General features: G+C 66.9%; 56 protein-coding genes (2 of these 56 running past the window's edge). 39 read left to right on the top strand and 17 right to left on the bottom strand.

The genetic code is table 11. The features are described from left to right. Positions 1–1068: the 5' portion of a malonate--CoA ligase gene (locus tag OB2597_RS15645; protein ID WP_009806574.1), read on the bottom strand. It extends 423 nt beyond the left edge of the window; only the first 1068 of its 1491 coding nucleotides appear in the window; its start codon is at positions 1066–1068; its stop codon lies beyond the left edge, outside the window. 127 nt (positions 1069–1195) lie between these two features. Between OB2597_RS15645 and OB2597_RS15640 the strand changes: the two genes are divergently transcribed. Further along, on the top strand, positions 1196–2119 hold the full coding sequence (locus tag OB2597_RS15640) for a DMT family transporter (RefSeq protein ID WP_009806573.1): 924 nt from the start codon (positions 1196–1198) through the stop codon (positions 2117–2119). 20 nt (positions 2120–2139) lie between these two features. Here OB2597_RS15640 and OB2597_RS15635 read toward each other — a convergent pair whose 3' ends face one another. The 3 genes from OB2597_RS15635 to OB2597_RS15625 form a co-directional block, all read right to left on the bottom strand. Continuing rightward, positions 2140–2640: a hypothetical protein gene (locus OB2597_RS15635; RefSeq protein ID WP_009806572.1), complete on the bottom strand. Its 501-nt coding sequence runs from the start codon at positions 2638–2640 to the stop codon at positions 2140–2142. Further along, on the bottom strand, positions 2637–3176 hold the full coding sequence (locus OB2597_RS15630; protein WP_009806571.1) for a permease: 540 nt from the start codon (positions 3174–3176) through the stop codon (positions 2637–2639). The genes OB2597_RS15635 and OB2597_RS15630 overlap by 4 nt, the downstream gene beginning before the upstream one ends. A gap of 90 nt (positions 3177–3266) precedes the next feature. Next, entirely contained in the window at positions 3267–4661 is a 1395-nt protein-coding gene (locus OB2597_RS15625) for an aspartate aminotransferase family protein (RefSeq protein ID WP_009806570.1), read from the bottom strand. Positions 4662–4797: 136 nt separating this feature from the next. Here OB2597_RS15625 and OB2597_RS15620 point away from each other — a divergent pair, with 136 nt between their 5' ends. The 5 genes from OB2597_RS15620 (at position 4798) to OB2597_RS15600 (ending at position 10231) form a co-directional block, all read left to right on the top strand. Then, complete coding sequence (locus tag OB2597_RS15620) at positions 4798–5886, top strand: polyamine ABC transporter substrate-binding protein (RefSeq protein WP_050759243.1); 1089 nt, start codon at positions 4798–4800, stop codon at positions 5884–5886. Between the two features lie 54 nt (positions 5887–5940). Further along, the gene (locus OB2597_RS15615) at positions 5941–7062 is read left to right on the top strand and encodes an ABC transporter ATP-binding protein (protein ID WP_009806568.1); all 1122 of its coding nucleotides are present in this window, start codon (positions 5941–5943) and stop codon (positions 7060–7062) included. 61 nt (positions 7063–7123) lie between these two features. After that, complete coding sequence (locus OB2597_RS15610; RefSeq protein WP_009806567.1) at positions 7124–8014, top strand: ABC transporter permease subunit; 891 nt, start codon at positions 7124–7126, stop codon at positions 8012–8014. Between the two features lie 73 nt (positions 8015–8087). Further along, positions 8088–8903 (top strand): ABC transporter permease, encoded by an 816-nt coding sequence (locus OB2597_RS15605; protein WP_009806566.1) that lies wholly within the window; start codon positions 8088–8090, stop codon positions 8901–8903. Further along, positions 8900–10231, top strand: coding sequence for an NAD(P)/FAD-dependent oxidoreductase (locus OB2597_RS15600; protein WP_009806565.1), 1332 nt, complete (start codon positions 8900–8902; stop codon positions 10229–10231). Before OB2597_RS15605 ends, OB2597_RS15600 begins: the two co-directional genes overlap by 4 nt. Here OB2597_RS15600 and OB2597_RS15595 read toward each other — a convergent pair. Genes OB2597_RS15595 through OB2597_RS15585 form a run of 3 tightly spaced genes read right to left on the bottom strand, consistent with a single transcriptional unit; the run spans position 10228 to position 13223 of the window. Continuing rightward, positions 10228–10878 carry a GntR family transcriptional regulator gene (locus OB2597_RS15595; protein WP_009806564.1) on the bottom strand — a complete coding sequence of 217 codons (651 nt, stop codon included), beginning with the start codon at positions 10876–10878 and terminating at the stop codon, positions 10228–10230. The genes OB2597_RS15600 and OB2597_RS15595 overlap by 4 nt on opposite strands. Before the next feature lie 3 nt (positions 10879–10881). Beyond that, the gene (gene argE, locus OB2597_RS15590; RefSeq protein ID WP_009806563.1) at positions 10882–12042 is read right to left on the bottom strand and encodes an acetylornithine deacetylase; all 1161 of its coding nucleotides are present in this window, start codon (positions 12040–12042) and stop codon (positions 10882–10884) included. Next, positions 12039–13223, bottom strand: a complete 1185-nt coding sequence (locus OB2597_RS15585) for a M24 family metallopeptidase (protein ID WP_009806562.1) — start codon at positions 13221–13223, stop codon at positions 12039–12041. The genes argE and OB2597_RS15585 overlap by 4 nt, the downstream gene beginning before the upstream one ends. 182 nt (positions 13224–13405) lie before the next feature. Here OB2597_RS15585 and eutB point away from each other — a divergent pair, with 182 nt between their 5' ends. The 11 genes from eutB to OB2597_RS15530 all read left to right on the top strand — a co-directional run bounded on the left by eutB (position 13406) and on the right by OB2597_RS15530 (position 25355). Then, positions 13406–14398: a hydroxyectoine utilization dehydratase EutB gene (gene eutB / locus OB2597_RS15580; RefSeq protein ID WP_009806561.1), complete on the top strand. Its 993-nt coding sequence runs from the start codon at positions 13406–13408 to the stop codon at positions 14396–14398. Next, the gene (locus tag OB2597_RS15575) at positions 14388–15377 is read left to right on the top strand and encodes a cyclodeaminase (RefSeq protein WP_009806560.1); all 990 of its coding nucleotides are present in this window, start codon (positions 14388–14390) and stop codon (positions 15375–15377) included. The genes eutB and OB2597_RS15575 overlap by 11 nt, the downstream gene beginning before the upstream one ends. Further along, positions 15374–15868, top strand: coding sequence for an Lrp/AsnC family transcriptional regulator (locus OB2597_RS15570; RefSeq protein WP_009806559.1), 495 nt, complete (start codon positions 15374–15376; stop codon positions 15866–15868). The genes OB2597_RS15575 and OB2597_RS15570 overlap by 4 nt, the downstream gene beginning before the upstream one ends. Positions 15869–15983: 115 nt before the next feature. Further along, complete coding sequence (locus tag OB2597_RS15565; protein WP_009806558.1) at positions 15984–17468, top strand: NAD-dependent succinate-semialdehyde dehydrogenase; 1485 nt, start codon at positions 15984–15986, stop codon at positions 17466–17468. 107 nt (positions 17469–17575) lie between these two features. Beyond that, entirely contained in the window at positions 17576–18946 is a 1371-nt protein-coding gene (locus OB2597_RS15560; protein WP_009806557.1) for an aspartate aminotransferase family protein, read from the top strand. 165 nt (positions 18947–19111) lie between these two features. Next, positions 19112–20212, top strand: a complete 1101-nt coding sequence (locus OB2597_RS15555) for an ABC transporter ATP-binding protein (RefSeq protein ID WP_040609395.1) — start codon at positions 19112–19114, stop codon at positions 20210–20212. 112 nt (positions 20213–20324) lie between these two features. Beyond that, entirely contained in the window at positions 20325–21437 is a 1113-nt protein-coding gene (locus OB2597_RS15550) for an extracellular solute-binding protein (RefSeq protein ID WP_009806555.1), read from the top strand. 122 nt (positions 21438–21559) lie between these two features. Beyond that, positions 21560–21847, top strand: a complete 288-nt coding sequence (locus OB2597_RS15545; protein WP_009806554.1) for a DUF1330 domain-containing protein — start codon at positions 21560–21562, stop codon at positions 21845–21847. Between the two features lies 1 nt (position 21848). Further along, positions 21849–23465, top strand: coding sequence for an ABC transporter permease (locus OB2597_RS15540; RefSeq protein WP_009806553.1), 1617 nt, complete (start codon positions 21849–21851; stop codon positions 23463–23465). 5 nt (positions 23466–23470) lie between these two features. Next, positions 23471–24691, top strand: a complete 1221-nt coding sequence (locus OB2597_RS15535) for an ABC transporter permease (RefSeq protein ID WP_009806552.1) — start codon at positions 23471–23473, stop codon at positions 24689–24691. Between the two features lie 73 nt (positions 24692–24764). Continuing rightward, complete coding sequence (locus tag OB2597_RS15530; RefSeq protein ID WP_009806551.1) at positions 24765–25355, top strand: 2-hydroxychromene-2-carboxylate isomerase; 591 nt, start codon at positions 24765–24767, stop codon at positions 25353–25355. Positions 25356–25516: 161 nt separating this feature from the next. On the opposite strand, the gene OB2597_RS15525 is transcribed toward OB2597_RS15530, so the two are convergent. Then, positions 25517–26386 (bottom strand): branched-chain amino acid aminotransferase, encoded by an 870-nt coding sequence (locus OB2597_RS15525; protein WP_009806550.1) that lies wholly within the window; start codon positions 26384–26386, stop codon positions 25517–25519. A 150-nt stretch (positions 26387–26536) separates the two neighbouring features. On the opposite strand from OB2597_RS15525, the gene OB2597_RS15520 reads away from it, so the two are divergent. The 7 genes from OB2597_RS15520 (at position 26537) to OB2597_RS15490 (ending at position 32502) form a co-directional block, all read left to right on the top strand. Next, a complete protein-coding gene (locus OB2597_RS15520; RefSeq protein WP_009806549.1) occupies positions 26537–27028 on the top strand; it encodes a MarR family winged helix-turn-helix transcriptional regulator in 492 nt (163 codons plus the stop codon). A gap of 1 nt (position 27029) precedes the next feature. Beyond that, positions 27030–27740: a response regulator gene (locus OB2597_RS15515; RefSeq protein WP_009806548.1), complete on the top strand. Its 711-nt coding sequence runs from the start codon at positions 27030–27032 to the stop codon at positions 27738–27740. Between the two features lie 15 nt (positions 27741–27755). Then, on the top strand, positions 27756–28682 hold the full coding sequence (locus OB2597_RS15510) for a histone deacetylase family protein (protein ID WP_009806547.1): 927 nt from the start codon (positions 27756–27758) through the stop codon (positions 28680–28682). 55 nt (positions 28683–28737) lie between these two features. Then, positions 28738–28983: an exodeoxyribonuclease VII small subunit gene (locus OB2597_RS15505; RefSeq protein ID WP_009806546.1), complete on the top strand. Its 246-nt coding sequence runs from the start codon at positions 28738–28740 to the stop codon at positions 28981–28983. Between the two features lie 3 nt (positions 28984–28986). Continuing rightward, positions 28987–29847: a polyprenyl synthetase family protein gene (locus OB2597_RS15500; protein ID WP_009806545.1), complete on the top strand. Its 861-nt coding sequence runs from the start codon at positions 28987–28989 to the stop codon at positions 29845–29847. Positions 29848–29866: 19 nt separating this feature from the next. Beyond that, on the top strand, positions 29867–31795 hold the full coding sequence (gene dxs / locus OB2597_RS15495) for a 1-deoxy-D-xylulose-5-phosphate synthase (RefSeq protein ID WP_009806544.1): 1929 nt from the start codon (positions 29867–29869) through the stop codon (positions 31793–31795). Between the two features lie 107 nt (positions 31796–31902). Then, positions 31903–32502: a glutathione S-transferase family protein gene (locus OB2597_RS15490; RefSeq protein ID WP_009806543.1), complete on the top strand. Its 600-nt coding sequence runs from the start codon at positions 31903–31905 to the stop codon at positions 32500–32502. On the opposite strand, the gene OB2597_RS15485 is transcribed toward OB2597_RS15490, so the two are convergent. Next, positions 32466–33641, bottom strand: coding sequence for a TIGR03862 family flavoprotein (locus OB2597_RS15485; protein ID WP_009806542.1), 1176 nt, complete (start codon positions 33639–33641; stop codon positions 32466–32468). The two genes, OB2597_RS15490 and OB2597_RS15485, sit on opposite strands and share 37 nt — an antisense overlap. Before the next feature lie 67 nt (positions 33642–33708). Here OB2597_RS15485 and OB2597_RS15480 point away from each other — a divergent pair, with 67 nt between their 5' ends. Beyond that, on the top strand, positions 33709–34023 hold the full coding sequence (locus tag OB2597_RS15480) for an HNH endonuclease family protein (RefSeq protein ID WP_009806541.1): 315 nt from the start codon (positions 33709–33711) through the stop codon (positions 34021–34023). On the opposite strand, the gene OB2597_RS15475 is transcribed toward OB2597_RS15480, so the two are convergent. After that, a complete protein-coding gene (locus OB2597_RS15475; protein ID WP_009806540.1) occupies positions 34020–34628 on the bottom strand; it encodes an enoyl-CoA hydratase/isomerase family protein in 609 nt (202 codons plus the stop codon). The two genes, OB2597_RS15480 and OB2597_RS15475, sit on opposite strands and share 4 nt — an antisense overlap. After that, positions 34625–35380, bottom strand: a complete 756-nt coding sequence (locus tag OB2597_RS15470; protein WP_009806539.1) for an SDR family oxidoreductase — start codon at positions 35378–35380, stop codon at positions 34625–34627. The genes OB2597_RS15475 and OB2597_RS15470 overlap by 4 nt, the downstream gene beginning before the upstream one ends. Before the next feature lie 134 nt (positions 35381–35514). Here OB2597_RS15470 and OB2597_RS15465 point away from each other — a divergent pair, with 134 nt between their 5' ends. The 8 genes from OB2597_RS15465 to OB2597_RS15430 all read left to right on the top strand — a co-directional run bounded on the left by OB2597_RS15465 (position 35515) and on the right by OB2597_RS15430 (position 43391). After that, positions 35515–37086: a DUF2125 domain-containing protein gene (locus tag OB2597_RS15465; protein WP_148234746.1), complete on the top strand. Its 1572-nt coding sequence runs from the start codon at positions 35515–35517 to the stop codon at positions 37084–37086. 100 nt (positions 37087–37186) lie between these two features. Further along, on the top strand, positions 37187–38533 hold the full coding sequence (locus OB2597_RS15460) for a TldD/PmbA family protein (RefSeq protein WP_009806537.1): 1347 nt from the start codon (positions 37187–37189) through the stop codon (positions 38531–38533). Beyond that, a complete protein-coding gene (locus tag OB2597_RS15455; protein ID WP_009806536.1) occupies positions 38520–39323 on the top strand; it encodes an inositol monophosphatase family protein in 804 nt (267 codons plus the stop codon). Before OB2597_RS15460 ends, OB2597_RS15455 begins: the two co-directional genes overlap by 14 nt. A gap of 90 nt (positions 39324–39413) precedes the next feature. Next, positions 39414–39659, top strand: coding sequence for a DUF4170 domain-containing protein (locus OB2597_RS15450; protein ID WP_009806535.1), 246 nt, complete (start codon positions 39414–39416; stop codon positions 39657–39659). Between the two features lie 3 nt (positions 39660–39662). Beyond that, positions 39663–40859 carry a 3-deoxy-D-manno-octulosonic acid transferase gene (locus OB2597_RS15445; protein ID WP_009806534.1) on the top strand — a complete coding sequence of 399 codons (1197 nt, stop codon included), beginning with the start codon at positions 39663–39665 and terminating at the stop codon, positions 40857–40859. Further along, complete coding sequence (gene lpxK / locus OB2597_RS15440; protein WP_009806533.1) at positions 40846–41838, top strand: tetraacyldisaccharide 4'-kinase; 993 nt, start codon at positions 40846–40848, stop codon at positions 41836–41838. Before OB2597_RS15445 ends, lpxK begins: the two co-directional genes overlap by 14 nt. A gap of 31 nt (positions 41839–41869) precedes the next feature. After that, the gene (locus OB2597_RS15435) at positions 41870–42739 is read left to right on the top strand and encodes an SDR family oxidoreductase (RefSeq protein WP_040609393.1); all 870 of its coding nucleotides are present in this window, start codon (positions 41870–41872) and stop codon (positions 42737–42739) included. Between the two features lie 31 nt (positions 42740–42770). Beyond that, positions 42771–43391: an exopolysaccharide biosynthesis protein gene (locus OB2597_RS15430; protein WP_009806531.1), complete on the top strand. Its 621-nt coding sequence runs from the start codon at positions 42771–42773 to the stop codon at positions 43389–43391. Here OB2597_RS15430 and holA read toward each other — a convergent pair. Genes holA through leuS form a run of 3 tightly spaced genes read right to left on the bottom strand, consistent with a single transcriptional unit; the run spans position 43388 to position 47458 of the window. Then, entirely contained in the window at positions 43388–44413 is a 1026-nt protein-coding gene (gene holA, locus OB2597_RS15425) for a DNA polymerase III subunit delta (RefSeq protein WP_009806530.1), read from the bottom strand. The genes OB2597_RS15430 and holA overlap by 4 nt on opposite strands. Further along, positions 44410–44904 (bottom strand): LPS assembly lipoprotein LptE, encoded by a 495-nt coding sequence (lptE, locus tag OB2597_RS15420; RefSeq protein WP_040609391.1) that lies wholly within the window; start codon positions 44902–44904, stop codon positions 44410–44412. The genes holA and lptE overlap by 4 nt, the downstream gene beginning before the upstream one ends. Continuing rightward, positions 44891–47458 (bottom strand): leucine--tRNA ligase, encoded by a 2568-nt coding sequence (gene leuS / locus OB2597_RS15415; RefSeq protein WP_009806528.1) that lies wholly within the window; start codon positions 47456–47458, stop codon positions 44891–44893. The genes lptE and leuS overlap by 14 nt, the downstream gene beginning before the upstream one ends. 138 nt (positions 47459–47596) lie before the next feature. Here leuS and OB2597_RS15410 point away from each other — a divergent pair, with 138 nt between their 5' ends. Beyond that, on the top strand, positions 47597–48841 hold the full coding sequence (locus OB2597_RS15410; protein WP_009806527.1) for a glycosyltransferase: 1245 nt from the start codon (positions 47597–47599) through the stop codon (positions 48839–48841). Positions 48842–48848: 7 nt separating this feature from the next. Here the strand turns inward: OB2597_RS15410 and OB2597_RS15405 are convergent, their stop codons facing one another. Next, complete coding sequence (locus tag OB2597_RS15405; protein WP_009806526.1) at positions 48849–49355, bottom strand: DUF3576 domain-containing protein; 507 nt, start codon at positions 49353–49355, stop codon at positions 48849–48851. Between the two features lie 347 nt (positions 49356–49702). Here OB2597_RS15405 and OB2597_RS15400 point away from each other — a divergent pair, with 347 nt between their 5' ends. The 3 genes from OB2597_RS15400 to thpD all read left to right on the top strand — a co-directional run bounded on the left by OB2597_RS15400 (position 49703) and on the right by thpD (position 52420). Next, the gene (locus OB2597_RS15400; RefSeq protein WP_009806525.1) at positions 49703–50599 is read left to right on the top strand and encodes a porin; all 897 of its coding nucleotides are present in this window, start codon (positions 49703–49705) and stop codon (positions 50597–50599) included. 92 nt (positions 50600–50691) lie between these two features. Further along, complete coding sequence (locus tag OB2597_RS15395; protein WP_040609847.1) at positions 50692–51345, top strand: YggS family pyridoxal phosphate-dependent enzyme; 654 nt, start codon at positions 50692–50694, stop codon at positions 51343–51345. Between the two features lie 118 nt (positions 51346–51463). Continuing rightward, entirely contained in the window at positions 51464–52420 is a 957-nt protein-coding gene (gene thpD, locus OB2597_RS15390) for an ectoine hydroxylase (protein WP_009806523.1), read from the top strand. Positions 52421–52450: 30 nt separating this feature from the next. Here the strand turns inward: thpD and OB2597_RS15385 are convergent, their stop codons facing one another. Together OB2597_RS15385 and ribA are read right to left on the bottom strand one after the other, a co-directional pair. After that, positions 52451–52933: a L,D-transpeptidase family protein gene (locus OB2597_RS15385; protein WP_009806522.1), complete on the bottom strand. Its 483-nt coding sequence runs from the start codon at positions 52931–52933 to the stop codon at positions 52451–52453. Further along, the gene (ribA, locus tag OB2597_RS15380; RefSeq protein WP_009806521.1) at positions 52930–54006 is read right to left on the bottom strand and encodes a GTP cyclohydrolase II; all 1077 of its coding nucleotides are present in this window, start codon (positions 54004–54006) and stop codon (positions 52930–52932) included. The genes OB2597_RS15385 and ribA overlap by 4 nt, the downstream gene beginning before the upstream one ends. 175 nt (positions 54007–54181) lie before the next feature. On the opposite strand from ribA, the gene OB2597_RS15375 reads away from it, so the two are divergent. Both OB2597_RS15375 and OB2597_RS15370 read left to right on the top strand, forming a co-directional pair. Beyond that, positions 54182–54868, top strand: a complete 687-nt coding sequence (locus tag OB2597_RS15375; RefSeq protein ID WP_009806520.1) for a response regulator transcription factor — start codon at positions 54182–54184, stop codon at positions 54866–54868. Between the two features lie 244 nt (positions 54869–55112). Beyond that, positions 55113–55544 carry the start of a DMT family transporter gene (locus tag OB2597_RS15370; protein WP_009806519.1) on the top strand. It continues 432 nt past the right edge of the window, so the window shows 432 of its 864 coding nt (coding positions 1–432); its start codon is at positions 55113–55115; the stop codon falls past the right edge of the window.

Below are 55544 nucleotides of genomic sequence, written 5' to 3'. Positions count from 1 at the left end.
CTGGAAGACGTTCGGCCCGCGCACCTCGATCACGCCGATGTCGCCTTCGGGAACCTCGGCCCCGTCCTGCATGATCCGCAGCTCGACGCCGGGCAGGGGGAAGCCGACCGTGCCCATGCGGCGCTCGCCCTCATAGGGGTTCGAGGTCGACATGTTGGTTTCCGTCATGCCGTATCGTTCCAGGACGCGGTGCCCGGTGCGCGCCAGCCATTTCTCGTGCGTGTCGACCAGCATCGGGGCCGAGCCCGAGATGAAGAGCCGCATGTTCGCGGCCAGCTCCGGGGCAAGCCGGTCGTCGTTCAAGAGCCGGGTGTAGAAGGTCGGCACGCCCATCATTGCCGTGGCCCCGGGCATCGCGTCCAGGATCGCGTCGGGGTCGAACCTAGGCAGGAACACGGTCGAGGCTCCGGCAAGAAGCGCCACGTTGGTCGCCACGAAAAGTCCGTGAGTGTGAAAGATCGGCAGGGCGTGAATCAGCACGTCGTCGCGGGTGAACCGCCAGTATTCGCGCAGGGTTTCGGCATTCGAGGCGAGATTGCCGTGGCTCAGCATCGCACCCTTGGACCGTCCGGTCGTGCCGGAGGTGTAGAGGATCGCGGCAAGGTCGGTCTCGGCGCGCGGCACGGCCTCGAAGCCGGGGTCGGCGGGCAGGGCCTCGGTCAACGTGCCGGTGCCGTCGGCGGCCAGCGTGAGGCAGCTTGCCGGGGTGAGCGCGGCGATGCCGCTTTGACGCGCGGGGTCGCAGACCACGACCCGCGGTGTGGCGTCGCCCAGGAAATAGGCGACCTCGGGGTCGGTGTAGGCGGTGTTCAGCGGCAGGAAGATGCCGCCGGCCAGCACGGTCCCGATATAGAGCTGGATCGCCTCGATGCTCTTGTCGACCTGGACGGCCACGCGATCACCCGGTTGCAGGCCGAGGTCGGCAAGCGCCCGCGCCATGCGCTCGGCCCCCTCGAAAAGCGCCCGGTAGGTGATGTCCGGCAGGTCCGGGCGCCTGGCGAAGACATGGTCGGGGGTGAGGACGGCGTGCCGGGCCAGCAGACCGCAGAGGTGGTTGGTTTCGTGCATGACGGTGCCTTTTCCGTGCGGGACGGTGGCATAAAGGCGGGCGGGCCGGGGGAATGCAAGGGCGCCCTCACGATTGACCTCGGGCAGAGGGCGGGACAGTGTCGCGGCAGGTTTCCGGACGAATCCCATGCAACCCCTGCGCGGTATCGCTTTCAAGCTCATCGCGGTGATGTGTTTCATCACCATGCAGTCGCTGGTCAAGGCGGTGTCGACGGATGTGCCCGCGGGAGAGTCGGTGTTCTTCCGGTCGCTGTTCGCCCTTCCGGTGATCATCGCATGGCTTGCCCTGCGCGGCGATCTGCGGACGGGGCTTCGGGTGGCACGACCGATGGACCATGTCTGGCGCGGTTTCATCGGGACATGCGCCATGGGGGCGATGTTCGCGGGGCTGGCGTTCCTGCCCTTGCCCGAGGTGACGGCGCTGACCTATGCCATGCCGCTGCTCGTGGTGATCTTCGCGGCGATGTTCCTGAACGAAAGCGTCGGCATCTTCCGGATCGGCGCGGTCGTTCTCGGGCTGACGGGCGTGCTGATCGTCCTTGCGCCGCGGGTGACCTCGTTCGGCGGGGATACGGTCAAGATGATGGAGGCGGTCGGCGCGCTGATCGTCCTGCTGGGGGCGGTCTGCGGGGCGCTGGCGCAGATCTTCATCCGCAAGATGGTGCAGACCGAAGAGGTCTCGGCCATCGTCTTCTGGTTCAGCTGCACCTCGACCGGCATGGCGCTGCTGACCGTGCCGTTCGGGTGGGTCGTGCCGACGCCGGCGCAGGCCGTCATGCTGGTCCTGACGGGGCTGGTCGGCGGGCTGGGGCAGATCTTCCTCACGTCGAGCTATCGTTTCGCGGATGCGAGTCTCGTGGCGCCGTTCGACTATGCCTCGATGCTCTTCGCGATTCTGATCGGGTACTTCGTCTTTGCCGAGGTGCCGACGTCGCAGATGCTGCTGGGGGCCGCGCTCATCATCATCGCCGGCATCATCATCATCCTGCGCGAGCGGCAGCTGGGCATACGGCGCGAAAAGGCGCGGCAGGCCAAGACCCCCTACAACTGACCCCGGCGCGCGGCCTGGTCTCAGGCACGCAGGCCGAGGAGGAGGTCCGCGATCAGCCCGGCGATCACCGGCAGGACCATGCTGGACCCGAGGCGGAGGGCAATGAAGCGCCAGCCCATGATCGGGGCCTCGTAAGCCAGCAGCCGGTGCAGGGCGAAGACCGACCAGCCACCGATCAGCGCCACCATCTGCGGCACGCCCGCGCCGCTGTTCATGAAGACGATGGCAATGGGAAAAGAGGCCATGGGTCCGCCGGGCAGCAGCCCCCCGACCAGCGCGGCGAGGGTGATGCCGAGGACCCCCGACTCGGGGCCGATGAACCGCGAGAGATGTTCGAGCGGGATGATCAGCGCAAGGAACGAGGCGGCGAGCAACGCCAGCGGCAGGCGCAGCATCAGTGTCCTGCCGATGTTCAGGGCCGAGACGCTCCCGGCCCTGAGGCCGGGCACGCCCTCGCGTTTCCAGACCAGCAGGCCGAGGATCGCGACGGCGCCCCAGATGAAGATCAGCGGACCGCTCATTCCTGGGCCTCGTCGGGATCGCGCAACCGGAAGGCGGGCCAGCGGACGAGCCAGCGGGCGATCAGCCCCGCAAGGATCGGCAGGGGCAGGCAGGCGAGGTAGCGGATCACCGAGAATTCGAGGCCGAGCAGTGGCAATTCCCAGATGATCAGCCGGTTGAAGCCGAGCAGCGACCAGGCGGTAATGAAGGCGATCAGCGCCCCCGCATCGGCCCCCGCGATCCAGAGCGCGTAGACCATCGGAAAAGAGGTGAAGGGGCCGCCCGGCGTGAGCAGCCCGGCGAGGGAGGCGATGGCCAGACCCATGAGTCCCGAACTGCCGCCCAGCCACCTCGCAACCTGGTCCTTGCTGACCAGCCGCGTGACCAGCCCGCCGATCAGCAGGCCGGCGGCAAGCTGCGGAAGGATCAGGACCAGCAGGGACCCGGCCTCCAGCATGGCGGCGAGAACCGCGTCGGGGCCCAGCCGGACATAGGCGATGGTCCCGGTCACGGTCGCGAGGGCGAGAAAGACGAGATCGGTCCCGGCGATCTTCATTCGACGACTCCGGATGGCAACGGCTCATCCAGATAAGCCGATGCCTCCGTCATGCAACCGGAGAGGCGCATCCGGGGGCGCCGGCTCCGGTCATCCGGCCTGCCACAGACCGGCCTCCTTGACCGCCGCCATGCCTTCGTCGAGCGACCGCCAGGCGCGGTCGATCAGCGTGTCGATCTCGGTTTTCGAGATCACCAGCGGCGGGGAGATGATCATCCTGTCGCCGACATGCCGCATGATCAGATTGTTGGCGAAGCAGCGTTCGCGGGTCATGAAGCCGACCGTTCCCGCATCGGCGGCAAAGGGCGCGCGGGCGGACTTGTCCGGGGTCAGGGCGAGCGACCCCATCATGCCGACGATCTTCGCCTCTCCGACCATGGGGTGATCGGTCAGGGCTTCGAACTTCTGCCGCAGATAGGGGCCGGTGTCCTCGCGCACGCGGTCGACGATCTTCTCTTCTTCCAGGATGCGCAGGTTTTCCAGCGCGACGGCGCAGGCGACAGGGTGTCCGGAATAGGTGTAGCCGTGGTTGAATTCGCAGTTTCCGATGACCTCGGCGACCGCGTCGCTGACGATCGAGGCGCCGATGGGCTGATAGCCCGAGGACAGGCCCTTTGCGATCGTCATGATGTCGGGCGTCAGGTCCAGCGTCTGGGAGCCGAACCATTCCCCGGTGCGCCCGAAGCCGCAGATCACCTCGTCGGCGATGAAGAGGATGTCGCGTTCGCGGCAGATGCGCATGACCTCGGGCCAGTAGCTGTCGGGGGCGACGATCACGCCGCCCGCGCCCTGGACGGGCTCGGCGATGAAGGCGGCGACCCGGTCCTCTCCGATCTCGTCGATCTTCGCCTCGAGCTGGCGGGCCCGTTCGAGGCCGAATTCCTCGGGGGACATGTCGCCGCCCTCGGCCCACCAGTTGGGCTGGTCGACATGTTCGATACCGGGGATCGGCAGGCCGCCCTGCGCATGCATCCCCTTCATGCCGCCGAGCGAGCCCGAGCCGACAGAGGAGCCGTGATAGGCGTTCCAGCGCGAGATGACGACCTGCTTTTCCGGCTTGCCCCTCTCGGCCCAATAGGTGCGGACCATGCGCAGGTTGGTGTCGTTCGCCTCGGACCCCGAGCCGGCGTAGAACACGTGGTTCAGATTGCCGGGGGCGAGTTCGGCCAGTTTGGCCGAGAGGGCGATGGCGGGGACGTGGGTCGTCTGGAAGAAGGTGTTGTAGTAGGGAAGCTCGCGCATCTGGCGCGCCGCGGCCTCGGCCAGTTCGTCGCGGCCGTAGCCGATGTTCACGCACCACAGGCCCGCCATGGCGTCGAGGATTTCCTGCCCCTCGCTGTCCCGCAGCATAACGCCCCGCGCGCCGGTGATGACCCTCGCGCCCTTGCCAGCCAGCTCCGACTGGGTTGTGAAGGGGTGGATGTGATGCGCGGCGTCGAGCGCCTGGAGTTCGGCCGTCGGCAGGTGGTTCGTGATCGGCTGCATGAAATTCTCCCGAATTCGATATCGCGCAGACGCTACGCCGCGATCCCCGAAAACGCCATATTGCAACTGCGCGAATTTGTTGCTTGGATCAATCTCCAAGGACGCTACCTGAGCGACGTCCAAGGGGAGTTAGAAAATGACGAGATCACTAATCGCACTGACCGCCGCCATGGCCATGGGGACTGCCGCCCTGGCCGATGAGGTGCACGTCTACAACTGGTCCGACTACATCGACGAAGAGCTTCTGACGAAGTTCGAGGAAGAGACCGGGATCGAGCTGGTCTACGACGTGTTCGACAGCAACGAATTGCTGGAAACCAAGATGCTGGCCGGCGGATCGGGCTATGATGTCGTGGTTCCGACCGGCACCTTCCTGCAGCGCCAGATCATGGCCGGCGCGTTCCAGCCGCTGGACCCGGACAAGCTGCCCAACCGCGAGAACATGTGGGATACGATCCAGAAGCGGACGGATGTCTATGACCCGGACGGAGAGTATTCCATCAACTACATGTGGGGCACCACCGGGATCGGCGCGAATGTCGGCAAGGTCAGGGAAATCCTGGGCGAGGATGCCGAGCTGAACAGCCTCTCGCTGATCTTCGACCCCGCCAAGGTGGAACAGCTTTCCGAATGCGGCATCCACCTGCTGGACGCCCCGACCGAGGTCATTCCCGCCGCGCTGACCTATGCCGGCTGGGAAGGTGGACCCGACGACAAGTCGGACGAGGCCATGGCCAAGGCCGAAGAGGTGATCACGGCCATCCGCCCCTATATCCAGAAGTTCCACTCCTCGGAATATATCAATGCCCTGGCAAATGGGGACATCTGCCTCGCGCTCGGCTGGTCGGGCGACGTGCTTCAGGCGCGCGACCGCGCGGCCGAGGCCGACAATGGGGTCGAGGTGACCTACGAGGTGCCGAAGGAAGGCGCGCTGATGTGGTTCGACCAGATGGCGATTCCGGTGGATGCGCCGAACCCGGATGCCGCGCACAAGTTCCTGAACTTCATCATGGATGCGCAGAACATGGCGGCGGCGTCGAACTACGTCTACTACGCCAACGGCAACGAGGCCTCGCAGGAATTCCTGAACGAGGACGTGATCGGCGACACCGCGATCTATCCGGACGAGGACACGCTGGAGAATACCTACACGGTGACGCCGTTCGGCCCGAAGGAGCAGCGGACGCTCACCAGGCTCTGGACCAAGATCAAGTCCGGAACCTGAGAACGACCGGCCCGCGCGACATGCCGCGCGGGCCTTCTCAAATCCAGAGGCCTCATGCCCCAGAAGATATTCGCCCCGTGGGACGATCCGGACGAGACACCGTTGATCCGGTTCCAGAACGTCTCGAAGCGGTTCGGCGACTTCACGGCGATCGACGCCATCGATCTCGAGATCTACGCGCGGGAGTTCTTTGCGCTGCTGGGGCCCTCCGGCTGCGGCAAGACCACGCTGATGCGGATGCTCGCCGGGTTCGAGACGCCGTCGAGCGGCAAGATTTTCCTCTCGGGGCAGGACATCGCCCCGGTGCCGCCCAACCAGCGGGCGGTGAACATGATGTTTCAGAGCTATGCGCTGTTTCCGCACCTGTCGGTCTGGGACAACATCGCCTTCGGCCTGCGCCGCGAGGGCCGGGCAAGGGACGAGATAGACGCCCGGGTGGGCGAGATGCTCAAGCTGACACGGCTCGAGAAATTCGCACGCCGCAAGCCGCACCAGATTTCCGGTGGTCAGCGACAGCGGGTGGCGCTGGCGCGATCGCTGGCGAAAGCGCCGAAACTGCTTCTGCTGGACGAGCCGCTCGGCGCGCTGGACAAGAAGTTGCGGGAAGAGACGCAGTTCGAGCTGATGGACATCCAGGAGACCACCGGCACGACCTTCGTCATCGTGACGCATGACCAGGAAGAGGCGATGACGGTCGCCAGCCGCGTGGCGGTGATGGACGAGGGCCGGCTCATTCAGGTCGCCACGCCCGACCGCATCTACGAAGCGCCCGCATCGGTCTATGTCGCGGACTTCATCGGCGACGTGAACATCATTGAGGGCAAGGCCCACCAGACCGGCGACCGGGTTCAGGTCGACTGGGCCGAGGGGCAGCCGGCCCTGGCGGCCAAGACCACCCGGGATTTTTCGCTCGAGCAGACCTGCTATCTGGCGATCCGGCCGGAAAAGGTGGCGATCTCGGCCGAGAAACCCTCGGGGGCGAACGTTCTGTCGGGCGAGGTTCTCGATATCGCCTATCTCGGCAACCTCTCGACCTATCACGTCAAGCTGCCGACGGGCCACGTGATCAAGGCGCAGCAGGCCAACACACGGCGGATCGCCCGCCGTCCCTTCACCTGGGAAGACAAGGTCTGGGTGAGCTGGACGGAATCGGCGGCCGTGGTGCTGGACCGGTGAGGGGCGCCCGGGAATACCGAGGCGCGGCGCCGGCGGGCGATGGCACCGTGAGGGGGGCGCCATGCGACGTCTGATCCTCATCGCCATACCCTATGTCTGGCTGCTCGCCCTGTTTCTGATCCCCTTCTTCATCGTGGTGAAGATCTCGCTTTCGGACGTGGCACTGGCGCGGCCGCCCTACATGCCGCAGCTCGACTGGTCGGCCGGCTGGGAGGGGATACGGAATTTCTTCGCCGCGCTGGACTTCGAGAACTTCGGCTTCCTGACGACCGACGATCTTTACTGGAAGGCCTACCTCTCCTCGCTTCAGATCGCGGGGATCTCGACCCTGCTGACCCTGATCGTCGGCTTTCCGATTGCCTACGGCATGGCGCGCGCGCCCGAGCACTGGCGCCCGACGCTGATGATGCTGGTGATATTGCCGTTCTGGACCAGCTTCCTGATCCGGGTCTACGCCTGGATGGGCATCCTGTCGCAGAACGGGCTTCTGAACGGCGTGCTGATGTCGCTCGGCGTGATCGGCGAGCCGCTGACGATCCTGAACACCGATGTCGCGGTCTATATCGGGATCGTCTACACCTATCTGCCGTTCATGATCCTGCCGATCTACGCGGCGCTGGAAAAGCTGGACAGTTCGCTTCTCGAGGCCGCCGAGGATCTCGGCTGTTCACGCCTGACCGCCTTCTGGCTGATCACCGTGCCGCTGTCGAAACAGGGGGTGATCGCCGGCTGTTTCCTCGTCTTCATTCCGGCCGTGGGGGAATTCGTCATCCCGTCGCTTCTGGGCGGCTCCGAGACACTGATGATCGGCAAGGTGCTGTACGAGGAGTTCTTCTCGAACCGGGACTGGCCGGTGGCTTCGGCCGTGGCGGTGGTTCTGCTTCTGATCCTGGTGATCCCGATCGTGCTGTTCCAGCGGAACGAGCAGAAGCAACGTGAGGCTGAAGGATGATGGCGGAGGCAGCCGGAACCCGGAGGGTGCGTGCTTGCACGCACCGCCAGCGGACCATCTTGGGGGGCTTCGCATGAACCGGCTGTCGCCCTTCAACGTGGTCTCGCTGACCCTCGGCTTTGCCTTCCTCTACCTGCCGATGGTCATCCTGGTGATCTACTCGTTCAACGAATCCAAGCTGGTGACCGTATGGGCGGGGTTCTCGACCAAATGGTACGGCGAACTGGTCCGGAACGAGGCCTTTCTCGATGCGGCCCTCGTCACGCTGCAGGTGGCGCTTCTGACCTCGACCCTGGCCACGATCCTGGGCACCTGCGCCGCCTATGTGCTGATACGCATGCACCGGTTCCCGGGCCGGACGCTGTTTTCCGGCATGATCTACGCGCCGCTGGTCATGCCCGACGTGATCCTGGGCCTGTCGCTTCTGCTGCTGTTCATCGGGCTGAACGTCGACCGGGGCGTGCTGACCATCGTGCTGGCGCATACCACCTTTGCCATGTGCTATGTCTCGGTCGTGGTGTCGTCGCGTCTGGTGGCCTTCGACCGGTCGCTGGAAGAGGCGGCGCTGGACCTGGGCGCGACACCCTTCCAGACTTTCCGGCTGGTGACCCTGCCGATCATCGCGCCCGCGGTGATCTCGGGCTGGCTGCTGGCCTTCACCCTGTCGCTCGACGATCTGGTGATCGCCTCGTTCACCGCCGGACCGTCCTCGACCACGCTGCCGATGAAGATCTTCTCGGCCGTGCGGCTCGGCGTCTCGCCCGAGATCAACGCGCTTTCGACCATCATGATCGCCATCGTGACCGTGGGGGTGATCACCGCCTCGCTGGTGTCCAAGCGCGCCGCCGTGCGCCGTTTGCGGGAAGAGAAGGCCGCGGAACGGGCATGAAGCGCCTCTACGGTCCTTATGCCTATTCGCGCGAGGCGATCGCCGCGTGTCACTGGGCCGCCGCCGTGCCGGACGAGGCGCTCTCGGCGCCGCCGGTGCTCGATCCCGTGCGGACGCGGGTCGCCGTCATCGGGGGCGGGTACACCGGATTGAACGCCGCTCTGCGCCTGGCCGAAAACGGGGTCGAGACGGTCCTGCTGGATGCCGAGTTCCCCGGGTTCGGCGCCTCGGGCCGGAACGGCGGGTTCTGCTGCCTCGGCGGATCGCGGGCGCCGGATGCGATGCTGCGCCGCTTCGGCGACCCGCGTGAGGTCCGGCGGACCGAGAGGGCCGCGATCTCGCATGTGTCGGGCCTGATCGACCGCCTCGGGATAGATGCCGACCGGCAGATCCATGGCGAGGCGATCGTCGCGCATTCGGCGGCCAAGGCCAGGGACCTGCCCCGCATGGCCGAAGAGATGGCGCGGGACCATGATGTCGAACCGACCGTGATCGCCGGGGCGGACATGGACGCGCATGGCATGGCGGGGCGCTGGCACGGGGCGCTGTCGGTGCCGCTGGGGTTCTCGCTGCATCCGCGGAAATATCTTCAGGGGCTCCTCGCGGCGTTCCGGCGCGCAGGCGGAGAGGTGTACGGGCAAAGTCCGGTCCTGCGGATCGAAGCGCAGGACAAGGGGATCGCGCTGCACACCCCGCGGGCGGTGGTGACGGCCGAACGGGTCGTGCTGGCGACCAACGGCTACACGTCCGAGGACGTCCCGGACTGGATCCGGGCGCGGACGCTCCCGGCGCAGAGCTCGGTGATCGCGACCCGACCGATGAGCGGAGAAGAACTGGCGGCGCAGGGATGGACCACGCGGCAGATGGCCTACGAGGAGCGCCGGCTGCTGCATTACTTCCACCTGACGCCGGACAACAGGATGGTCTTCGGTCAGCGCGGCGGGCTGATCTCCTCCGCCGCCAACGAGTCGAGGATCGCGGAAAGGGTGCGCGCGGATTTCGCGCGGGCCTTTCCGGCCTGGGCGCATGTCGAGAGGCCGGACAGCTGGTCCGGACTGGTCTGCCTGACCGCGTCGCTCACGCCCTATTGCGGACCGGTGCCGACGGTGCCGGGGCTGTTCACGGCCTTCGGGTATCACGGCAACGGGGTGGCCATGGGAAGCTATCTCGGCGCGCTGCTGGCCGATCTCGTGCAGGACAGGAAACCCCGCTCCATCCTGCCGGCCGCCTTCCGGGCCGAACCGCCGCGCTTTCCGCTGGGGCGGTGGCGGCGGGCGTGGCTGGCGGCCGAATACAACTGGGCGAAACTGACCGACCGGAGCAGCTAGGGCGCTGCCGCGAGGCTGGCGAGCAGGCGCTGCCGGCTCATCGAGATATGGGCGCGGCGGATCAGCGCGGCGGCCCGGGTATCGCCGAGGCGCAGGGCGCGGCGGGTTTCCCCCAGCTCGTGCCGGAACATGCCGATCTCTTCCGCCAGATCGAGATGGTCGACCCGGTGCAGCCAGATCCGCGTGGTGCGGAAGAAAAGGCGTTCGGAAACCTCGCGCAGGGCGCCGTTGTCCGTCAACTCGAGGCCGAAGGCGAAGAATTCCATGTTGAGCCGGGCGAAGGCACGCCCGTCGGGGCTGTCCCTGAGCGCGTCGGCCCGTTCGATGAAGCCGTCGATCCGGCCGAGGGCAGCGTCGCTGACCGGGACGGGCGAGAGGCGGGCGGCCAGCTCGGCCAGTTCCTCGCGCAGGGCGTAGACTTCGAGCAGTTCCTGCGGTTCTGCATCGGTGACGATCGTGCCGACGCCGTGTTGCGGCCGGACCAGCCCCTCGTCCTCGAGCCGGGCCAAGACGCGGCGCAGGGGCGTCCGCGAGGTGCCGAATTCCGCCGCGAGGTCGGATTCCGACAGGCGGGCGCCCGGCGGGTAGTCGAGCAGGCAGATCCGGTCACGCAGGGTCCGGTAGAGCTCCTCGTGCCGGTCCGCCATCGCTCAGGCCGCCAGCTGGTCGGCCAACCCGTGAAGCATGGACAGGCAATGGTCCAGCTGCTCCAGTTCGATGAATTCGTCGGGTTTGTGGGCCTGCGAGATCGAGCCCGGGCCGCAGATCACGGCCGACATGCCGAGCTGCTGGAACAGCCCCGCCTCGGTCCCGAAGGATACAAGGTCGGTTCCGTTCGCACGGGTCAGCCGGGCCACGAGGTCGCGGGCGCCGTTGTCGTCCATCGGAATGAGGCCGGCCACCTCGCCGATCACCTCGGTCACCACATCCGCATCGGGATGGACACGGCGCATCTCGGGCAGGAGCTTCTGCCGGACGAAGTGGTCGATCTCGCCCTTGACGTAATCCCGGTCGCGATCCTGCACGGGCCGCATCTCCCAGTCGACTTCGGCCAGGCCCGGAATGACGTTGTGGACGTGACCCCCGGTGAGGCGCCCGATGTTGATCGTCGACCAGGGCGGTTCGAAGGCCGAGCCGGGCGGCGCACGGTGGCGCAGATGCTCGCGCAGTTCCAGCAGTTGCGAGACATAGCGCACCGCGTATTCCACCGCATTCACGCCCAGTTCGGGACGCGACCCGTGCCCTTCGAGGCCGGTGAAGCGGGTGGTGTATTCGCAGCACCCCTTGTGGCCTTCGATGATCCGCATTTCGGTCGGTTCGCCGATGATGGCCAGAGACGGGATGAGTTCGCGATCCTGCAACACGTCGCGCAGGCCGCGCGCGCCGAGGCAGCCGACCTCTTCGTCGTAGGTGAACGCGAAGGAGACCGGGTGGCGCAGGTCCTGCGCGGCAAAGCGGTCGGCCATCGCCACGGCGGCGGCGATGAAGCCCTTCATGTCGCAGGTGCCGCGCCCGAAGAGCTTGCCGCCCGCCTCGCGCATCACGAAGGGGTCCGAGGTCCAGTCCTGATCCTCGACCGGCACGACGTCGGAATGGCCCGACAGCAGCACGCCGCCGGGTTCCTCCGGACCGATCCGGGCCAGGAGGTTGGCCTTGGTGCCGGTCTGGTCGGCGAGGATCTCGACCTCGGCGCCGAGGTCGCCCAGCCGGTTGGCCAGCAGGGCGATCATCTCAAGGTTGCTGTCGGCGGACACGGTCGGAAGCGCGATCAGGTCGCCCAGCAGGTCGCGGGTGGTGGCGAGATCGGTCATGGCTTGACGTACATCTTGCGGGGGCGGTCGCAGAAGCATTCGGCGGGCCCGTCTTCGGTGATGCGGATCGACTCCGTGATCTCCAGTCCCCAGTTCGCCATCCAGAGGCCGGGCATGAAGTGGAAGGTCATGTTGGGCTCGAGCACCGTCTCGTCCTCGGCCCGGAGCGAAATCGTCCTCTCGCCCCAGTCCGGCGGATAGGAGAGGCCGATGGGATAGCCGCAGCGCGCGCCGCGGGTGATGCCGGCGGCCTCGAGAGGGGCGGCCAGGGCCTCGGCCACGTCGCAGGCGCGGTTGCCGGCGCGGGCCATGTCGAGCCCGGCTTCCAGCCCTTCCACCAGCGCGGCCTCGGCGTGCTTGAACAGGTCGGGGGGCTCGCCCAGATAGACGGTACGGCAGAAGGGGATGTGATAGCGGCGGTAGCAGCCGGAGATCTCGAAGAACGTCGCCTCTCCCTTGGCAAAGGGCCGGCCGTCCCAGGTCAGGTGCGGCGCGGCGGCGTCCGAGCCCGAGGGCAGCAGCGGCACGATGGCCGCGTAGTCGCCCCAGGCATCGTCCACGCCGAGGATGGCATCGCGCATGATCTCGGCCACGACGTGGTTCTTGGGCACGCCCGGCTCGACGCGCTCGAGCCAGCCGTCGACGATCTTTTCCGAGATCTTCGCGGCCTGGCGCATGAAGACCAGTTCTTCCTCGGATTTCACCGTGCGGCACCAGTTCACGAGCGTCGTGCCGTCGACAAAGGTGGCGTCGGGCAGTTCGTGGGTCAGGATGGCGTGGGCGCGGGCGGAATAGTAGTAGTTCTCCATCTCGACCCCGATCCGCGAGGTGCCGACCCCCATGGCGCGCATCTGCGCGGCCAGTTCCTCCATCGGGTGGCGTTCGGTCGACTGAACGAAATGGTCGGCGTAGCCATAGGCGCGGCTGTCCTCCATCCAGACCGTGCGAATCGCACCGTTGCGGTCCTGCGACCGGCCCCACCACCAGGGATCCCGGTCGAGGAAGACGACGACCCCCTGGTGGACGTAGAAGCTCCAGCCGTCATAGCCGGTCAGCCATGCCATGTTCGACGGATCGGTGACGCAAAGCACCTCGATCCCGGCGTTCTCCATGGCAACGCGCGTCTTGTTGAGACGGCGTTCGTACTCTTCCGGCGAGAAAGGCAGGGTTTTTTCGATCATCTGGGGCTCCCGAAATGAGGGGTGATTCCCGGTGTGATGACAGGTTGTGCACAACGCTGCCGCTCCAAAAACGAACAGGGGCAGTCGTTTTTGGCAAATACAAGGGGTTCCGGGGCCGTCAATGTTGACCTGCAAGCGATTAAGGCTTTGTTGTGCACAACTGTTCGGCAAATGAGGCAAGGATGACCGCCGCAATAACAATTCGCGATGTCGAGGCCGCCGCCCGTGTCCTGCGGGGGCGGGCCGATGCGACTCCGCTGGTGCCGTCGCTCTGGGACGGGGCGGATCTGTGGCTGAAGCTCGAGATCTGTCAGCCGATCGGCGCATTCAAGCTGCGCGGCGCGCTGAACGCGGTCGAGGGCGTCGAGGCCGAGGGGGTCGTATGCTGTTCCACGGGCAATCACGGGCGCGGCGTGGCCTGGGCCGCCCGGGCAGCGGGGAAACGCGCGGTTATCTGCATGTCGTCACTGGTGCCGCAGGCCAAGGTCGAGGGCATACGGGCGCTCGGGGCGGACGTGCGGATCGTCGGCACATCTCAGGATGACGCGCAGGCCGAGGCGGACCGGCTGGTCGAGGCCGAGGGGCTGGCCGACATCTCGCCCTTCGACGATCCGCTCGTGATCGCGGGCCAGGGAACGATCGGGGCCGAGATCATGGCGCAGAAGCCCGGGGTCGAAACGCTGCTGGTTCCGCTCTCGGGCGGCGGGCTCGCTGCCGGGGTCGCGCTGGCGGCCAAGGCGGCCGATCCGCAGGTCCGCGTGATCGGCGTCAGCATGGACCGGGGCGCGGCCATGGCGGCCAGTCTTTCGGCGGGGCACCCCGTGCAGGTCGGGGAATATGCCAGCCTGGCCGACAGCCTGGGTGGCGGCATCGGACTGCGGAACCGGCTGAGCTTTCCCATGTGCCGGGATCTGCTGGACGACGTGGTGCAGGTGACGGAGGACGAGGTCTATCGCGCGATGCAGGCGCATTACTGGACCGACCGGCTGGTGGCCGAGGGGGCCTCGGCGGTCGGGCTGGCGGCATTGATGGCCGGAAAGGTGCATGTTTCTGGACCGGTGGCGACGATCTTGACGGGGCGGAATGTGGATATGGCGCAATTTACCGATGTTGTCGCGGGCCGAGATGTGGTGCTTGGTGATGTAATCGTTAAGGGAATTGCACATGGCACATGACATCCGGGTGGTGACGGAACAGGAGTTGCGGTCGGTGATCGGGCTGGACCGCGCGGTGACGGACGTTGTGGAAAAGGCCTTCTCCGCACTGGCCGGCGAGGGTGTGGTGATGCCGCCGATCCTGTCCATGGCGCTGCACGAGGCGAACGGAGAGGTCGACGTCAAGACCGCCTACCTGCCCGGCTTCGACGGATTCGCCATCAAGGTCTCCCCGGGGTTCTTCGACAATCCCAAGCTGGGGCTGCCATCGTTGAACGGATTGATGATCCTGTTCTCGGCGAAGACGGGGCTGGTGCAATCGCTGTTTCTGGACAACGGCTATCTGACCGACCTGCGCACGGCGGCGGCCGGCGGCGTCGCGGCGCGCCACTTCGCACCCGAGGAGATCGCGACTGCCGGCGTCATCGGCACCGGCGTCCAGGCGCGGCTGCAGATGCAGGCGGCGCATCTCGAACGGCCGTTCGAGCGGCTGCTGGTCTGGGGTCGCGACCCCGGCAAGGCTGCGCATTGCGCGGCGGACCTTGGCGAGAAGCTGGGGATCGCGGTCGAGACGATCTCGGAACCGGGCAAGCTGGTGGAACAATGCCAGCTGGTGGTGACGACCACGCCCGCGCGCGAGCCGATCATCACCCATGACATGCTGCACCCGGGGCTGCACATCACCGCCATGGGCTCGGACCAGGCGGGCAAGAACGAGATCGCGCCGCGGGTGCTGGCGGCCTGCGATCTCTATGTCGCGGACCGGTTGTCGCAATGCGAACTGGTGGGCGAACTGGCGGCGGCGAAGGCGGCGGGGCTGGAGCCCTTCGCCACGGCCGAACTCGGGGCGGTGGTCGCGGGCCGTGCGCAGGGGCGGCAATCGAACCGGGACATCACCCTGTGCGACCTGACCGGGACCGGCGCGCAGGACACCGCCATCGCGAGCCATGTGGCGCAGCTGCTCGCGGGATCGCCGACCGGAACGGTCATCACCACATGAGCGGCTTCCGTCTGGATGCACGGGACGTGGAGATCCTCCGCATCCTCGAAGCCGAGGGGCGCATCACCAAGGCGGAGCTCGCGACCCGGATCAATCTCTCGCCGACGCCCTGCTGGGACCGCCTGAAGCGGCTGGAAAAGGCGGGGATCATCGCGGGCTACGGCGCGCGCGTGTCCCTGCGGGCGCTGGCGCCGCATGTGGTGATCTTCGTCGCCGTCGAGCTCGAGACGCACAAGACGGACCAGTTCCAGACCTTCGAGGACGCGGTGCAGGAAATCCCCGAGATCACCGCCTGCTGGGCGCTCGGTGGCGGGTTCGACTATCTGTTGCAGGTGGTGGCGCGGGATATCGACGCCTATCAGCGGCTGATCGACCGGATGCTGGCCTCGGACATCGGGATGGCGCGCTATTACACCTACATCGTGACCAAGCCGGTCAAGGCGCCGTCGCCGCTGCCCTACGCGGCGCTGGACCTGCCGCCGAAGGATTGACTGTTACCGGTGCGCCTGGCCAGCGGATTCCTCTGTTCCGGGGGCGCAGTACAGTCACCTCCTCTGCGACGTTTCTGCGAAGGTGCCGCCATTCCGTTCAAAGGGAGGACGCCCCATGTCGCTGCATCACGCCCTGCCGAAATCCGCGCTGGCCGAGGTCGAGGACCCGCGCCTGGTGCGACCCTTCTCCTATATCGGCGGCAAGTGGACCGGCGGCGAGGACAGTGCCACCTTTTCCGTGAACAATCCGGCGGACGGGTCGTGGCTGGGGGATGTGGCGGCGCTGGAAGGGGCCGACGCGACCCGCGCGGTCGACGCGGCGCAGGCGGCGTTCCGCACCTGGTCCAACCTTCTGCCGCAGGAGAGGTCGGCCCTGCTGCGCCGCTGGAACGACCTGATGCGCGAGCACAAGGAAGACCTGGCCCGGATCATGGTGCTGGAACAGGGCAAGCCGATTTCCGAGGCGCGGGGCGAGATCGATTATGCCGCCGACTTCCTCGAGTTCTACGCAGAGGAGGCCAAGCGGCCGAACATCGAGGGCGTGACCAGCCACCTGCCCGATGCCGAGGTCGAGCTGTGGCGTGAACCCGTGGGCGTCGCCGCGCTGATCACGCCGTGGAACTTTCCCGCCGCGATGCTGACCCGCAAGGCGGGCGCGGCGCTGGCGGCGGGCTGCACGGTCGTGTGCCACCCGTCCAAGGAGACGCCGTTCTCGGCGCTGGCGCTGGCCGAACTGGCCGAACGGGCGGGAATTCCGGCGGGGGTATTCAACGTGGTGACCGGACAGCCCGCCGAGGTGGTGGAGCCCTGGACGGCGGACGCGCGCGTCCGGGTGCTGTCCTTCACCGGTTCGACCGAGGTGGGGCGGCTGCTGTACCGGCAATCGGCCGGGACGGTGAAGACGTTGGTGATGGAACTGGGCGGACATGCGCCGGTCATCGTCTTCGCCGATGCCGAGATGGACAATGCGGTCACCGAGACGATGAAGGCGAAATGGGCCACCTCGGGACAGGACTGCCTGGGGGCGAACCGCATCTACGTGGAGCGGACCGTCTATGACGAGTTCTGCCGGCGCTTCGCCGAGGCGACCGGGCGCCTGCGGGTCGGATTCGGGATGGAAGACCCGGACATCGGGCCGCTGATGAACGAGGCTGCCATCGCCAAGCAGCGCGCCCATGTCGAGGACGCGGTGGCCAGGGGCGCGCGGGTGCTCTGCGGCGGCGATGCGCACGAGCTGGGGCCGCTCTTCTGGCAGCCGACCGTGCTTGCCGACGTGCCCGCGGATGCGCTGATCCTGAAGGAGGAGACCTTCGGCCCGGTCGCGGCGATCGTGCCCTTCGACACCGAGGACGAGGTCGTGGCGCGGGCGAACGACACGGAGTACGGGCTGGTGGCCTATCTGCACGCGATGCACCCGCGCCGCATTTACCGGGTCAGCCGGGCGCTGGAATACGGCATGGTGGCGGTGAACCGGACCAAGGTGACCGGCGCGCCGATCCCCTTCGGCGGCTACAAGCAGTCGGGCCTGGGGCGAGAGGGCGCGCGGCTGGGTATGGAAGCCTTTACGGAGGTGAAATACGTCTGCCGGGACTGGGCGTGACGATGGCCGGGCGGAGGCGCGGCCGCGCGGGCGGGACGCCTCCGGCGGGAGTATTTTTGGCAAGATGAAGCAGGGGCGCGCGACGACCCCCAAGGAAAGGCGAAGACATGCTGAGGAATGACACACTCGACCAGTGGGACCGCGAGGCCTTCTTCCACCCCTCGACCCACCTGGCGCAGCACGCGCAAGGCGAGGCGCCCAACCGCGTGATCAGGACGGCGTCGGGCTGTCATATCGAGGACCGGGACGGCAACCGGTTCCTGGACGCCTTCGCGGGGCTCTATTGCGTGAACGTTGGCTACGGGCGGATGGAGATCGCGGAGGCCATCGCGGAGCAGGCGAAGGAGCTGGCCTATTACCACGCCTACGTCGGGCACGGCACCGAGGCCTCGATCACGCTGGCGAAGATGATCCTCGACCGGGCGCCCGACGGCATGAGCAAGGTCTATTTCGGGCTCGGCGGATCGGATGCGAACGAGACCAACGTCAAGCTGATCTGGTATTACAACAACATCCTCGGACGTCCGGAGAAGAAGAAGATCATCTCGCGCTGGCGGGGCTATCACGGCTCGGGACTGATGACCGGGTCGCTGACCGGGCTGGAGCTCTTCCACAAGAAGTTCGACCTGCCGCTGGCGCAGGTCATCCACACCGAGGCGCCCTACTACCTGCGCCGTCCCGACCGGGAGATGAGCGAGGCGGCTTTCGTCGATCATCTGGTGGCCGAGCTGGAGGCGCTGATCGAGCGCGAGGGCGCTGACACGATCGCGGCCTTCATCGGCGAGCCGCTGATGGGGACCGGCGGGATCGTCCCGCCGCCCGAGGGCTACTGGCCCGCGATCCAGAAGGTGCTGGACCGGCACGACATCCTGCTGGTGGCCGACGAGGTGGTCACCGGGTTCGGCCGGCTGGGCACGATGTTCGGCAGCGATCACTACGGCATCCGGCCGGACCTGATCACCATCGCCAAGGGACTGACCTCGGCCTATGCGCCGCTGTCGGGATCCATCGTCGGCGACAAGATGTGGAAGGTGCTCGAGCAGGGGACGGACGAGAACGGGCCGATCGGTCACGGCTGGACCTATTCGGCGCATCCGATCGGAGCCGCTGCCGGGATCGCGAACCTCAGGCTGATCGACGATCTGAACCTCGTCGAGAATGCGGGCCGGGTGGGCCGGATGTTCAACGAGGCGCTGCAGGATGCCGTTGGCGGCCATGCCCATGTCGCGGAGGTGCGGGGCGAGGGGATGATCGCCGCGGTGGAGTTCCAGAAGGACGTGGCAGCGGGCACATTTTTCGATCCGGGCGACAAGATCGGCGCGCAGGTCGCGGGCAAGCTGCTGGAGCACGGGGTGATCGGCCGCGCGATGCCGCAGGGCGACATCCTGGGCTTTGCGCCGCCGTTCAGCCTGACCGAGTCGGAGGCGGCCGAAGTGGCCGACAAGACCGCCAAGGCGGTCGCAGCGGTGCTCGGGTAACCGGGTTTCGGGGCATTTGCGGCTTATTTCTTGCAAGCAGAACAAGGAAAATCGTCGCAAATGCCGAAAAAACCGCCGCGTTCCGGTTGCATAGGCCGGGGTGCCGCGCGTTTACTGGCAGGATAACGGCGGCAAAAGCCGCGGAAAGACAACGGGGAGCCACTTTTGGCTGATGTGACAAACGGCGATGCGTTCGTTGCCTTCGAACGCGTGCAGAAGAGTTATGATGGCGAAACGCTCGTCGTCAAAGACCTGAACCTGTCCCTGCCGAAGGGCGAATTCCTGACCATGCTGGGGCCCTCCGGGTCCGGAAAGACCACCTGCCTGATGATGCTGGCGGGGTTCGAGACGGCCACCCACGGCGAGATCAAGCTGGATGGCAAGCCGATCAACAACATCCCGCCGCACAAGCGCGGCATCGGCATGGTGTTCCAGAACTACGCGCTGTTCCCGCACATGACCGTGGCCGAGAACCTGTCGTTTCCGCTGGAAGTCCGGCGGATGGGCAAGTCCGACCGCGAGGAAAAGGTGAAGCGGGCGCTGGAGATGGTGCAGATGGGCGAGTTCGGCGGCCGCCGTCCGGCCCAGCTGTCGGGCGGGCAGCAGCAGCGGATCGCGCTGGCCCGCGCGCTGGTGTTCGAGCCCGAGCTGGTGCTCATGGACGAGCCGCTCGGTGCGCTGGACAAGCAGCTGCGCGAACACATGCAGTTCGAGATCACCAACATCGCCCACAATCTCGGGATCACCACCGTCTACGTCACCCACGACCAGACCGAGGCGCTGACCATGTCGGACCGCGTGGCGGTCTTCGACGACGGGCGGATCCAGCAACTCGCCCCGCCGGACGAACTCTACGAGAGTCCGCAGAACAGTTTCGTCGCGCAGTTCATCGGCGAGAACAACACGCTGGAAGGCACGATCCAGGAGATCAAGGGCAACACCTGCACCGTGAAGCTCGACGACGGGTCGATCATCGACGCCAAGCCCGTCAACGTCGTGAAGCCGGGGGACAGGACCCTGATCTCGATCCGGCCCGAGCGGGTCGAGATGAACAAGGAGCGGCTCAGCCCCGACGCCCATACGCTCCGGGCCGAAGTGGTCGAGTTCATCTACATGGGCGACATCTTCCGGACGCGCCTGCGCGTGGCCGGGACCGAGGATTTCGTGATCAAGACGCGGAACGCGCCGGACCAGCGGCGCCTGAAGAAGGGCGAGCAGATCGAGATCGGCTGGCTGCCCGACGATGCCCGCGCGCTTGATGCGTGAGAGAGAGACCTGAGTTTCGGCGCCGCGGGGCGCCGATCATGGTCGCCCGAGCGTCCGACCCGTGGCGTAGGGCACCGAAACCAGAACGGGCAAAACAACTAGGGAGAACAGTATGAAACTGATCAAGACCCTCATGACCACGACGGCAGTCACCGTCGTGGCCGGGGCGGTCTCCGCGCAGGAGATGGCCGACGACATGACGATCGTGTCCTGGGGCGGCGCCTACCAGAACAGCCAGCTCAAGGCCTATGTGGAGCCGTACCAGGAGATGAACCCCGACGTGAACGTCGTCTGGGACGAATCCTCGAACGAGGCCGTGGCCAAGCTGCGCGCCATGAACGAGGCCGGCAACATCACCTGGGATCTGGTCGATGTGGTGGCGGCCGACGCCATCCGCCTGTGCGACGAGGGCCTGGCGATGGAGTACGAGCCTGACGAACTGCTGGCCGAAGGCGATGACGGCACCTCGGCCGAGGACGATTTCGGCGACCTGATCGTGTCGGATTGCTTCATTCCGCAGATCGTCTATTCGACCACGGCCGCCTACCGGGCGGATCTGCTTCCCGATGGGGCCGAAGCGCCGGACAGCATCTGTGCCTTCTTCGACACCGAGACCTATCCGGGCAAGCGCGCCCTGGAGCGTCGCCCGATCAACAACATGGAATGGGCCCTGCTCTGCGACGGTGTCGCCAAGGACGAGATCTACGACGTCCTGGCGACCGAAGAAGGTCAGCAGCAGGCGCTCGACAAGCTGGACACCATCAAGGACGAGACGGTCTGGTGGTCGGCTGCCGCCGAACCGCCGCAGCTGCTCGCAGATGGCGAAGTTGTGATGGCGTCGTCCTACAACGGCCGCTGGTTCTCGGCGATCGAGGAACAGGGTCAGGACTTCGAGATGCTCTGGGACGCGCAGGTCTTCGATCTTGACGGCTGGATCATCCCGACCGGTCTGAGCGAAGAGCGCCTCGCCCGCGTGAAGGACTTCGTGAAGTTCGCGACCGACACGCAGCGTCTGGCGGATCAGGCCAAGTACATCTCGTACGGTCCGGCCCGCCAGTCCTCGGCTCCGCTCGTCGGGCAGCACGCCGAGCTGGGCATCGACATGGCGCCGCACATGCCGACCGATCCCGAGAACGCCAAGAACACCTTCGTCTACAACTACGAGTTCTGGGCCGACTATCGCGACGACATCGACGCGAAGTTCCAGTCCTGGCTCGCCCAGTAAGACAGGCACGGTGGGGTGAAACCCCACCCTACGGTCCGGGGCCATCGGGTCCCGGACCCACCAAGAGCCGGCGGGAGGGACCCATTTCCTCCGCGACCACGGCAGGACGACGGGGACATATCATGCCGAAAGGCTACATCATCGGCCATATCACGGTGAAGGATCCCGAGGCCTATAAGGTCTACGTGGAGCGGGACACGCCGATCCTAGAAGGCTACGGCGGACGGTTCATCGTCCGTGGCGGAGCCTCGGAGGCGCCCGAGGGGCCCATGAAGGACCGCCACGTCGTGATCGAATTTCCCAGTTTCGAGGACGCGAAACGCGCCTACCACTCCCCCGAATACCAGGAGGTGGTGGCGATCCGCCATGCCACCGCCGAAAGCGACATCATCCTCGTGGAGGGCGTCTGAAATGACCGACAACACTGCCGGACCCGATCACATCACCGGGCCGACACCGGACAACGCCCTGCGCGACGCCGACCGGGCCGCCGCGGGCGGGCCGATGCTGGCGGCGGACGGAACGCCGCTGAAAAAGTCCCTGGCGCGGGCGCTGCGGCGGCAGAAACTGCGGGCGCTCGGGCTGATCGCGCCGCTGCTGATCTTCGTGCTGATCACCTTCGTGATCCCGATCGGGGACATGCTGCTGCGGTCGATCAAGAACGACATCGTGGCCGATACCCTGCCGCGCACCGTGCAGTCGCTGTCCGACTGGGACGCCGAGGCGCAGGACCTGCCGGGCGAGGATGTCTGGACGGATTTCTACATCGACATGTGGTTCGCCGCCGAGCGCAAGGAGCACACCCGCCTCGGCACGCGGCTGAACTATGAGCTGACCGGGGTCTCCTCGCTCTTTCGCAAGACGGGGCGGCGGGTGGACCGGTTCGACACCGATATCTACACGGACCAGTTCATCGCGCTCGATCCCGGCTGGGAAGAGCCGCAGACCTGGGCCGCCATGCTGGGCGACGGGCCGGCCTCGGACGTCCTTCCGCTCACGGCCGGCGCCTGGGAGGACTGGAAGGCGTTCAACGTCGAAGAGGGCGACAAGGTCCTGGAAGAGGACGTGCCGGATCTGATGTACACGGCCCTCTATCACGAACTGAGCCAGGGCGCGGATGTCAGCGGCCTGTCCGACCGGCTGGCGGCGGCGGGCGAAGCGGTCGGCGGGTTCGAGACGGTTTCGCTGCGCGAGCAGTTCGCCGATGCGGACGAGGACTGGCTGGACCCGGAGGTCTGGCAGATCATCCAGCTTTATTCGCCGCGCGTGACGCCGGGGTATTTCGCCAATGCGGCCGACATGCAGGTCACCCCCGACGGGGTCGAGGCCCGGCCCGAGAACCAGCGGATCTACGGCATGCTGTTCCAGCGGACGCTGTTCATGTCGCTGATGATCACCGGGTCCTGCATCCTGCTGGGCTATCCGGTGGCCTGGCTGCTGGCCAACCTGCCGATGCGTACCGCGAACCTGCTGATGATCCTGGTGCTGCTGCCCTTCTGGACCTCGCTCCTGGTGCGGACGAGTGCGTGGAAGGTGATGCTGCAGCAGCAGGGGGTCATAAACGACGTGCTGGTCTGGCTGGGGCTGGTCGCGGACGATGCGCGGCTGACGATGATCAACAACCAATTCGGCACGATCGTGGCGATGACCCACATCCTTCTGCCGTTCATGATCCTGCCGATGTATTCGGTGATGCAGACCATCCCGCCGAGCTACCTGCGCGCGGCCAAGTCGCTTGGCGCGACCAACTGGACGGCGTTCTGGCGGGTCTATTTCCCGCAGTCGGTGCCGGGCATCGGGGCGGGGTCGATCCTCGTCTTCATCCTGGCCATCGGCTATTACATCACGCCGGAAATCGTGGGCGGCAACACCGGGACGTTCATCTCGAACCGGATCGCCTATCACATCTCGTCGTCGCTCAACTGGGGTCTCGCGGCGGCACTGGGATCGATCCTGCTGGTGGTCGTGCTGGTGCTCTACTGGGCCTATGACAAGATCGTCGGCATCGACAACGTGAAGCTGGGGTAAGGGACATGGCAGAAGAACTCGTGGTCAAGACGGGCCGTCCCGGCATGATGAGGTTCACCGTACCCGTCGTCGGCGGGCTGGGGCTCATCCTCGGCTTCCTGACCGGCAACGTCGTGGGCGCGCCGTGGCTCGGGCTGATCCTCGGCGCGCTGATCGGGGCCGTCCTGGGCTACGGGCTGAACGCGATGGTGCCGAACAAGGCGCTGGGCCGGTGGGGTGTCATCCTCGTCTTCGCGCTGGTCGGAATGCTGACGGGCGGGCTTGGCGGAGCGCTCGGAGGAGCGATCATCGGGGCGATCATCTCGTGGTTCGCCTACTGGATCGGGCGCGGAACCTACCGGGACGACGTGCCGATCTATGCCACGCCGGGGCAGACGCTGTGGTGGAATTTCTTCCTGTTCCTCTGCGGCGCGATCTTCATCTTCCTGATCACGCCGATCCTCGTGGTGATGCCGCTGTCGTTCAATGCGGAGAACTTCTTCACCTTCACGCCCGAGATGCTGCGGCTGGACCCCGAGGGCTATTCGCTCAAGCACTATCGCGATTTCTTCCAGACCGACGACTGGCAACTCGCGCTGAAGAACTCTCTGGTGATCGCGCCGATCGCGACGATCATCTCGGTCTCGCTGGGCACGCTGGCGGCGATCGGCCTGTCGCAGTCCCACGTGCCGGGGCGTCGGGCCATCATGGCGATCCTGATCTCGCCGATGATCGTGCCGCTGATCATCTCGGCCACGGGCATGTTCTTCTTCTATTCGACACTGGGGAACTTCCTCGAAGGCAGCATCGGCATGTCCAAGAGCCTCGTGGGCTACATAAAGGTCATCCTGGCCCATGCGGTGCTGGGCATTCCCTTCGTCATCATCACGGTGACGGCGACGCTGGTCGGGTTCGACCGGTCGCTGACGCGGGCGGCGGCGAACATGGGGGCGGATCCGGTGACGACCTTCTTCCGCGTTCAGATGCCGCTGATCCTGCCGGGCGTGATCTCGGGCGGGCTGTTCGCCTTCATCACCTCGTTCGACGAGGTGGTGGTGGTGCTCTTTGTCGGATCTGCCGCCCAGAAGACTCTGCCGTGGCAGATGTTCATCGGGCTGCGCGAACAGATCTCGCCGACGATCCTCGCGGTGGCGACGATCCTCGTGGTGATCTCGATCGCGCTGCTCACGACGGTGGAGCTGCTGCGCAGGAGGAGCGAGCGGCTGCGGGGGTTGTCGCCGGGCTGAGGCCGCGGCCCGTACGGCGGCCGTCCGGCCGTGCGGCCGGGACGGGAGGAAACAGAGGTGTCAGGGAGGAGACATGCCGAAACTCGAATTCTGGATATCGATCGGCAGCACCTACAGCTATCTCAGCGTGTCGCGGATCGGCGCGCTGGCCGAGCGGGAGGCCGTCAGCATCGACTGGCGGCCTTTTTCGGTGCGCGAGATCATGACGGAGATGGACAACATCCCCTTTGCGACCAAGCCGGTGAAGGCCGCCTACATGTGGCGCGACATCGAACGGCGGGCGCGGGACCACGGGCTGTCGCCGCAACTGCCGGCGCCCTATCCGCTGGAGAATTTCGACAGGGCCAACCGGATCGGCGTCCTCGCGAGCGAGGAGGGCTGGTTCGGCGCCTATGTGACCGCCACCTATCAGGCCTGGTTCGAAGAGGGCGTGCCGGCGGGCACGGTCGAGAACCTGACCCGCGTCCTGCCGGGCTGCGGTCAGCAGATGGATCGCGTGGTGGCCGACGCCGAGAGCGAGCGGATCGGCGCGGCCTACGCAGCCGCGACCCAGGACGCTCGGGATCGCGGCATCTTCGGCGCGCCGAGTTTCGTCTGCGAGGACGGGGAACTGTTCTGGGGCGACGACCGCCTGGAGGCCGCGATCGAGTGGGCGCGACGCTGATTAGCGCCGGCGCCCGCTCGCGTGACGGTGTGTGTGGCACGTCGCGGAGGTGAATGGCGCGGACGTCATCCTCGGATCAAATACGAAGATGACGGTGGTGCGGGGTGCGCGAGATCCCCGGCCGGGGCCGGGGATGCGTTGGTGCCAGGGTTGTGTGGCGATTACGCCCGCACCAGCTTCTCGTAGCCTTCCACCATGTCCTTCGCCAGGGCGCCGACTTCGAAGTTGTAGTCGCCGATCTGGCCGACGGGGGTCACCTCGGCCGCGGTGCCGGTCAGCCAGCACTGTTCGAAGCTTTCCAGCTCTTCCGGCATGATGTGGCGCTCGTGGACCTTGATCTGGCGGTCCTTCAGCATGTCGATCACCGTGCGGCGGGTGATGCCGTTCAGGAAGCAGTCGGGGTCCGGCGTGTGCACCTCGCCGTCCTTGACGAAGAAGATGTTCGCGCCGGTCGCCTCGGCCACGTAGCCGCGGTAGTCCATGAAGAGCGCGTCCGAGCAGCCCTTTGTCTCGGCCTCGTGCTTGGACATGGTGCAGATCATGTAGAGACCGGCGGCCTTGGCGTGCACGGGGATCGTCTCGGGGGAGGGCCGTTTCCATTTCGCGATGTCGAGCTTGGCGCCCTTGAACTTGGCGTCGCCGTAGTAGTTGCCCCATTCCCACCCTGCGATGGCGAGGCGGACGGGGTTGCGGCGGGCCGAGACGCCCATGTCCTTACCCGCACCGCGCCATGCGACGGCGCGGACATAGGCGTCGGTCCAGCCGTTGGCGGCCAGCATGTCGTATTTCGCCTTCTCGATCTCTTCGACGGTCCAGGGGATTTCGAAGTCGAGGTATTCGGCGGATTTCCTCAGGCGCGCGGAATGTTCCTCGCCCTTGAAGATCCGGCCGTTGTAGCAGCGTTCGCCCTCGAAGACCGAGGAGGCGTAGTGCAGGCCGTGGGTCAGAAGGTGGACATTGGCCTCGCGCCATTCCACCAGCTTGCCGTCCATCCAGATCTTGCCGTCGCGATCGTCGTAGGCACCGTCCATCTCATCACCTTTGCATTTGTTGCGCCCTATCGGTCCGGAGCGGACATAAAGTTGCGCTGAAATCGGAGACTCGCTAACAGTCGGTACTTGGAATGTCAACAAGACTGACTTAATGTGACGAAATTCGAGGCGCTTTGTGAATGGTGATGCATGAGTGAGGTCCCAACCGGCGAAAGCCTGCTTTTCCTGACGGACGAGCAGCTGCGGCAGGGTATCGAGGCGATGTACTTTGCTTATCGGGGGTTTACCTCGGCGCCGGACCAGATCCTCGAGGGCATCTCCTATGGTCGTGCACATCACCGCGCCCTGCATTTCATCTCGCGGGCGCCGGGGATGAACGTGAACCGGCTGCTGGCGATCCTCGGCGTGACCAAGCAGTCGCTGAACCGCGTGCTGCGCACCCTGATCGAGGACGGGCTGGTGGAGAGCCGGGTCGGCACGGCGGATAAGCGCGAGCGGCACCTCTACCTGACCGAGGAGGGCGCGGCGCTGGAGAAGAGCCTGTCCGAGGCGCAGCGGGCGCAGATGCGGGCGGCCTATCGCAAGGCGGGGCCCGAGGCGGTGGCGGGGTTCAGGCAGGTGCTCGAGTCGATGATGGATCCGGAACTCAAGCGCCTCTATTCCGCGTTGCGGGAGGGTTAGGATGGCCGACCCCAACCCGCATTTGCTGATCGTCGACGATGACGAGCGTATCCGCGAACTGCTGTCGCGCTACCTCAAGCGAAGCGGGTTCCTGGTTTCGGCTGCCCGGGACGCGGCACATGCGCGGCGGCTGCTGGCGGGACTGGAATTCGACCTGATCGTGCTGGACGTGATGATGCCCGGCGAGGACGGGATCAGCCTGACCCGGTCGCTGCGTCAGGAGATGGCGACGCCGATCCTGCTGCTGACCGCACGGGACGAGACGAAGGACCGGATCGCGGGGCTGGAGGCCGGGGCCGACGACTACCTCGCGAAGCCGTTCGAGCCCAAGGAACTGCTGCTGCGGATCAACGCGATCCTCCGCCGGATGCCCGAACCGGTCGAGGTGAGCGCGGCGCCCAAGGTGCTGAACCTGGGGCGTGTGCGCTATGATGTCGACAAGGGCGAGATGCGGGAAGGCGACGAGACGGTGCGCCTGACGGGCACCGAAGTGCAGCTGATGCGCATATTCGCCGCCCAGCCCGGCGAACCGCTGAGCCGGACCCGGCTGGTCGAGGAACTCGGGCGCGGGGCGGGGAAGGACGGGCAGGCGCAGGAGCGTGCGGTCGACGTGCAGATCACCCGGCTGCGGCGCAAGATCGAGCTCGACCCGAAACAGCCGCGATACCTGCAGACGGTGCGGGGCGAGGGCTATATGCTGGTGCATGACTGACCGACAGGAGGGTTCATGACGACCGCATTGATCACGCATCCCGATTGCCACGGACATGTGACGCCGGAGGGTCACCCCGAGCAGGTGGCGCGGCTGCACGAGGTGCTGAAGGCGCTGGAGGGCAAGGACCTGCGGCGCGTCGAGGCCCCCGCGGCCGCAGACGATTCCATTCTGCTGTGCCATCCGCAGGCCCATATCGACGCGCTCCGCGCGGCGCGGCCCGAGACCGGGATCGTGCAGTTGGACGCGGATACCTACATGTCGCCGGGTTCGTTCGAGGCCGCCTGTCGCGGGGTTGGCGGGGCGGTTGCGGCCGTGGACATGGTGATGTCCGGCGAGGTGGGGAACGCCTTTGTCGCCACCCGTCCGCCGGGGCATCATGCCGAGACCGAGCAGCCGATGGGGTTCTGCCTGTTCGGAAACGTCGCCATCGCGGCGCGGCATGCGCTTCGGAACCACGGGCTGAAGAAGGTCGCGATCGTGGATTTCGACGTTCATCACGGCAACGGTACGCAGGACCTGCTGTGGAACGAGGCGGATGCGCTGTTCGTCTCGACGCACCAGATGCCGCTCTATCCGGGGACGGGCGCGCAGCACGAGCAGGGGGCGCACGGGCAGATCACCAACATCCCGCTGTCGGCGGGCACGGATGGCGAGCTCTACCGCAAGATCCTGGCGAATCGCATCATTCCGCTGATCGAGGCGTTCGAGCCCGAGATGCTGTTCCTCTCGGCCGGGTTCGACGCGCACCGGGACGACCCGCTGGCCTCGATCGCGCTTTCGACCGAGGATTTCCAATGGATTACCGAGGAACTGGCCAAAGCGGCGGCGCGGCTGTGCGAGGGCCGGATCGTCTCGTGTCTCGAGGGCGGCTACGACCTGCCGGCGCTCGCGGCTTCGGCCGGGGTGCATGTGGACGCGCTGATCGCCGCGGCGCGTTGAACCCCGTGGCGACTGCCCCTATGGTGCGCCCGATCCGAGCCAGAGGAGCCGCCCCATGAGTGAGCCGAAACCCGTCGATGAGATGTCGTTCGAAGACGCCATGCGCGAGCTCGAGCAGGTCGTGGGCAAGCTCGAACGGGGCGATGTGCCGCTCGAGGATTCGATCAAGCTGTACGAGCGGGGGGCGGCGCTCAAGAAGCGCTGCGAGGACCGGCTGCGGGCGGCCGAGGAAAAGGTCGAGGCGATCACCGCCGATGCCGAGGGCAACGCCACGGGCACGACACCGGCCGAAGGGCTCTGACGCATGTTCGACCGCCGGATCGCGGAGGTCGCCGCGACGGTGTCGGGGCGGCTGGACCTTGCCCTGAGAGACATGCCCGGAGAGGTCGGGGAGGCGATGCGTCACGCGACCAGCGGCGGCAAGCGCCTGCGGGCGTTCCTGGTCTGCGAGGGGGCCGCGCTGCACGGGGTCGCGCCGGGGCCGGCTCTGGACGCCGCCGCCGCCATCGAGGCAATGCACGCCTATTCGCTGGTGCATGACGATCTTCCGGCGATGGACGACGACGACCTGCGCCGGGGGCAGCCGACGGTCCATGTGAAGTGGAACGAGGCGACGGCGATCCTTGTCGGAGACGCGCTGCAGTCCCTGGCCTTCGACCTGCTGTCCCATGCCGCGCTGCCGGCCGACCGCGTGGTGACGCTGACCGCGGGCATGGCGCGGGCGGCGGGCGGCATGGGCATGGTGCACGGGCAGGCGCTGGACATCGCGGCCGAGACCGCGCCCGAACCGCTGAGCCTGCCCCAGATCACCGAGTTGCAGGCCCGCAAGACCGGGGCGCTTATCGAATGGTCGGCGCAGGCCGGGCCGATCATGGCGGATGCGGATCCCGGCCCCATGGGCGCCTACGCCCGGGCGCTCGGCCTGGCCTTTCAAATCGCGGACGACATCCTAGATGTAGAGGGTGACGAAGCCGAGACAGGCAAGCGGCTGCGCAAGGATACGGCCGCGGGCAAGGCGACCTTCGTGTCGCTGATGGGGCTGGACGGCGCCAAGGCCGAGGCGGGACGCCTGGTGGAAACCGCTTGTGAAGCTCTCTCGGTCTATGGTGAGCGGGCGGACGGCTTGCGGGAGGCCGCGCGCTTCGTTATCTCGCGGCAAAGCTGAACGGGCCCCGGAGGGCGGCATGAGCGACAGACCCGACACCCCCTTGCTGGACCAGGTCCAGGAGCCGGGCGATCTGAACAAGTTCTCGGATGCCGAGCTGCGGCAGGTCGCGCACGAGTTGCGGGCCGAGACGATCTCGGCCGTGTCGCAGACGGGCGGGCACCTCGGCGCGGGTCTGGGGGTCATCGAGCTGACCGTTGCGCTGCACGCGATCTGGGATGCGCCGCGCGACCGGATCGTCTGGGACGTGTCGCACCAGACCTATCCGCACAAGATCCTGACCGGCCGGCGCGACCGCATCCGCACCCTGCGCCAGAAGGACGGGCTGTCCGGGTTCACCAAGCGGTCGGAAAGCCCCTACGACTGCTTCGGGGCGGCGCATTCCTCGACGTCGATTTCCGCCGCTTTGGGCTTTGCCGTGGCGCGCGACCTGGGCGGTGCACCGGAGCATGGGATCGGCGACGCGATCGCGGTGATCGGCGACGGCGCGATGAGCGCGGGCATGGCCTTCGAGGCGATGAACAATGCCGGGTCGCTCGGCAAGCGGCTGATCGTGATCCTGAACGACAACGACATGTCGATCGCGCCGCCGGTCGGCGCCTTTTCGAACTACCTGTCGCGGCTTTATGCCGAAGAGCCGTTCCAGGAACTGAAGGCCGCGGCCAAGGGCATGGCGAGCCTGCTGCCGCCGCCCTTCCAGGAGGGGGCCAAGCGCGCCAAGGACATGCTCAAGGGCATGGCAATGGGCGGCACCCTCTTCGAAGAGCTGGGATTTTCGTACATCGGCCCGATCGACGGGCATGACATGAGCCAGCTGCTGCCGATCCTGCGGACGGTCAAGGCGCGGGCGGCGGGGCCGGTGCTGGTGCATGTCGTCACCAAGAAGGGCAAGGGCTATGGCCCGGCCGAACGGGCCTCGGACAAGGGGCACGCCACGGCCAAGTTCGACGTGATTTCGGGCGAGCAGAAGAAGGCGCCCTCGAACGCGCCGTCCTATACATCGGTCTTCGGGAAGGAACTGGTGCGCTTGGCGGGAGAGGACCAGCGGGTCTGCGCCGTGACGGCGGCGATGCCCGACGGCACCGGGCTGAACCTGATGGCGGAAAGGTATCCCTCGCGGACCTTCGACGTGGGCATTGCCGAGCAGCATGGCGTGACCTTTGCGGCAGGTCTGGCCGCCGGGGGAATGCGGCCGTTCTGCGCGATCTATTCGACCTTCCTGCAGCGGGGATACGATCAGGTCGTGCATGACGTGGCCATCCAGCGACTGCCGGTGCGCTTCGCCATCGACCGTGCCGGGCTGGTCGGAGCCGACGGCGCCACCCACGCGGGGAGTTTCGACGTTTCCTATCTGACCAACCTTCCCGGATTCGTCGTGATGGCCGCGGCGGACGAGGCCGAGCTGATGCACATGGTGGCCACGGCGGCCGCCCATGACGAGGGGCCGATCGCCTTCCGCTATCCGCGGGGCGAAGGGGCAGGCGTCGACATGCCGGACAAGGGTGTGCCGCTGGAGATCGGCAAGGGGCGGATGATCCGCGACGGGTCGCGCGTCGCGATCCTGTCCTATGGCACCCGGCTGAAAGAGGTGCTGGACGCCTGCGAGGCGCTGGAGGCGCGGGGCATCCGCCCGACGGTGGCCGATGCGCGCTTTGCCAAGCCGCTGGATCGCGACCTGGTCCTGAACCTGGCTGCGGATCACGAGGCGCTGATCACGATCGAAGAAGGCGCGGTCGGCGGTTTCGGCAGCCATGTCGCGCAGCTTCTGGCCAACGAGGGCGTCTTTGACGACGGTCTTCGCTTCCGGTCGATGGTGCTGCCCGACACTTTCATCGACCAGGCGAGCCCGGCCGACATGTACGCCACCGCGGGTCTGAACGCGCCGGATATCGAGGCGAAGGTGCTCGAGGTGCTGGACGTGGCGCAGGTCGGCAAACGCAAGGCCTGAGCGGTCCCCCGGCCTGACGCGCCCGGAGCGGGCCGGCCGACGTTGGTCTCTGGACGGGCCGGGTGCAATCGTGTCACCTGAGCGCGACAGAGGGAGGACGGATTACAATGTACACAGTCATCGGCGCATCCCGGAACCGCACGTTCCGGGTGATTTGGATGCTCGAGGAGCTGGGCGAACCCTACGAACGGGTGCGGGCCAAGCAGCACACGCCGGAGATCCTCCAGCATTCCCGGCTGGGCAAGATGCCGGTGCTTCTGGACCAGGGCGAGGCGATCACCGACAGCGCGGCAATCCTGACGTACCTGGCCGACAGGCACGGCAAGATGACCGCAGAGGCCGGCACCATCGCGCGCGCCAAGCAGGATGCGCTGACCTTCCACGTGCTCGACGATCTTGAAAGCATCATCTGGACGGCCACGCGGCACGGGTTCATCCTGCCGGAAGAGCGCCGGGTCGCCGGGGTCAAGGACACGGCCAAGTGGGAATGGGCGCGAAACGCCAAGGCGGTGGCCGAACGGTTCCGGGGCCCCTTCGTGATGGGCGACGAGATGACCGTGCCGGACATCCTTCTGACCCATACGCTGACCTGGGGAATGGGCGCGAAGTTCGCTGTCGAAAGCGAGGCGCTCCAGGATTATGTCAAGCGGATGCAGGCCCGCCCGGCGTTTCAGCGTGCGGTGGAGTCCGAGAAAGAGGCGGCGTAGCGCGCGGCGGCCCGTCCGGCCCATAGTCCGGTGGCGAGGCAGGCGGTCAGGAGATAGCCGCCCGTCGGCGCCTCCCAGTCCAGCATCTCGCCGGCCGCGAAGGTGCCGGGGCGGTCGCGCAGCATGAGGGTCTCGTCCAGCGCCCGAAAGGGCAGACCCCCGGCGGTGGAGATCGCCTGGTCGAGCGGAAGCGCCCCGTGGTGGCGGACCGGAAGGGCTTTGAGCAGGGGGGCGAGATCGTCCGGCAGGGGGCGGCCGAACTCCATCAGCAGGGCGCGTTTCGCGGGATCGAGGCGGATGGTGCGCCTGAGGTGCGACGCCAGGCTGTCGCCACGCCGCCGCCGCGCCAGCTTGTGGCGCAGGCGGTCGAGGGGGATGTCCGGGGTCAGGTCCAGGCTGAGCGGCGCGTGATCGCGAAGCTCTCGCGAGAGGGCATAGATCCCCGCCCCTTCGAGGCCGCGGGCGGTGATGACGCACTCCCCGCGGGACGACCGGCCGCCGGCTGTCAGGGCCACCGCCTTGAGCGGCAGGCCGAACTGGGGCGCCATGCGGTCGCTCCAGTCGACGGCGATCCCGATATTGGCGGGGCGGAAGGACGCGATGTCGAAATGTTCCGCCCAGGCCCCGTCCGAACCGAGCCGCGCCCAGCTGGCGCCGCCCAGGGCCAGAACGGAGACCTCGGGGTGCAGCGTCGTCGGACCGCCGGGCGTGTCGAAGGTCAGGCCGGCCCCATCCCAGCCGGTCCAGCGACAACGCGTGCGTATTTCGACCCCGCCTCCGCGCAGCTGGCCCAGCCAGGCGCGCAGCAGGGGCGAAGCCTTCATGGCGCGGGGGAAGACGCGGCCGGTCGTGCCGGTGAAGAGATCCTGCCCCAGTGCCTCGGCCCAGGCGCGGACCGTCTCGGGCCCCATTCTCTCGAGCATGGGACGCAGGTGCGGGGCGGCCTCTTCGTAGGCGCCGAGGAACCGATCGAATGCTTCATCCCTGGTGAGGTTCAGTCCGGACTTGCCGGCCATGAGCAGCTTGCGTCCGACGCTCGGCTTGGCTTCGGCAAGAACGACGGAGAGACCGGCGCGGGACATTTCCTGCGCCGCCATCAGCCCGGCGGGGCCGCCTCCTATCACCACTCCGGTCGCCATGGTCCGCCTTGCTTGCTCCGGGGCGACGGGAATGACAAGGGGCGACGCGCGTGGCAGGGTTCGCGGCATGCCGAACGACCAAGAGATGAGCGGTGATCCGATCTGTCCGCTGTGCCTGCGGCCGATCCCGCCCGAGGCGCGGTCCTCGCTGCACCATCTCGTGCCGAAGTTGCGCGGCGGCAAGCACGGGCCGACGGTGCGCCTGCACCAGATCTGCCACAACGAAATCCATGCCACGCTGACCGAGGCCGAACTGGCGCGCGACTACGACACACCGGAGAAGCTGCGGGCGCATCCCCGGCTGGCGAAATTCGCGGCATGGGTGGCCCGCCGGCCGCCGGGGTTTCATTCGAAGACGCCCGGCCGGCGGCGCAGGCGTTAGCGGCACATCTGCTTGATCGCGCTGGCGATGTCCGGCTTGGCGGCCAGCGTGTCGGCACAGATGTCGCGGGCGGTCTCCATCAACGTCTCCGGCTCGACGATGCGGTCGATCAGGCCGAAGTCGAGCGCCTCGGGGGCCTCGATCTTCTGTCCGCCCATGAGGATCAGCCGGGTCCGGGCCGGTCCGATCAGCGCGGCCATGCGACCCGGGTCCGAAGGCTGCGGCAGAAACCCGAGCTTCATCACGGGGTAGAAGACCTTCGCGCCGGGCACGGCCAGCCGGATGTCGCAGGCGAGGGCCATGCCCATGGCGCCGCCCGCCAGCGTGCCGTTCAGCGCGGCGACGGACAGCCCCGGCAGCGCGGCGATCGCGGTCGACAGCCGTTCCCAGACCGGAGAGGTGGCAAGGCCGGCGCGGGCCTCTTCCAGATCCGCGCCCGCGGAAAAGACCTTGCCGCGGCCGGTCAGGATCACGGCGCGGGCCTCTTGCGCGGCCTCGAAGGTCTCGGCCAGCTCGTCGAGCATGTCGGCGGTCAGGGAATTGGCCTTGTCCTGCCGGTCGATCGTGACGGTCCAGAGCCCGCCGTCGCGGCTGACGTCGATCATTCGATCAGCCCGACACGACGGCGGATGTCTTCGTCGCGGAGCGAAACCTCTTCGCCCAGGTAGTCGTCCGCATCGGGCCCGCACATCCACAACAGAGCCTTGGCGGGCCATTCGGGCGGGATGTGATCCTCCCAGTCCAGCTTGCTGACCGGATTGATCCCGCTGGCCTTGATGTCGCGCTGCATCTGGGTGGCGACGGTCCCCGGCGACAGGCCCATGACGCGGAGGCCCTTGCCGGCGTTCTCGAGATGCGCGGCGCGGGTCAGCATGGCAGCGCCGGCCTTGGAGGTGCAGTAGGCGCTCCAGCCTTCCAGCGGGCTGTGCGCGGCGCCGGAGGATACGGTGATCACGGTGCCGCCGCCCTTGGCCTGCATCACGGGAATCGCCGCGCGCATCCCGTTGAAGACGCCCTTGATATTGACGTCCATCACCTGCCCCCAGGCCTCGGGATCGGCCTCGGTCAGATGCGTGATCGGCTGAAGCACCCCGGCATTCCCGACGAGGATGTCGAGCCGGCCGAAGGCTTGAAGCGCGGCATTGACGGCCGACTCGACCTCCCAGTAGCGCGAGATGTCGCAGGGCACCGCGACGGCGGAGTTGCCGATCTCTCCGGCCAGTTCGGCGATCCGGTCCTCGCTGCGGGCGACGAGCACGACTTTTGCGCCCGCTGCGGCGAATTCCCGTGCCGCGGCCTCTCCGATCCCGCGGCTCGCCCCGGTTATCATGGCGACTTTGCCTGTCAGATCCGTCATATCGACCCCTTTCGACTCGTTTGCCTGTTGGTAAATGGCTTCTAACGTCAAGGTAAAGGACAGGGTGACTTGACGCGCGCGGATCAACCTTCGATTCTGGCGTCGATCAACCCGCGGAAGAGGATCGTTCGCAGATGAGGCCGAGAATTGCAAAAGCCGCCATGGCCCGGAGATCGGTTCTGGCTCTGTCCGCGGCGTTCGCGTCGCCGGCTGTCGCGGATGTGACGCCCGAGGACGTCTGGGCCCAGTGGACCGGGTATCTCTCGGCTTTCGGCTATACGCTGGAATCCGAGCCGGTGCGCGAGAACGGCAACATTCGCATCCCGGATTTCGCGATGACCATGTATGTGCCCGCCGATCCCGACTCGGGGAGAAAGGGCGGAACGGTCGCCGTGACCTTCGGAGATATCGCGCTGACGGATCTCGGTGACGGTACCGTGGGCATCGAGATCCCCGAGGACATGACCGTCTCGATTTCAGGTGACGGGCCGGGCGACGAGGATTTCTCGGCCCGCATCAACATCCGGACGGACGGGGCGAGGACCGTCGCCTCGGGCGATGTGGATGACATCACCTATGACTATACCGCCGCGCGCACGGTCGTGTCTCTGGAGGAAGTGGAGGGCGAGCAGGGCGATATCCCGATCCCCGGCACGGTCGCCGTCACGCTAGAGGACGCCGCGGGCCGGAACCGGATCGCGGTCGAAAACGACGAGACGCGGGTCGATCAGTCCTTCGAAGTCGCGCGGTTCGTCTATGACGTGGCCTTGTCCGAGGTCAATCCGGGGCAGCAGGGCGACCTGACCTGGCAGGGCACGCTGAACGGCCTGACCTCGTCGACCTCGGGCGTGATCCCCGACGAGGTGGACCCGCTGGCCATCGACGAGGCGGTGGCGGACGGTTACGCGGTCGCGGCCGACTTCGGCTTCGATTCGGGCCAGGGTTCGTTCGAGTTCTCGGATCCGAAGCAGCAGGTGCGTCTGGTGTCCTCCAGCGAGGGCGGGCGATTCAGCCTGTCGCTCTCGAGCGCCGGAATGGCCTATGACGTGCTGACCGAAGACCTCTCGCTCTCGATCGCGGGCAGCGAGTTGCCGTTTCCGATCGACACGACGGCGGCCGCCATCGGCCTCGGGATCCAGTTGCCGCTTCTGGCCGGCGAAGAGGAGCAGCCCTTCGGCGCGACCCTCACCCTGACCGACGTCACGATCCCGGACGCCATCTGGATGATGGCGGATCCGAGCAACGGCCTGCCGCACGATCCGGTGACGGTGGAGGTGGCGATCAGCGGTCAGTCGCGGCTTTTCGTGAACATCCTGAACGAGGCCGAGATGTCGGCGCTGGACCGGACCGGGGGCCAGCCGGGCGAGGTGACACGGTTGAACCTCGACGCGCTGCGGCTGCGCGGCGCCGGAGCGTCGATCGATGGCAGCGCCGCCTTCGACATCGACAACAGTTCGAGCAGCATCTTCGCCCCCGACCTCCCGGCGTTCGGCGGCACGGCCAACCTGCGGCTGACCGGTGTGACGGGGCTGCTGAGTACGCTGGGGCAGCTGGGCATCATTCCGATGCAGCAGGCGATGATGACGGGCGCGATGATCCAGCAGCTGGGCCGGCAGGAAAGCGGACCCGACGATCTGTCGGCCGAGATCGAGCTTTCGCCGACGGGCAGCCTGACGATCAACGGCGCACCGTTTCCGCTGCAGTAATCGCCGCTCGGGCAGGCGGGCCGGGCCGGGATACCGGGGGGCGCCCTTGTACCACGGGGCATTCGCGGCTAGGTCGATATGGCCGCGAAGGAAAGGTGCAATGACCGATACGCTCGAGGAATTGACGGCGCGTCTGCTGGACGCAGCCAGGGCCGCCGGCGCCGACCAGGCCGATGCGATGGCGCGCGATGGCACCTCCATCTCGATCGGGGTGCGGGGGCAGACACTGGAAGACGCGGAGCGCTCGGAAGGGGTCGAGATCGGCCTGCGGGCCATCGTCGGACAGCGTCAGGCCTGCGTGTCGAGTTCGGATCTGCGGGCCGATGCCATGCGCGAGATGGCCGAGCGCGCCGTCGCCATGGCCCGTGTCGCGCCGGAAGACCCGTTCGTGGGCCTGGCCGGCCCCGATCAGCTGAGCGAGGTGCGGGACGCCGGGGCGCTGGACCTGGCCGATCCGACCGAGGACCCGGCGCCTGACGACCTGCAGGGCGACGCACTGGCGGCCGAGGCGGCGGCGCTCGCGGTTGCGGGCGTGTCGCAGGTGCAGTCGGCGGGCGCTGCCTATGGTCGCAGCCGGGTCTACCTGGCGGCGTCCAACGGCTTTTCCGGCGGCTACGCGCGGACGCACCGGCAGCTGCACTGCACCGCCATCGCCGGAACCGGTACGGGGATGGAGCGTGACAGCGACGGCGACATGCGTCTCCATCAGTCCGATCTTCGCACGCCGGAAGAGATCGGCCGGCGCGCCGGCGAACGGGCGGTGGAACGGCTGGGGCCCGTGCAGCCGAAGACCGGGCGCTATCCCGTACTCTTCGACGAACGGATCAGCGGGAGCCTGATCGGGCACCTGCTGGCGGCCGTGAACGGTTCGGCCGTCGCGCGTGGCGCCTCGTTCCTGCGCGACCGGCTGGAGACCCGGGTGCTGCCCGAGGGGCTTTCGCTGGTCGAGGACCCGCACCGGCGCAGGGCCACAGGATCGCGACCCTTCGATGCCGAAGGATTGCGGACCGCGCGGCGCGCCATCGTCGAGGACGGAGTGTTGACGGGCTGGACGCTCGATCTGGCCACGGCGCGCAAGCTCGGCATGGCGCCGACGGCGAACGCGGCGCGCGGCCTGTCCTCGCCCCCCTCACCGGCAAGCTGGAACGTCGAGCTGACGCAAGGCGCGGCGACGCGGGACGATCTGATCGCGCAGATGGGCACCGGCTTCCTGGTGACCTCGATGATCGGGTCGACGATCAATCCCAACACCGGCGACTATTCGCGCGGCGCATCGGGTTTCTGGGTCGAGAACGGGGCGATTTCGCACCCCGTCTCCGAGGGGACGATCGCGGGGAACCTGATCGAGATGCTGGCGCGGATCATCCCCGCCAACGATGCCCGCACGCATCTGAGCCACGTCGTGCCGTCGATCCTGATCGAGGACATGTCCATTGCCGGGCAGTGACCCGGCGGGGGATCTGGCGCTGCTGACCGAAGCGGCGCGGGCGGCCGGACGGGTCGCGCTCAAATACACCGGGCGGACCGCGCGCAAATGGGAAAAGTCGGGCGGTCTGGGTCCGGTGACCGAGGCCGACCTGGCGGTGGACGACCTGTTGCGAACCTCGCTGACGGCGGCGCGGCCGGATTACGGCTGGCTGAGCGAAGAGAGCGAGGACACGCAGGAGCGCCACGAGCGGGAGCGGGTCTTCATCGTCGATCCCATCGACGGCACGCGGAGCTTTATCGAGGGCAACGACACCTGGGCGCATTCGCTGGCGATCGCCGAGGGCGGAACGGTCATCGCGGCGGCGGTCTACCTGCCGCTCAAGGGTCGGCTCTATTCGGCCGCGCAGGGGCGCGGGGCCTTTCTCAATGACCGGCCGATCCGCGTCTCCGCGCGGTCCGGGCTGCCGGGCGCGCGGGTGCTGGCGGCCAAACCGAACTATGACAGCCGCCACTGGCCCGGCGGCGTGCCCGAGGTGGCGCGGCACTACCGCCCCTCGCTGGCCTACCGGCTGTCGCTGGTGGCCGAGGGCCGCTTCGATGCGATGCTGACCCTGCGCGCCAGCTGGGAATGGGACATTGCCGCCGGAGAGCTGATCCTGCGCGAGGCCGGCGCCGTCACGACGGACAGGCGCGGCGGGCGCCTGCGCTTCAACAACCCGCATCCGCAGGTCGACGGTGTGGTGGCAGCCGGGCCCGGACTGCATGCCGAGATCCTGACCGCGCTCGGCGTGGCCGGCGTCGGCCCCTGACCGGCCTCGGCGGGCCGCTTGACGGCACGGCCCAAATTCCGCAGTTTCCGGACAACGCCGCACGTCCCGCCAGCCTGAAGGAGTCCTTCCATGACGCAGCGCCTGCACCTTGTCTTCGGCGGAGAACTGGTCGACCCGACCAAGAACGTCTTCAAGGATGTCGATGACATCCACATCGTCGGCATCTTTCCCGACTATGCCTCGGCCTTCGACGCCTGGAAGGCCGAAGCGCAGCGCACCGTCGACAACGCGCATATGCGTTATTACATCGCGCATCTCCACCGGTTGCGGGACGAAGAGGCGGCGGCCTCCTCGACCGAAGAACTGGGATCCTGAGGGTTGCCGGCCACACGTCGCGGCGCCGCGGCGGAGCGTCGGTATCCGGAACGACCCGAGGGCGCTCTCGTCTGGACTCATGCGGCGGAGCCGGAACAGGTACATGCCCTGATCCAGCTTGCCGTGCGGGCCGAGGTTCACCATCCGGGCCTGCATGTGCTGCTGACCGTCACCGATGACCGCGCCTGCCCCGACAAGATCCCCGAGCACGTGATGGTCGAAACCGTCCCGGACGAGAGTTCGTCGCTCTGTCGTGCCTTCCTCGGCCACTGGAAGCCGGACATCTGCGTCTGGCACACCGGCCACCTGCGGCCGACGCTGTTGTCCGCCGCGCGGAACGAGGGCCTGCCCATGATCCTCGTCGGTGCCGAGGAAACGGGGTTCGAAGAGGTTCGGATCCCCTGGCGGCGCCGCTCGGACCGGGTGGCCCTGAACGGGTTCGCGACGATCTATGCCAACGACGCGGATGCGACCCGGCGCCTCGTCCGTCTCGGGGCCGAGCCGGAGCGGATCGAGGAGACCGGCCCCCTGCAGGAGGGCGGCGCGGCCCTGGCCTGTGACGAGGAGGCGCGCGTAGCGCTCTCCGAGCGGCTGGCGACGCGCCCCGTCTGGCTTGCGGCGATGGTCCAGCCGGACGAGTTCCGGCTGGTGATCGAGGCGCACCGGCAGGCGATCCGGGTGGCGCACCGGCTCATGCTGATCGTGGTTCCACGTGAGCCGTCGGATGGCGAACGGCTGGTCGAGATGGTCGCGGGGGCCGGCCTCCGGCTCGAGCGGTGGTCGGATGGCGGTTTTCCGGAAGAGACGACACAGGTTCTCGTCGCGGATACCTACGGCGAAATGGGTCTATGGTACAGGCTGGCGCCGGTGACCTTCATGGGTTCTTCGCTGACGGCGGGACACGGGGGGCGGGATCCCTACGAACCGGCGGCGCTCGGATCGGCGATCCTGTACGGGCCCAACGTGAACCGGTTCATCCGGGCCTATTCCCGCTTCGCCCGCGCCGGCGCCGCGCGGATGGTCAAGGACGCCGGCAGCCTGTCGAACGCGGTGCTACGGCTGAACGCGCCCGACCAGTCCGCAACGATGGCGCAGGCCGCCTGGGAGGTGGCGACGGACGGGGCCGAGGTGACCGACAGGGTTCTGAACACGATCGAGGAGATTCTCGACGCACGGCCGATCCGCGATGCAGGCGCCTAATTTCTGGTACAGGCCGCCGGAGCGGCCGGGGCTGTCGGCGCGGCTGCTCGGGCCTCTCGGGGCGCTCTATGCCCGGGGCACGGCGCGGCGCATCGCCGGGGGCACGCCCGCGCGGGTCGATGTGCCGGTGATCTGCGTGGGGAACCTGAATGCGGGGGGCACAGGCAAGACCCCGACGGTGATCGCGCTGTGCGACCGGCTGGCCGCACGGGGCGTTCTGGCGCATGTTGTGTCGCGCGGCCATGGGGGGCGGCTGACCGGGCCGGTGCGGGTCGATCCTCTTAACCATACGGCAGCGGATGTCGGGGACGAACCGCTGCTGCTGGCCGCCTTCGGACCGGTCTGGGTCGCGCGGGATCGGGCTGCCGGGGCGCGTGCCGCGGCTGCGGACGGGGCGCAGGCGGTTATTCTGGACGACGGGTTCCAGAACCCCGCGGTCCACAAGGACCTCAGCCTCGTCGTCGTCGATGCCGCCAGGGGGTTTGGCAATGGCCGCTGCATTCCGGCAGGACCGCTGCGGGAACCGGTGGCGACCGGGCTGGAGCGGGCCGACCTGCTGCTCTCGATCGGCGATCCGCCGGATCAGGACCGTTTTCTGCAGATCAACCCGGCCCTCGGCCTGCCCCATGTGACCGGCCATCTGGACCCCCTTCAGACCGGGATGGACTGGGCTGGGGCGACGGTTCTGGCCTTTGCGGGAATCGGGCACCCGGAAAAATTCTTCGCCACGCTGCGGGCGCTCGGCGCCGATGTGGTTCACGCCGAACCCCTGTCGGATCATCAGCCCCTGACGCCTGCATTGATGGCGCGGCTCGAAGCCGATGCGGCGCGGATCGGCGCCCAGCTCGTGACGACGGAAAAGGACGCGGTGCGGCTGCCGGCCTCGTTCCGGCAGAAGGTTCTGACGGTTCCCGTACGGTTGCGTATCCACGACGCGGCCCCGCTTGAGGCGGCGCTGGACCGCCTGTTCCCGGCTTGACCGCCGTCCAAGCTTGGCGCATCCCCGTGGCATGGCTCCTGTCCTTCTCTCTCTCGGCCACGGATATTCCGCGCGCGCGTTGTCCCGTCTCCTGCTGCCACGGGGGTGGACGGTGCATGGCACGACCCGGTCAATGGACAAGGCGCGAGAGCTTGGCGAGGAGGGCGTCGCCGGGCATGCCGTTCCCGGCGATCTGTCCGGCCCGCTCTCCGAGGCGACCCATCTTCTGATTTCGGCCGGGCCGGACGAGGGCGGCGACCCCATGCTGAAGGTCCTGCGGGAGGAGATTCTGCGCAAGGCGCCGCAGCTGGAATGGGCCGGCTATCTCTCGACCACCGGCGTTTACGGCGATCACGACGGGGCCTGGGTCGACGAGAGCACCCCGCTGACCCCCACGACGCGCCGCGGGGCCCTGCGTGTGGCGGCCGAGGCCGAGTGGCGGTCGATCCCCGGCCTGCCGCTGCACATCTTCCGTCTGGCGGGGATCTACGGCCCGGGGCGCGGCCCTTTCTTCAAGGTGCGCAGCGGTCGCGCGCGGCGGATCGTCAAGCCGGGCCAGGTCTTTTCACGAATCCATGTGGAGGATATCGCGCAGGTACTGGCGGCGTCGATCGAGCGGCCGGATCCGGGCGCGGTCTACAATCTGTGCGACGACGATCCCGCGCCGCCGCAAGACGTGATCGCCTATGCGGCGCAGCTGCTGGGCCTGCCGCTGCCACCCGAGGAGGATTTCGAGACGGCCGAGATGACGCCGATGGCTCGGAGTTTTTATGCCGAGAGCAAGCGGGTCCGGAACCGAAAGATCAAGACCGATCTGGACGTGCGGTTAAAGTATCCCACCTACCGGGAAGGGCTGGCGGCCTTGCTGGCCGAGGAAACGGAAAAAGGAGCGGGCGACTGAACCGATCTGCCTGCCGGAGCGTTCAGTCGTCATGACAACAGCCGACATGAGCAACGCCGAGGCGTCCAGCGGGCAACCGCTTCGCAGCCTGACCGACATCCTGGACGCGCTTCGGAACGCGGAGCACGGCGAGAATGTGTCGGTGCGGGATATTCTGGCCGAGGTCGGGGTCCGCAGTTTCGCGCCCACCATCCTGGTGCCGGCGCTGATCCTGATCACGCCCCTCTCCGGGATATTCGGCCTGCCGACCATCGGGGCGATCTTCATCCTTCTGATCACTGCGCAGAAGCTGGCCGGGCGCAAGCACGTCTGGCTGCCCGAGTTCCTGAAGCGCCGCGAAGTGCCCTCGGACAAGCTGAACAAGGCGCTCGACTGGCTGGAAAAGCCCTGCAGATGGATCGACAACCGGACCGACAAGCGGGTGAGCGTGCTGGTGTCGCGCCCCGCGAACATCGTGACGCTGTCGGTGATCATCGCGATCACGCTGGTGATTCCCGTGCTCGAGGTGCTGCCGATGGTGACCTCGGTCTTCGCTATCGCGATCTCGTTCTTCGCCATCGGTCTGCTGGCGCGGGACGGGCTGTTCACCCTGCTGGGCTACATCCAGATCGGGCTCAGCGTCGCCCTGGTCTGGTGGCTGGGCAGCGGCTAGCGCCGCGCCATCATCGCGAGCCGGATCAGCGACCGTTCGACCAGAGCCATCGCCGGGGCGGTCTGCGCGGCGGAGCGCAGAGCCAGGTCGGTCTCGGTGATCTCCGTCAGGGCCTGTTGCAGCTTGAGGGCGCCCCAGCCCTGCGCCTGCCGCAGAACCCGGTCGCGCCGGGGGCCGTAGACCGGGGGGCGCACCTTGTTGATCCCTTCGCCCGCGCCGCCGGGGGCCGCGGCCACGGCGTAAAGGGTGCGAAAGTGGCGCATCAGCCCGATGCAGAGCGTGACCGGCTGGATGCCCTGTGCCCTGAGGCGTTGCATCAGGGGGCCGATCTCGGCGGCCTTCGCCTCGGCCACGATATCGAGCATGTCGTCGATTTCGGCCTCGGTCGAGGCGGGCGCCACGGCGGCAAGGTCGGCCGGGGTGACCGGTGTGGCGTCGCCGTGCTTGTAGAGGACGAGCTTTTCCAGCGTCTGGCGGAAATCCCCCGGATCGATCGCCATGGCGAGGGCCGAGAGATCGCGCAGCGCGTCCTGGCTCAGGTCGGTCAGGCCCGAGCGCTTCAGTTCGGCCTCGATCTCGACCCGCGTGGGCGGGTTGTCATAGATCGCGGCGGCATAGGCGTTCCTGTGGGATTCGAAGAACTTGCGAAGCTTGGAGGTCGGTTTGAGCTGGCCGGCCGTGATCACGACCTGCGCATCGCCCTCGCGCCAGTCCTCGAGGGCCGGGAGGATCGCCGGCGCGTGAACCTCGGTCGCGTCCTCGACGAAGACGACCCTGGGGCCGGGAAAGAACCCGACGGCCTTGATCGCGTCGGCAAGCAGCGCGGGATCGCGCCGGATTTCGGCGGCGGGCAGGCGGGTCAGGCGCATCTCTTCCTCGCCCTGGGGCCCGACCAGGGCGGCGATGACCTCCTGCCGCCTGAGCGCGATGCGCATACCGTCGGCGCCATAGATCAGCAGGCCGGTCCGATCGGCCTCGGGCCGGGCGAAATAGCCGGTGGCGTCGCGGGGCGAAAGCTTCATGATCCCGGCAGGGTCGGCGCGGCGGCGATCAGGCGCGTCACGATCTGGTCGGCGAGCATGGTCATCAGCCGTTCCTCGGCATCGCCCCGGGCGGCACGGGTCGCGACGGTGGTGCCGGTGGCGGAATAGCCGGTAAAGCTGCTGACACGGCCCCGCGCGACCTCGGCTCCGTCGGCCGTCGTCAGCGTGTAGTCCGCATTGCCGACCAGGTCGAAGCGGCGGGTGATGTTGGCATCGGTAATGGCGATCCGTTCCTCGCGGATGTCGAGATCCACGTCGAGCAGAAAGGCCGGATCGGCCGCGCGCCCGAGACGGCGTTCGACGTGCCGCGCCAGAAGATAGTCGCGGCGGGTCTCGGGGGGTGTGAGCGCGATGGAGCGGGTCAGCACGTCGGCCCCGCCGGCCGGCCCGTAGGCCGGGGCGAATCCGCAACCCGCCAGCGGCAGGGCCGCCAGCGCCATCAGCAGACTGCGCCGGTCACATGACGACATTCACGATCCGTCCGGGGACGACGATGACTTTCCTGGGCTGGGCCCCGTCCAGCGTCCTTTGCACACCTTCGTTGGCGAGCGCCCGTTTTTCAACCTCGGCAGGATCGAGATCCTTCGGCACCTCGATCTCGCCCCGGCGCTTGCCGTTCACCTGGATCGGCATGGTGACCGTGTCCTCGACCAGCATGGCAGGGTCCGCCTTGGGCCAGGGCGCCTGCGAGATCAGGCCCTCGCCGCCCAGCATCTGCCAGATCTCCTCTGCCAGGTGCGGGGTCATGGGCGACATGAGCTGCGCCAGCGTCTTGATCGCCATGCGCCGCGCCACCGATCCGGCCCGCGACTTGGCGATCGTGTTGGTAAAGCCGTAGAGCTTGGCGATCGCCGCGTTGAACCCGAAGGAGTCGATGCCCAGCGTCACATCGTGGACCGTCTTGTGCATCTCCCGCATGAGGTGCTCGTCGGCCTCGTCCGTCTCGGCCTCGCCATCGGTGAGGTCTGAGGCCAGACGGTAGACGCGGCCGAGGTGCTTGGCCGCGGCCTCGGCCCCGGCGGCGGTCCATTCCACGTCACGTTCGGGCGGGCTGTCGGACAGGACGAACCAGCGGGCGGTGTCGGCGCCGTAGTCGGCGATGATCTGGACCGGGTCGACCACGTTGTTCTTGGACTTGGACATCTTGGCCGAGGGGATGATTTCCACTTCGGTCCCGTCCTCGAGGAACCCCTTGCCGTCCTTCAGCTCGACATCCTCGGGGTAATGATAGACCGGGCGGCCGTCCTTTTGCGTCTGATAGATCGCGTGGGTGACCATCCCCTGCGTGAAGAGCGCGTCGAAAGGCTCCTTCGAGGCCTCGGGCAGGTGGCCGCAGATGTGCATCGCCCGGGCGAAGAAGCGGGAATAGAGCAGGTGGAGGATCGCGTGTTCGATTCCGCCGATATACTGATCGACGTTCATCCAGTATTCGGCATCCTCCATCACCGTTGGCGTTTCGGCACGCGGCGCGGTGAAGCGGGCGAAGTACCACGACGAATCGACAAAGGTGTCCATCGTGTCGGTTTCGCGCTTCGCCGGCTTGCCGCAGGACGGGCAGGGCGTGTCGCGCCAGGTCGGATGCCGATCGAGCGGGTTGCCGGGAATCGAGAAGTCGATCGGCTTGTCGCCCTCGTCATAGGGCAGCCGGATCGGCAGGTTTTCCTTCTTTTCGGGCACCACGCCGCAGTCGTCGCAATGAACGACCGGGATCGGGCAGCCCCAGTAGCGCTGGCGCGAGAGGCCCCAGTCGCGCAGGCGGAACTTGGTCACGCCCTGACCGACGCCGTTCGCTTCGCAGAAGTCGATGGTCGCGTCGATCGCCTCGTTCCCGGTCTGGATCTTCTCGCCGGCGACAAGGCGGGTGAAGCGGACCTTTTCCGTCTTGGGCGGAACGAAGGGCTCTTTCTGGATGTCATGTTCACCCTCGACAGGCAGGAAGGTGTCGATGATCGGCAGGCCGTATTTCCGGGCGAATTCGTGGTCGCGCTCGTCATGGCCGGGGCAGCCGAAGATCGCGCCGGTGCCGTAGTCCATCAGGATGAAGTTGGCGATAAAGACGGGCAGTTCCCAGGCCGTGTCAAAGGGGTGCCGGACAGTCAGCCCGGTGTCGTAGCCCAGCTTTTCGGCCTTTTCGATGGCCTCTTCGGTGGTGCCGCCCTGGCGCGCCTGCTTGCAGAACTCGGCCACGCGGGGATCGTGCCGTTCGAGTTCCCTGGCCAGGGGGTGGTCGGGCGAAATGCCGACGAACGAGGCGCCCATGAGCGTGTCGGGGCGGGTCGTGTAGACCTCGACCCGGTCATAGCCGTGCGAGGTGTCGGTGAGGCCGAACGAGAACTGCAGGCCGCGCGACTTGCCGATCCAGTTGGCCTGCATGGTCTTCACCTTGGCGGGCCAGTCGTCGAGCGTGTCGAGCGCGTCGAGCAGTTCTTCCGACATGTCCGAGATCTTGAAGAACCACTGCGTCAGCTCGCGCCGTTCGACCAGAGCCCCCGAGCGCCAGCCGCGGCCGTCCTCGACCTGTTCGTTGGCCAGCACGGTCATGTCCACGGGGTCCCAGTTCACCACGGCGTTCTTGCGGTAGACGAGGCCCTTTTCGAGGAAGTCGAGGAACAGCGCCTGCTGCTGGCCGTAATATTCCGGATCGCAGGTGGCGAACATGCGCGTCCAGTCGAGCGAGAAGCCGAGGGGCTTCATCTGGCCGACCATCGTGTCGATGTTAGAATAGGTCCAGTCCCGGGGATGACCGCCATTGGCCATCGCGGCGTTCTCCGCCGGCATCCCGAAGGCGTCGAAGCCCATGGGGTGCAGGACGTTGTGGCCGGTCGCGCGCTTGTACCGCGCCACCACGTCCCCCATGGTGTAGTTCCGCACGTGGCCGATGTGGATGCGGCCCGACGGATAGGGGAACATCTCGAGCACGTAGTACTTGGGCTTGCCGGGCATGCGTTCGGCACGGAAGACCCCGGCCTCGTCCCAGGCCTGCTGCCATTTCGGTTCGATCTCGGCGGCGGAATAGCGCGACATGCCGGTCCTCTTGCTGCGGTTGCCTGATCGTGGGTGATATTCGGCACATGCCCGGGGGTCCAGCGCTTTGCGGGTTCTGCGGCTTGGCGGCCGGCGTCCGGCGTGTATAAAGTGCCGCAAACCGGGCAGGCAGGGCACATGAACATACTATTCATCCACCAGAATTTTCCTGGTCAATTCAAGCATCTGGCTGCCGTTCTCGCCTCTCGGGGGCATCGCGTGACCGCCCTGACGCTGCGGGTCAAGGATCGCACCACATGGAAAGGGGTCGATGTCCTGCCCTATGGCATCGCCCGCCGGACCGAGCAGAAGATGCACCCCTGGGTGCTCGATCTCGACAGTAAGGTGACGCGCGCCGAATCCTGTTATCTCGCCGCGCGAGAGCTGCGCGATCAGGGGTACCGGCCCGACATCATCATCGCGCATCACGGCTGGGGCGAGTCGCTGTTCCTCAAGGACGTGTGGCCGGATGCGCGTCTCGGTCTCTACTGCGAACTCTATCACCTGACGGACCATCCCCACATGGGGTTCGATCCCGAGTTCCCGATGAAGGACCCGGAGCTCGAGAAGCTGCGGATCCGGATGAAGAACATCAACAACCACCTGCATTTCGACATGGCCCATGCCGGGATCAGCCCGACGCGGTTCCAGGCCGATACGTTTCCGCAACCGTTCCGCGACCGGATCACGGTGGTCCACGACGGAATCGACACGGACACGCTCAGGCCCGATCCGGAGGCCGAGTTCGGGCTGGCGGACGGGCGCAGGCTGAGCCGCGCCGACGAGGTGGTGACCTTCGTCAACCGCAACCTCGAGCCCTATCGCGGGTATCACGTGTTCATGCGGGCGCTGCCGCGACTCCTGCGGGAGCGCCCGAACGCCCAGGTCCTGATCGTCGGCGGGGACGGCGTCTCCTACGGGGCGCGACCGCCCCAAGGGACGACGTGGAAGCAGGTCTTCATCGACGAGGTGCGGGGCAGAATTCCGGATTCGGACTGGAACCGGGTGCATTTCCTGGGACGGATTCCATACGACCAGTTCATCTCTCTGCTGCAGGTCAGCCGGGTGCACCTGTACCTGACCTATCCCTTCGTCCTGTCCTGGTCGCTGTTCGAGGCGATGTCATGCGAGGCGGCGATCGTCGCCTCGGGAACCCCGCCGGTGCAGGAGGCCGTGGAGCACGACAGGACGGCGCGGCTGGTGGATTTCTTCGATGGGGATGCGCTGGTCGACCAGGCGATCGATCTGCTGGAGGACGCCGAGAGCCGCAAGCGCCTCGGGGCCGCGGCGCGGGCGCAGATCTTCGAGACCTACGACCTGCGCCGGATCTGCCTGCCGCGGCAGCTGGCCTGGGTCGACATGCTTGGCCAGAGGCCGATGTGAAGCCGGATCAGAAGTTGCGGTCGCGCGCCCGGAGTTGACGCGCCCGGGTCAGGATCGCGTCCTCGACCGCGCGCTGCGTGCCCGTCGCCACCGGTCCGCCGCGCGTCATGACCGAGACGTTGAGCGACCGCGCGTCGAGCGCCGGATCGACGATGTAGATCGTGGCGCGATAGGCGCGGCCGCCGCCAGGCGGTGTGCCATAGCCCGTGACGATGACGCCGGTGAAGGGGTCAACCGATTGAACGGGAAGGAAATCCAGCACCTCGAGCGAGGCGTTCCACAGGTAGCGGTTGACCGCCACCTTGCTGCCGTCGTCGCGGCCCCGGATCGCGTCCCAGAGTGTCGTGCCGGTGCGGCCACGCTCTTCGCGCAGGCGCTGGTCCGTGATCTCCTTCGAGGTGCCGGGGTCCGTCCCCTGGAAGATAGGGCGCCCGCCACCAAACCGACCACACGAGGCCAGGGCCAAAATCGTGACGAGACAGATGGCGATCCTGACGGGGGCCTTGAAGGTCATGGTATCATTCCAGATTGCAGCAATCTGCATGACTCCTAATGAAGCGTTTGGTCGGGGGCAAGGTTTATCGGCCCGGTTCTCCGCAACCCCGCGGGGCCGCGGGGGCCAGCGCCACGAAGCGCCGGTGCGAGGCGGGTTCTGCCCTCCGCAAGGGACGCATTGTTCCGCCCCGCCCCTGCGGCATCACCCTGATGGCAAAGGGACTGTGGCAAAGCTGCACCAATCACGTGTCGAAACATTGCCGCCTCCACCCGCCGCTTGCAAAGACAGGCCGAAAAGAGCGAAACGACTGTCATACCCAGACGGGCAACCGGGCTGGGCTGACTTGTGAAATCGAGGGAAAACCTATGAAAAAGATTCTCTTCGCGACGACGGCACTGGTTGCCACCGCAGGCGTCGCCGCTGCAGACGTGTCCATCTCCGGCCGTGCAGCATTCGGTCTGGACTACACCGACGCGGCCGGCGCCGCCAGCGTCACCGAGCTCCGCACCTCCGCTGACCTTTACTTCACCGGCACCACCGAAACCGACGGCGGCGTGACGCTCTCCGCCACGGTCGAAATGGAAGGCCTGAACTACAACGCCGGTTTCGCCAAAGGCGGTAACGTCGGCGCGACCACCGTGTTCTCCGCATCGGCTGGCGCACTGACCTTCACCTTCGGCAACACCGACGGCGCGTTCGACAAGTCGATGGGCGAAGTGCACCGCATCGCCGGCATCTGGTACGAACTCTGGGGCGGCATCGGCACCGGCGGCTCGCTGTTCATCGACAACTCCGATCCGGGCAACATCGCTCGCATCGACTACGCAGCCGGCCCGGTCTCGGTCTCGCTGTCCTACGCAGGTGTGACCGACAGCGTCGGCATCGGCGCCAAGTACTCCGGTGACATGGGCGCAGGCTCCTTCTACGTTGCCGCAGCCTACGAATCCGACCAGTCGGTCGGCGGCACCGACGACGCCTACTACGGTCTGTCCGCAGGCGGCACCTTCGGCGCGTTCGAAGCCCGCGTTGCCATGGTCGACGGCGACAACTACACCGACCCGACCTTCAACATCTCGGCCGCTTACAACGCGAACGGCCTGATGGTTGGCGCGAACTACCTGTTCACCGACGCGGCCGGCCGTTCCGACGACTGGACCATCTTCGGCACCTACGACCTGGGCGGTGGCGCTTCGCTCTTCGCTCAGTACGGCGAGCGGAACACGACCGATCGTGCAACCATGGGCGTTGCATTCTCCTTCTAATTCTCTCACCCGAGAGTGTTAGAGTGAGCGGGCCTTCGGGCCCGCTCATTTCGTTTCTGGACGACGGCACGGCGAAGTGGCATCTCTGGCCCATGTCGTTGACCGAGATCACCTCCCGCATTGCGAAGGCCGCCGAGGGCGCCGGACGCGCGCCGTCGGACGTCACCCTGATCGCCGTCTCGAAGATGCAGCCCGACGAGAACGTGCGGTCGGTGCTGGAGGACGGGCACAGGACCTTCGGCGAGAATCGCGTGCAAGAGGCAGCCGGCAAGTGGCCGGCCTTCCGTGACGCCTTTGGCGATGTCGATCTGCATATCATCGGACCCCTTCAGACGAACAAGGCCCGTCAGGCGATGGAACTGGCGCAGTCCATCCATTCGGTGGATCGCCCCAAGCTGGCCCGGACGATCGCCCGGCTGGCGGACGACATCGGGTCCTGCCCCGATCTCTTCATTCAGGTGAACACCGGAGAAGAGCCGCAGAAGGCCGGGGTCCTGCCGGACGAGACGGATGGCTTCGTCTCGGAGGTGCGCGCTCTCGGTCTGCCGCTCAGGGGCCTGATGTGCATTCCTCCGGTCGAGGAGGCGCCGTCGCTGCACTTCGCGCTGCTGGCCAAGCTGGCCGCTCGGAACGGGCTGGAGGGGCTGTCGATGGGCATGAGCGGCGACTTCGAACAGGCCATCGCGCTCGGTGCCACGCATGTGCGCGTCGGTTCCGCGATTTTCGGGGCCCGCGCGACCGCCTGACCCCGGCTTCCGTTAGCGCTGTCACTCCTCTTTCTGGAACATTTTTTCCGGCCGCCGTGTTGTGACGACGATCCGCCCAAGTGGTGGAGTAAAACCATGTATATCGAAGGAGCGAGTAATGAACGTTCAGAGCAAGAACGCCGTGGAGGCTGAGCGACAGACGGCCGAAGATCTCTATCCGACCCGGCTTGCCGACGGCGAAATGATGACTCTGCGGAAGGACCCGGTCCTGTGGTCCGACTGGGATGAAAGCGCCCCGATCACCAAGTCCGAGGCCGAGCATTACGCCGAGAAGGGCTATCTCGTGCGCCGCGATCTCTTTTCGAAGGATGAGGTCGGCGTGATGATCGAAACCAGCCGCAAGCTGCGCGAGCAGGGGCAGCGCATCCGCGCCGAAGACCTGATCACCGAGCCCGAATCAGAGGCCGTGCGCACGATCTTCCGCCTCGAGGAGCATTCCGATCTGTTCGACCGCGTGGCGCGCGACGAACGCATGGCCGGACTGGCGCGGTTTCTCCTCGGCGACGATGTCTATATTCACCAGAGCCGCCTGAACTACAAACCCGGTTTCACCGGCAAGGAGTTTTACTGGCATTCCGATTTCGAGACGTGGCACGCCGAGGATGGCATGCCGCGCATGCGGGCGGTGTCGGCATCGCTGCTGCTGACGGACAATTCGGCGCTCAACGGACCTCTCATGCTGATCCCCGGATCGCACCTGACCTTCATCGGCACCCAGGGCGAAACGCCGGACGCAAACCACGAATCGAGCCTGAAGAAGCAGGAGATCGGGGTTCCCTCGCAAGAGACGCTCAAGCGGCTGGCGGCCGAGGCCGGGATCGACCACGTCGAAGGGCCGGCGGGCACCGTGATCTTCTTCGAATGCAACACGCTGCACGGCTCGAACGGCAATATCACGCCGGACCCGCGGTCGAACGCGTTCTTCGTCTACAACGCCGTGTCGAACGCCAGTGCCGAGCCGTTCGCCGCCAAGTCTCCGCGCCCGGACTACCTTGCCAACCGGGGAACGCCCAAGGCGATCCAGCCGGTGAAGGGTTCCTTCGGAGAAGCGTGACGCCAGGCTGAACCGGGTGCCGCCGTCGCCTCAGACAAGCAGCGGCGTGCCCGGCTCCGCCCATGCCGCCAGCCACCGGATGTGGGCGCGGGAGAAGGCGAGGCACCCTTCTGTCGGATACCCGGGACGCCGCCATTGATGCAGAAAGATGGCGGACCCGGCGCCGGGGACCGCCTCGGGCCAGTTCCAGTCCGTCAGAAGAACGACGTCGTACAGCGGATCGGCGCGCCGCAGACGTTCGTGGCTGGCCTCGTACGGCGCGGCGACGAGACGGTTGTAGGCTCGATGCGCCGGGTCGTCGGACCAGAGCATTCCCGGCAGGAGCGGCACGGCCCAGGGCGCGGGCGGCGCGATGCGGTCCGGGCGATAGAGACAGCCGACGATGCGGTGCAGGCCGCGCGGCGTCGCGCCGTCGCCCTCGCGTTTCTCCTCCGTCAGCCCGTTCCTGCCGTGGGTACATGGCAGGAGGTGGCGGCCGACGTTCAGTCCCGCCGGCGTCCAGCGGAAGATCACAGCAGATGGCCCGACTTCTTCGCCTTGGTGGCGAGGTAATGGGCGTTGTGCGGGTTCTCTCCGACCTTCAGCGGGACGCGCTCGGGCACGGCGATCCCGGCCCGCTCCATCATGGCGATCTTGTTGGGATTGTTGGTCAGCAGGCGGACCGCCGAGAAGCCCAGATCCTTGAGCAGTGCCGCGCCGAGGCGGAAGTCGCGCTCGTCGTCCTCGAAGCCGAGCCGGTGGTTGGCCTCGACCGTATCGAAACCCTGGTCCTGCAGGGAGTAGGCGCGCATCTTGTTGGCCAGCCCGATGCCGCGACCTTCCTGGTTCAGGTATAGAAGGATTCCGTTGCCCTCGGCGCCCATCTGGGCGAGCGCACCCCGAAGCTGCGGTCCGCAGTCGCATTTGAGCGATCCCAGCAGGTCGCCCGTGAAACAGGCCGAATGAAGCCGCGCGAGAACCGGTTTGTCGCGCGGGGGGCGGCCGATCTCGATGGCGTAATGTTCCTCGCCCCCGTCCTCTGGGCGAAAGACGTGCAGGCGGGCATTCTCGGCCGCGGCGAGGGGCACGCGGGCCGCGATGACCGGGTGCAGCGGACTTGCGGCATCGAGCACGGCGCGCGTCGCGCTCGCGTCGATTTCCGTCAAACCCGGCGGCGCCTCGGCGACCGCGAGGTTCAGCGCGGCGGGCAGCAGACGCGCGGATTTGAGAATTCGGAGGGACAGCCGGTCGAGATCCGCTTCGCCGTCGCGCAGAGCGACGAGAGGGCCCTTCATCGGCTGGCGCAGGTCATCGGCAGGATCGGCCACTGCGTTGAGCCATGTAAGGCCGGCATCCCGCGGCAGGACGATCCGCGCGAGATCCCCGTCGTAGGGACGCGCCTTGAGGGTCTCGGCGCGGCGGGCGGTGATGGCGAGATGCGGCTGCCCCTCGATCTCGGCCAGCGATTGAAGCCTCTCGGCGGAGAGGGTTTCGACCGCGAGAATCAGCACCAGCCGGTCGGCGTCGCGCAGCAGGACGGGCAGACCGATCCGCAGATCGGCCCGGGCTCGGGACAGACGCTCGTTCGCATCGGGGATCAACGACATACGGCCTCCTTCGTTCATGGAGGCAACTTAGCCTGTCGGATTGCAAAGTTGAAACATTACCCGCCGAGGGGACACGTCCGCGTGAGACCTCGGTAGCAATTCTTGTCGGCTGCGCCACGCACGCTCATGTGAACGCCACGGCACAATAATGCCGCTGAACCAAGGAGGGCCGATCATGGCACAGTTGAAACGCATTCTACTGGTGGACGACGACGACGATCTGCGCGAGGCGCTGAGCGAACAGCTGGTGATGACCGAAGACTTCGACGTCCTCGAGGCGGGAAGCGGCAACGACGCGATGCAGAAGGTCAAGGAAAGCCTGTTCGACCTGGTTATCCTGGACGTCGGGCTGCCCGATACGGACGGGCGCGAACTGTGCCGGCTGATGCGCAAGCAGGGGGTGAAGGCCCCGGTCATCATGCTGACGGGCCACAGCAGCGACGCGGACACCATTCTGGGGCTGGATGCCGGGGCGAACGACTATGTCGCCAAACCGTTCAAGTTCCCCGTGCTTCTGGCGCGCATCCGCGCACAGCTTCGTCAGCACGAGCAGAGCGAGGACGCGATGTTCCAGCTGGGACCGTATACCTTTCGCCCCAGCATGAAGTTGCTCATCACCGAGGACGAGAAGAAGATCCGCCTGACCGAGAAGGAGACGAACATCCTCAAGTTCCTCTACCGTTCTTCCGACGGCGTGGTTGCGCGGGATGTTCTTCTGCATGAAGTCTGGGGGTACAACGCCGGCGTCACGACGCACACGCTCGAGACGCATATCTACCGCCTGCGTCAGAAAATCGAGCCCGATCCGTCGAATGCCCGGCTTCTGGTCACGGAAAGCGGCGGTTATCGGCTGGTGGCATAATTGCCACAACTTTACGGAGAATCGAGGTAAGGAATTCCAGCCTTACTCTTGGCATATAAATGATGGTAACATGCATTTAGGTTCCCCATGGAACCACACCGCGCATATCCGGGTTTGATATGTACCTCCCTGTTGGACTTGCCCGGGCCCTAGTGCCCGGGTCTCTTTTTTCTGATCCGCCTTCCGTTCCGGCGCTGTTCATGGAACAGCTTGACCGCGGCCTTGGGTGGGACGGGAAGGGACATTGGACATCTGGATTCTGGCGCTTTCCCTCGGGGCGGCGGTGTTTCTGGCCCTCGGGCTTGTTCTGACGACATTCGGGCTGCGCACGCTGTCGCCGCTGGTCGGAGCATCGTTCAGCGTGCCGACCTCGTTCCTGCTGTTCGTTCTGATCGCTCCCGTTACGGTTGATTTCGGTTCGCTCGATACCACGGCAGTGGCGATTTTCGCCGCGGCGGGGCTGGTGTATCCGGCGGCTGTCTCCCTGTTGAATTTCGTCTCCAACCGGGCGCTCGGTCCCAACCTGACGGGCGGGCTGGGGAACCTCTCGCCGATCTTCGCCATCGGGCTGGCCATCGTCCTCCTCGGCGAAACGCCGTCGCCGATGCAGTGGCTCGGGATGGTCGCCGTCTGCGCGGGGCTTGTCATGCTGGCGCTGGACAGGTCCAGAAGCCTA

The sequence above is a fragment of the Pseudooceanicola batsensis HTCC2597 genome (assembly GCF_000152725.1).
Classification (GTDB): Bacteria; Pseudomonadota; Alphaproteobacteria; order Rhodobacterales; family Rhodobacteraceae; genus Pseudooceanicola; species Pseudooceanicola batsensis.
The sequence above is the reverse complement of the archived record's forward strand: the minus strand, read 5'-3'. Positions and strand labels throughout refer to the sequence as shown.

Excerpts from the sequence above, each read along its gene's own strand:
- OB2597_RS15640 (WP_009806573.1), top strand. The coding sequence starts at position 1,196 with ATGCAACCCCTGCGCGGTATCGCTTTCAAGCTCATCGCGGTGATGTGT.
- OB2597_RS15635 (WP_009806572.1), bottom strand. The coding sequence starts at position 2,640 with ATGAGCGGTCCGCTGATCTTCATCTGGGGCGCCGTCGCGATCCTCGGC.
- OB2597_RS15630 (WP_009806571.1), bottom strand. The coding sequence starts at position 3,176 with ATGAAGATCGCCGGGACCGATCTCGTCTTTCTCGCCCTCGCGACCGTG.
- OB2597_RS15625 (WP_009806570.1), bottom strand. The coding sequence starts at position 4,661 with ATGCAGCCGATCACGAACCACCTGCCGACGGCCGAACTCCAGGCGCTC.
- OB2597_RS15620 (WP_050759243.1), top strand. The coding sequence starts at position 4,798 with ATGACGAGATCACTAATCGCACTGACCGCCGCCATGGCCATGGGGACT.
- OB2597_RS15615 (WP_009806568.1), top strand. The coding sequence starts at position 5,941 with ATGCCCCAGAAGATATTCGCCCCGTGGGACGATCCGGACGAGACACCG.
- OB2597_RS15610 (WP_009806567.1), top strand. The coding sequence starts at position 7,124 with ATGCGACGTCTGATCCTCATCGCCATACCCTATGTCTGGCTGCTCGCC.
- OB2597_RS15605 (WP_009806566.1), top strand. The coding sequence starts at position 8,088 with ATGAACCGGCTGTCGCCCTTCAACGTGGTCTCGCTGACCCTCGGCTTT.
- OB2597_RS15600 (WP_009806565.1), top strand. The coding sequence starts at position 8,900 with ATGAAGCGCCTCTACGGTCCTTATGCCTATTCGCGCGAGGCGATCGCC.
- OB2597_RS15595 (WP_009806564.1), bottom strand. The coding sequence starts at position 10,878 with ATGGCGGACCGGCACGAGGAGCTCTACCGGACCCTGCGTGACCGGATC.
- argE (WP_009806563.1), bottom strand. The coding sequence starts at position 12,042 with ATGACCGATCTCGCCACCACCCGCGACCTGCTGGGCGACCTGATCGCG.
- OB2597_RS15585 (WP_009806562.1), bottom strand. The coding sequence starts at position 13,223 with ATGATCGAAAAAACCCTGCCTTTCTCGCCGGAAGAGTACGAACGCCGT.
- eutB (WP_009806561.1), top strand. The coding sequence starts at position 13,406 with ATGACCGCCGCAATAACAATTCGCGATGTCGAGGCCGCCGCCCGTGTC.
- OB2597_RS15575 (WP_009806560.1), top strand. The coding sequence starts at position 14,388 with ATGGCACATGACATCCGGGTGGTGACGGAACAGGAGTTGCGGTCGGTG.
- OB2597_RS15570 (WP_009806559.1), top strand. The coding sequence starts at position 15,374 with ATGAGCGGCTTCCGTCTGGATGCACGGGACGTGGAGATCCTCCGCATC.
- OB2597_RS15565 (WP_009806558.1), top strand. The coding sequence starts at position 15,984 with ATGTCGCTGCATCACGCCCTGCCGAAATCCGCGCTGGCCGAGGTCGAG.
- OB2597_RS15560 (WP_009806557.1), top strand. The coding sequence starts at position 17,576 with ATGCTGAGGAATGACACACTCGACCAGTGGGACCGCGAGGCCTTCTTC.
- OB2597_RS15550 (WP_009806555.1), top strand. The coding sequence starts at position 20,325 with ATGAAACTGATCAAGACCCTCATGACCACGACGGCAGTCACCGTCGTG.
- OB2597_RS15545 (WP_009806554.1), top strand. The coding sequence starts at position 21,560 with ATGCCGAAAGGCTACATCATCGGCCATATCACGGTGAAGGATCCCGAG.
- OB2597_RS15540 (WP_009806553.1), top strand. The coding sequence starts at position 21,849 with ATGACCGACAACACTGCCGGACCCGATCACATCACCGGGCCGACACCG.
- OB2597_RS15535 (WP_009806552.1), top strand. The coding sequence starts at position 23,471 with ATGGCAGAAGAACTCGTGGTCAAGACGGGCCGTCCCGGCATGATGAGG.
- OB2597_RS15530 (WP_009806551.1), top strand. The coding sequence starts at position 24,765 with ATGCCGAAACTCGAATTCTGGATATCGATCGGCAGCACCTACAGCTAT.
- OB2597_RS15525 (WP_009806550.1), bottom strand. The coding sequence starts at position 26,386 with ATGGACGGTGCCTACGACGATCGCGACGGCAAGATCTGGATGGACGGC.
- OB2597_RS15520 (WP_009806549.1), top strand. The coding sequence starts at position 26,537 with ATGAGTGAGGTCCCAACCGGCGAAAGCCTGCTTTTCCTGACGGACGAG.
- OB2597_RS15515 (WP_009806548.1), top strand. The coding sequence starts at position 27,030 with ATGGCCGACCCCAACCCGCATTTGCTGATCGTCGACGATGACGAGCGT.
- OB2597_RS15510 (WP_009806547.1), top strand. The coding sequence starts at position 27,756 with ATGACGACCGCATTGATCACGCATCCCGATTGCCACGGACATGTGACG.
- OB2597_RS15505 (WP_009806546.1), top strand. The coding sequence starts at position 28,738 with ATGAGTGAGCCGAAACCCGTCGATGAGATGTCGTTCGAAGACGCCATG.
- OB2597_RS15500 (WP_009806545.1), top strand. The coding sequence starts at position 28,987 with ATGTTCGACCGCCGGATCGCGGAGGTCGCCGCGACGGTGTCGGGGCGG.
- dxs (WP_009806544.1), top strand. The coding sequence starts at position 29,867 with ATGAGCGACAGACCCGACACCCCCTTGCTGGACCAGGTCCAGGAGCCG.
- OB2597_RS15490 (WP_009806543.1), top strand. The coding sequence starts at position 31,903 with ATGTACACAGTCATCGGCGCATCCCGGAACCGCACGTTCCGGGTGATT.
- OB2597_RS15485 (WP_009806542.1), bottom strand. The coding sequence starts at position 33,641 with ATGGCGACCGGAGTGGTGATAGGAGGCGGCCCCGCCGGGCTGATGGCG.
- OB2597_RS15480 (WP_009806541.1), top strand. The coding sequence starts at position 33,709 with ATGCCGAACGACCAAGAGATGAGCGGTGATCCGATCTGTCCGCTGTGC.
- OB2597_RS15475 (WP_009806540.1), bottom strand. The coding sequence starts at position 34,628 with ATGATCGACGTCAGCCGCGACGGCGGGCTCTGGACCGTCACGATCGAC.
- OB2597_RS15470 (WP_009806539.1), bottom strand. The coding sequence starts at position 35,380 with ATGACGGATCTGACAGGCAAAGTCGCCATGATAACCGGGGCGAGCCGC.
- OB2597_RS15465 (WP_148234746.1), top strand. The coding sequence starts at position 35,515 with ATGAGGCCGAGAATTGCAAAAGCCGCCATGGCCCGGAGATCGGTTCTG.
- OB2597_RS15460 (WP_009806537.1), top strand. The coding sequence starts at position 37,187 with ATGACCGATACGCTCGAGGAATTGACGGCGCGTCTGCTGGACGCAGCC.
- OB2597_RS15450 (WP_009806535.1), top strand. The coding sequence starts at position 39,414 with ATGACGCAGCGCCTGCACCTTGTCTTCGGCGGAGAACTGGTCGACCCG.
- lpxK (WP_009806533.1), top strand. The coding sequence starts at position 40,846 with ATGCAGGCGCCTAATTTCTGGTACAGGCCGCCGGAGCGGCCGGGGCTG.
- OB2597_RS15435 (WP_040609393.1), top strand. The coding sequence starts at position 41,870 with ATGGCTCCTGTCCTTCTCTCTCTCGGCCACGGATATTCCGCGCGCGCG.
- OB2597_RS15430 (WP_009806531.1), top strand. The coding sequence starts at position 42,771 with ATGACAACAGCCGACATGAGCAACGCCGAGGCGTCCAGCGGGCAACCG.
- holA (WP_009806530.1), bottom strand. The coding sequence starts at position 44,413 with ATGAAGCTTTCGCCCCGCGACGCCACCGGCTATTTCGCCCGGCCCGAG.
- lptE (WP_040609391.1), bottom strand. The coding sequence starts at position 44,904 with ATGTCGTCATGTGACCGGCGCAGTCTGCTGATGGCGCTGGCGGCCCTG.
- leuS (WP_009806528.1), bottom strand. The coding sequence starts at position 47,458 with ATGTCGCGCTATTCCGCCGCCGAGATCGAACCGAAATGGCAGCAGGCC.
- OB2597_RS15410 (WP_009806527.1), top strand. The coding sequence starts at position 47,597 with ATGAACATACTATTCATCCACCAGAATTTTCCTGGTCAATTCAAGCAT.
- OB2597_RS15405 (WP_009806526.1), bottom strand. The coding sequence starts at position 49,355 with ATGACCTTCAAGGCCCCCGTCAGGATCGCCATCTGTCTCGTCACGATT.
- OB2597_RS15400 (WP_009806525.1), top strand. The coding sequence starts at position 49,703 with ATGAAAAAGATTCTCTTCGCGACGACGGCACTGGTTGCCACCGCAGGC.
- OB2597_RS15395 (WP_040609847.1), top strand. The coding sequence starts at position 50,692 with ATGTCGTTGACCGAGATCACCTCCCGCATTGCGAAGGCCGCCGAGGGC.
- thpD (WP_009806523.1), top strand. The coding sequence starts at position 51,464 with ATGAACGTTCAGAGCAAGAACGCCGTGGAGGCTGAGCGACAGACGGCC.
- ribA (WP_009806521.1), bottom strand. The coding sequence starts at position 54,006 with ATGTCGTTGATCCCCGATGCGAACGAGCGTCTGTCCCGAGCCCGGGCC.
- OB2597_RS15375 (WP_009806520.1), top strand. The coding sequence starts at position 54,182 with ATGGCACAGTTGAAACGCATTCTACTGGTGGACGACGACGACGATCTG.